This window comes from Paenarthrobacter sp. FR1, from assembly GCF_051106045.1.
In the GTDB taxonomy this organism is placed as follows: domain Bacteria; phylum Actinomycetota; class Actinomycetes; order Actinomycetales; family Micrococcaceae; genus Arthrobacter; species Arthrobacter nitroguajacolicus_A.
This window is the reverse complement of sequence record NZ_JBPFSF010000008.1, coordinates 111015-166227: the sequence shown is the minus strand read 5'-3', so window position 1 is coordinate 166227 and position 55213 is coordinate 111015. Positions and strand designations below refer to the sequence as shown.

The 55213-nt window shown below is 63.9% G+C and carries 55 protein-coding genes, 1 tRNA gene and 2 riboswitches (2 of these 58 only partly in view); of the genes, 26 read left to right on the top strand and 30 right to left on the bottom strand.

What is annotated here, in order from left to right; translation table 11 throughout:
* The 3 genes from ACR30Z_RS16265 to ACR30Z_RS16255 form a co-directional block, all read left to right on the top strand.
* A protein-coding gene (locus tag ACR30Z_RS16265) for an ABC transporter permease (protein ID WP_434373575.1) crosses the window boundary here: on the top strand, positions 1-106 show its 3' portion. The gene continues 656 nt to the left of window position 1, outside the view; only the last 106 of its 762 coding nucleotides appear in the window; the start codon falls outside the window, past its left edge; its stop codon occupies positions 104-106.
* 89 nt (positions 107-195) lie between these two features.
* Positions 196-1275 (top strand): YihY/virulence factor BrkB family protein, encoded by a 1080-nt coding sequence (locus ACR30Z_RS16260; RefSeq protein WP_144649170.1) that lies wholly within the window; start codon positions 196-198, stop codon positions 1273-1275.
* Between the two features lie 5 nt (positions 1276-1280).
* Positions 1281-1490, top strand: coding sequence for a hypothetical protein (locus ACR30Z_RS16255; protein WP_434373574.1), 210 nt, complete (start codon positions 1281-1283; stop codon positions 1488-1490).
* 94 nt (positions 1491-1584) lie between these two features.
* Here ACR30Z_RS16255 and ACR30Z_RS16250 read toward each other — a convergent pair whose 3' ends face one another.
* The 4 genes from ACR30Z_RS16250 to ACR30Z_RS16235 form a co-directional block, all read right to left on the bottom strand.
* Complete coding sequence (locus ACR30Z_RS16250) at positions 1585-1755, bottom strand: hypothetical protein (RefSeq protein WP_167510437.1); 171 nt, start codon at positions 1753-1755, stop codon at positions 1585-1587.
* 285 nt (positions 1756-2040) lie between these two features.
* Positions 2041-2883, bottom strand: coding sequence for a sugar phosphate isomerase/epimerase family protein (locus ACR30Z_RS16245; RefSeq protein WP_434373572.1), 843 nt, complete (start codon positions 2881-2883; stop codon positions 2041-2043).
* Positions 2880-4094, bottom strand: coding sequence for a dihydrodipicolinate synthase family protein (locus tag ACR30Z_RS16240; RefSeq protein ID WP_434373571.1), 1215 nt, complete (start codon positions 4092-4094; stop codon positions 2880-2882). The genes ACR30Z_RS16245 and ACR30Z_RS16240 overlap by 4 nt, the downstream gene beginning before the upstream one ends.
* Positions 4094-5263: a Gfo/Idh/MocA family protein gene (locus tag ACR30Z_RS16235; RefSeq protein ID WP_141284948.1), complete on the bottom strand. Its 1170-nt coding sequence runs from the start codon at positions 5261-5263 to the stop codon at positions 4094-4096. The genes ACR30Z_RS16240 and ACR30Z_RS16235 overlap by 1 nt, the downstream gene beginning before the upstream one ends.
* Positions 5264-5459: 196 nt before the next feature.
* Here ACR30Z_RS16235 and ACR30Z_RS16230 point away from each other — a divergent pair, with 196 nt between their 5' ends.
* On the top strand, positions 5460-6497 hold the full coding sequence (locus tag ACR30Z_RS16230) for a LacI family DNA-binding transcriptional regulator (protein ID WP_434373569.1): 1038 nt from the start codon (positions 5460-5462) through the stop codon (positions 6495-6497).
* Positions 6494-7246 (top strand): alpha/beta hydrolase, encoded by a 753-nt coding sequence (locus ACR30Z_RS16225; protein WP_434373567.1) that lies wholly within the window; start codon positions 6494-6496, stop codon positions 7244-7246. The genes ACR30Z_RS16230 and ACR30Z_RS16225 overlap by 4 nt, the downstream gene beginning before the upstream one ends.
* On the opposite strand, the gene ACR30Z_RS16220 is transcribed toward ACR30Z_RS16225, so the two are convergent.
* The 3 genes from ACR30Z_RS16220 to ACR30Z_RS16210 form a co-directional block, all read right to left on the bottom strand.
* On the bottom strand, positions 7243-8016 hold the full coding sequence (locus ACR30Z_RS16220) for a sugar phosphate isomerase/epimerase family protein (RefSeq protein WP_434373565.1): 774 nt from the start codon (positions 8014-8016) through the stop codon (positions 7243-7245). The two genes, ACR30Z_RS16225 and ACR30Z_RS16220, sit on opposite strands and share 4 nt — an antisense overlap.
* A 70-nt stretch (positions 8017-8086) precedes the next feature.
* The gene (locus tag ACR30Z_RS16215; protein WP_434373564.1) at positions 8087-8653 is read right to left on the bottom strand and encodes a GNAT family N-acetyltransferase; all 567 of its coding nucleotides are present in this window, start codon (positions 8651-8653) and stop codon (positions 8087-8089) included.
* Positions 8654-8678: 25 nt separating this feature from the next.
* Positions 8679-9035 (bottom strand): metalloregulator ArsR/SmtB family transcription factor, encoded by a 357-nt coding sequence (locus ACR30Z_RS16210; RefSeq protein WP_434373563.1) that lies wholly within the window; start codon positions 9033-9035, stop codon positions 8679-8681.
* Positions 9036-9102: 67 nt separating this feature from the next.
* Between ACR30Z_RS16210 and ACR30Z_RS16205 the strand changes: the two genes are divergently transcribed.
* On the top strand, positions 9103-10035 hold the full coding sequence (locus ACR30Z_RS16205; RefSeq protein ID WP_434373562.1) for an SDR family oxidoreductase: 933 nt from the start codon (positions 9103-9105) through the stop codon (positions 10033-10035).
* Here the strand turns inward: ACR30Z_RS16205 and ACR30Z_RS16200 are convergent.
* Entirely contained in the window at positions 10032-10886 is an 855-nt protein-coding gene (locus ACR30Z_RS16200; RefSeq protein ID WP_144649178.1) for a LysR substrate-binding domain-containing protein, read from the bottom strand. The genes ACR30Z_RS16205 and ACR30Z_RS16200 overlap by 4 nt on opposite strands.
* Before the next feature lie 165 nt (positions 10887-11051).
* Between ACR30Z_RS16200 and ACR30Z_RS16195 the strand changes: the two genes are divergently transcribed.
* The gene (locus ACR30Z_RS16195; protein WP_434373560.1) at positions 11052-12437 is read left to right on the top strand and encodes an MFS transporter; all 1386 of its coding nucleotides are present in this window, start codon (positions 11052-11054) and stop codon (positions 12435-12437) included.
* A gap of 49 nt (positions 12438-12486) precedes the next feature.
* Here the strand turns inward: ACR30Z_RS16195 and ACR30Z_RS16190 are convergent, their stop codons facing one another.
* The 5 genes from ACR30Z_RS16190 to ACR30Z_RS16170 all read right to left on the bottom strand — a co-directional run bounded on the left by ACR30Z_RS16190 (position 12487) and on the right by ACR30Z_RS16170 (position 16169).
* Positions 12487-13644: a N(5)-(carboxyethyl)ornithine synthase gene (locus tag ACR30Z_RS16190; protein ID WP_434373558.1), complete on the bottom strand. Its 1158-nt coding sequence runs from the start codon at positions 13642-13644 to the stop codon at positions 12487-12489.
* Complete coding sequence (locus tag ACR30Z_RS16185) at positions 13641-13775, bottom strand: hypothetical protein (protein WP_011776304.1); 135 nt, start codon at positions 13773-13775, stop codon at positions 13641-13643. The genes ACR30Z_RS16190 and ACR30Z_RS16185 overlap by 4 nt, the downstream gene beginning before the upstream one ends.
* Before the next feature lie 97 nt (positions 13776-13872).
* Complete coding sequence (locus ACR30Z_RS16180) at positions 13873-14331, bottom strand: nuclear transport factor 2 family protein (protein WP_144649181.1); 459 nt, start codon at positions 14329-14331, stop codon at positions 13873-13875.
* A 157-nt stretch (positions 14332-14488) separates the two neighbouring features.
* Positions 14489-14559, bottom strand: a tRNA-Gly gene (locus ACR30Z_RS16175).
* Positions 14560-14648: 89 nt separating this feature from the next.
* Complete coding sequence (locus tag ACR30Z_RS16170) at positions 14649-16169, bottom strand: M15 family metallopeptidase (RefSeq protein WP_434373555.1); 1521 nt, start codon at positions 16167-16169, stop codon at positions 14649-14651.
* Between the two features lie 214 nt (positions 16170-16383).
* On the opposite strand from ACR30Z_RS16170, the gene ACR30Z_RS16165 reads away from it, so the two are divergent.
* Positions 16384-16827, top strand: a complete 444-nt coding sequence (locus ACR30Z_RS16165) for an SRPBCC family protein (RefSeq protein ID WP_144649183.1) — start codon at positions 16384-16386, stop codon at positions 16825-16827.
* Positions 16828-16842: 15 nt separating this feature from the next.
* Here the strand turns inward: ACR30Z_RS16165 and ACR30Z_RS16160 are convergent, their stop codons facing one another.
* The gene (locus tag ACR30Z_RS16160) at positions 16843-18759 is read right to left on the bottom strand and encodes a CAP domain-containing protein (RefSeq protein ID WP_434373554.1); all 1917 of its coding nucleotides are present in this window, start codon (positions 18757-18759) and stop codon (positions 16843-16845) included.
* A gap of 125 nt (positions 18760-18884) precedes the next feature.
* On the opposite strand from ACR30Z_RS16160, the gene dcd reads away from it, so the two are divergent.
* Entirely contained in the window at positions 18885-19460 is a 576-nt protein-coding gene (dcd, locus tag ACR30Z_RS16155) for a dCTP deaminase (protein ID WP_011776299.1), read from the top strand.
* An 82-nt stretch (positions 19461-19542) separates the two neighbouring features.
* Here the strand turns inward: dcd and ACR30Z_RS16150 are convergent, their stop codons facing one another.
* From ACR30Z_RS16150 to ACR30Z_RS16140, 3 genes are all read right to left on the bottom strand, one after another.
* Positions 19543-20742 carry a cation:proton antiporter gene (locus ACR30Z_RS16150; RefSeq protein WP_434373553.1) on the bottom strand — a complete coding sequence of 400 codons (1200 nt, stop codon included), beginning with the start codon at positions 20740-20742 and terminating at the stop codon, positions 19543-19545.
* A 5-nt stretch (positions 20743-20747) separates the two neighbouring features.
* Positions 20748-21230 (bottom strand): cation:proton antiporter regulatory subunit, encoded by a 483-nt coding sequence (locus tag ACR30Z_RS16145; RefSeq protein WP_144649185.1) that lies wholly within the window; start codon positions 21228-21230, stop codon positions 20748-20750.
* A 64-nt stretch (positions 21231-21294) separates the two neighbouring features.
* Complete coding sequence (locus tag ACR30Z_RS16140) at positions 21295-22698, bottom strand: MFS transporter (protein WP_144649186.1); 1404 nt, start codon at positions 22696-22698, stop codon at positions 21295-21297.
* A 202-nt stretch (positions 22699-22900) separates the two neighbouring features.
* Between ACR30Z_RS16140 and ACR30Z_RS16135 the strand changes: the two genes are divergently transcribed.
* From ACR30Z_RS16135 to mnhG, 6 genes are read left to right on the top strand one after another with little or no spacing between them, the layout of a single operon-like run.
* Positions 22901-25921: a Na+/H+ antiporter subunit A gene (locus ACR30Z_RS16135; RefSeq protein WP_144649187.1), complete on the top strand. Its 3021-nt coding sequence runs from the start codon at positions 22901-22903 to the stop codon at positions 25919-25921.
* Positions 25918-26418 carry a Na(+)/H(+) antiporter subunit C gene (locus ACR30Z_RS16130; RefSeq protein WP_144649188.1) on the top strand — a complete coding sequence of 167 codons (501 nt, stop codon included), beginning with the start codon at positions 25918-25920 and terminating at the stop codon, positions 26416-26418. Before ACR30Z_RS16135 ends, ACR30Z_RS16130 begins: the two co-directional genes overlap by 4 nt.
* Complete coding sequence (locus tag ACR30Z_RS16125) at positions 26415-27998, top strand: Na+/H+ antiporter subunit D (protein WP_144649189.1); 1584 nt, start codon at positions 26415-26417, stop codon at positions 27996-27998. The genes ACR30Z_RS16130 and ACR30Z_RS16125 overlap by 4 nt, the downstream gene beginning before the upstream one ends.
* Positions 27995-28561, top strand: a complete 567-nt coding sequence (locus ACR30Z_RS16120; RefSeq protein ID WP_434373550.1) for a Na+/H+ antiporter subunit E — start codon at positions 27995-27997, stop codon at positions 28559-28561. Before ACR30Z_RS16125 ends, ACR30Z_RS16120 begins: the two co-directional genes overlap by 4 nt.
* Complete coding sequence (locus ACR30Z_RS16115) at positions 28558-28836, top strand: monovalent cation/H+ antiporter complex subunit F (protein ID WP_144649191.1); 279 nt, start codon at positions 28558-28560, stop codon at positions 28834-28836. Before ACR30Z_RS16120 ends, ACR30Z_RS16115 begins: the two co-directional genes overlap by 4 nt.
* On the top strand, positions 28826-29218 hold the full coding sequence (mnhG, locus tag ACR30Z_RS16110) for a monovalent cation/H(+) antiporter subunit G (protein ID WP_144649192.1): 393 nt from the start codon (positions 28826-28828) through the stop codon (positions 29216-29218). Before ACR30Z_RS16115 ends, mnhG begins: the two co-directional genes overlap by 11 nt.
* 61 nt (positions 29219-29279) lie before the next feature.
* Here the strand turns inward: mnhG and ACR30Z_RS16105 are convergent, their stop codons facing one another.
* A complete protein-coding gene (locus tag ACR30Z_RS16105) occupies positions 29280-29540 on the bottom strand; it encodes a DUF4235 domain-containing protein (protein WP_144649193.1) in 261 nt (86 codons plus the stop codon).
* Positions 29541-29576: 36 nt separating this feature from the next.
* Positions 29577-30254 (bottom strand): NUDIX hydrolase, encoded by a 678-nt coding sequence (locus tag ACR30Z_RS16100; RefSeq protein ID WP_434373548.1) that lies wholly within the window; start codon positions 30252-30254, stop codon positions 29577-29579.
* 117 nt (positions 30255-30371) lie between these two features.
* A riboswitch (TPP riboswitch) is annotated at positions 30372-30508 on the top strand.
* Positions 30509-30585: 77 nt separating this feature from the next.
* Between ACR30Z_RS16100 and ACR30Z_RS16095 the strand changes: the two genes are divergently transcribed.
* From ACR30Z_RS16095 to ACR30Z_RS16085, 3 genes are read left to right on the top strand one after another with little or no spacing between them, the layout of a single operon-like run.
* Positions 30586-31206: an ECF transporter S component gene (locus tag ACR30Z_RS16095; protein WP_144649195.1), complete on the top strand. Its 621-nt coding sequence runs from the start codon at positions 30586-30588 to the stop codon at positions 31204-31206.
* A complete protein-coding gene (locus ACR30Z_RS16090; protein WP_144649196.1) occupies positions 31206-32774 on the top strand; it encodes an ABC transporter ATP-binding protein in 1569 nt (522 codons plus the stop codon). The genes ACR30Z_RS16095 and ACR30Z_RS16090 overlap by 1 nt, the downstream gene beginning before the upstream one ends.
* Entirely contained in the window at positions 32771-33565 is a 795-nt protein-coding gene (locus tag ACR30Z_RS16085) for an energy-coupling factor transporter transmembrane component T family protein (RefSeq protein WP_144649197.1), read from the top strand. The genes ACR30Z_RS16090 and ACR30Z_RS16085 overlap by 4 nt, the downstream gene beginning before the upstream one ends.
* 83 nt (positions 33566-33648) lie before the next feature.
* On the opposite strand, the gene ACR30Z_RS16080 is transcribed toward ACR30Z_RS16085, so the two are convergent.
* The gene (locus ACR30Z_RS16080; protein ID WP_434373547.1) at positions 33649-34245 is read right to left on the bottom strand and encodes a GNAT family N-acetyltransferase; all 597 of its coding nucleotides are present in this window, start codon (positions 34243-34245) and stop codon (positions 33649-33651) included.
* A 31-nt stretch (positions 34246-34276) separates the two neighbouring features.
* Positions 34277-36400, bottom strand: a complete 2124-nt coding sequence (locus ACR30Z_RS16075) for a penicillin acylase family protein (RefSeq protein ID WP_434373546.1) — start codon at positions 36398-36400, stop codon at positions 34277-34279.
* Positions 36401-36501: 101 nt separating this feature from the next.
* On the opposite strand from ACR30Z_RS16075, the gene ACR30Z_RS16070 reads away from it, so the two are divergent.
* The gene (locus ACR30Z_RS16070; RefSeq protein WP_434373545.1) at positions 36502-37236 is read left to right on the top strand and encodes a siderophore-interacting protein; all 735 of its coding nucleotides are present in this window, start codon (positions 36502-36504) and stop codon (positions 37234-37236) included.
* A 132-nt stretch (positions 37237-37368) separates the two neighbouring features.
* Positions 37369-38892: a UDP-N-acetylglucosamine 1-carboxyvinyltransferase gene (locus ACR30Z_RS16065; protein WP_144649201.1), complete on the top strand. Its 1524-nt coding sequence runs from the start codon at positions 37369-37371 to the stop codon at positions 38890-38892.
* Positions 38893-38983: 91 nt separating this feature from the next.
* On the opposite strand, the gene ACR30Z_RS16060 is transcribed toward ACR30Z_RS16065, so the two are convergent.
* Entirely contained in the window at positions 38984-39505 is a 522-nt protein-coding gene (locus ACR30Z_RS16060) for an endonuclease domain-containing protein (RefSeq protein WP_167510438.1), read from the bottom strand.
* A gap of 517 nt (positions 39506-40022) precedes the next feature.
* Between ACR30Z_RS16060 and ACR30Z_RS16055 the strand changes: the two genes are divergently transcribed.
* Positions 40023-41216 (top strand): glutamate--cysteine ligase 2, encoded by a 1194-nt coding sequence (locus ACR30Z_RS16055; RefSeq protein WP_434373544.1) that lies wholly within the window; start codon positions 40023-40025, stop codon positions 41214-41216.
* Here ACR30Z_RS16055 and ACR30Z_RS16050 read toward each other — a convergent pair.
* From ACR30Z_RS16050 to ACR30Z_RS16030, 5 genes are all read right to left on the bottom strand, one after another.
* Positions 41213-41815, bottom strand: coding sequence for a hypothetical protein (locus ACR30Z_RS16050; RefSeq protein WP_434373543.1), 603 nt, complete (start codon positions 41813-41815; stop codon positions 41213-41215). The genes ACR30Z_RS16055 and ACR30Z_RS16050 overlap by 4 nt on opposite strands.
* 10 nt (positions 41816-41825) lie before the next feature.
* Positions 41826-43034 carry an O-succinylhomoserine sulfhydrylase gene (locus ACR30Z_RS16045; RefSeq protein WP_144649205.1) on the bottom strand — a complete coding sequence of 403 codons (1209 nt, stop codon included), beginning with the start codon at positions 43032-43034 and terminating at the stop codon, positions 41826-41828.
* Complete coding sequence (locus ACR30Z_RS16040) at positions 43035-43445, bottom strand: rhodanese-like domain-containing protein (RefSeq protein WP_144649206.1); 411 nt, start codon at positions 43443-43445, stop codon at positions 43035-43037.
* Positions 43442-43708 (bottom strand): DUF1737 domain-containing protein, encoded by a 267-nt coding sequence (locus ACR30Z_RS16035; protein ID WP_144649207.1) that lies wholly within the window; start codon positions 43706-43708, stop codon positions 43442-43444. Before ACR30Z_RS16035 ends, ACR30Z_RS16040 begins: the two co-directional genes overlap by 4 nt.
* Positions 43709-43721: 13 nt before the next feature.
* Positions 43722-43833, bottom strand: a riboswitch (SAM riboswitch).
* A gap of 86 nt (positions 43834-43919) precedes the next feature.
* Positions 43920-45623: a SulP family inorganic anion transporter gene (locus ACR30Z_RS16030; protein WP_434373540.1), complete on the bottom strand. Its 1704-nt coding sequence runs from the start codon at positions 45621-45623 to the stop codon at positions 43920-43922.
* A 129-nt stretch (positions 45624-45752) separates the two neighbouring features.
* Here ACR30Z_RS16030 and ACR30Z_RS16025 point away from each other — a divergent pair, with 129 nt between their 5' ends.
* The 4 genes from ACR30Z_RS16025 to ACR30Z_RS16010 all read left to right on the top strand — a co-directional run bounded on the left by ACR30Z_RS16025 (position 45753) and on the right by ACR30Z_RS16010 (position 50342).
* On the top strand, positions 45753-47081 hold the full coding sequence (locus ACR30Z_RS16025) for an NtaA/DmoA family FMN-dependent monooxygenase (protein ID WP_434373539.1): 1329 nt from the start codon (positions 45753-45755) through the stop codon (positions 47079-47081).
* A complete protein-coding gene (locus ACR30Z_RS16020; protein ID WP_434373538.1) occupies positions 47081-48643 on the top strand; it encodes an aromatic amino acid ammonia-lyase in 1563 nt (520 codons plus the stop codon). Before ACR30Z_RS16025 ends, ACR30Z_RS16020 begins: the two co-directional genes overlap by 1 nt.
* Entirely contained in the window at positions 48637-49719 is a 1083-nt protein-coding gene (locus ACR30Z_RS16015; RefSeq protein ID WP_144649211.1) for a PLP-dependent cysteine synthase family protein, read from the top strand. The genes ACR30Z_RS16020 and ACR30Z_RS16015 overlap by 7 nt, the downstream gene beginning before the upstream one ends.
* A gap of 140 nt (positions 49720-49859) precedes the next feature.
* Positions 49860-50342, top strand: coding sequence for a carboxymuconolactone decarboxylase family protein (locus ACR30Z_RS16010; protein ID WP_434373535.1), 483 nt, complete (start codon positions 49860-49862; stop codon positions 50340-50342).
* Positions 50343-50470: 128 nt separating this feature from the next.
* Here ACR30Z_RS16010 and ACR30Z_RS16005 read toward each other — a convergent pair whose 3' ends face one another.
* Both ACR30Z_RS16005 and ACR30Z_RS16000 read right to left on the bottom strand, forming a co-directional pair.
* Positions 50471-51925, bottom strand: a complete 1455-nt coding sequence (locus tag ACR30Z_RS16005) for an amino acid permease (protein WP_434373533.1) — start codon at positions 51923-51925, stop codon at positions 50471-50473.
* 254 nt (positions 51926-52179) lie between these two features.
* Positions 52180-53121: an aminodeoxychorismate lyase gene (locus ACR30Z_RS16000; RefSeq protein ID WP_434373531.1), complete on the bottom strand. Its 942-nt coding sequence runs from the start codon at positions 53119-53121 to the stop codon at positions 52180-52182.
* 87 nt (positions 53122-53208) lie between these two features.
* On the opposite strand from ACR30Z_RS16000, the gene cls reads away from it, so the two are divergent.
* Positions 53209-54681, top strand: a complete 1473-nt coding sequence (gene cls, locus ACR30Z_RS15995) for a cardiolipin synthase (protein WP_144649215.1) — start codon at positions 53209-53211, stop codon at positions 54679-54681.
* A gap of 29 nt (positions 54682-54710) precedes the next feature.
* On the opposite strand, the gene pabB is transcribed toward cls, so the two are convergent.
* A protein-coding gene (pabB, locus tag ACR30Z_RS15990; protein ID WP_434373529.1) for an aminodeoxychorismate synthase component I crosses the window boundary here: on the bottom strand, positions 54711-55213 show its final stretch. Its footprint extends 1576 nt past the window's final position; only the last 503 of its 2079 coding nucleotides appear in the window; the start codon falls outside the window, past its right edge; its stop codon occupies positions 54711-54713.

Sequence of the window (55213 nt, the reverse complement as noted above, 5' to 3'; positions counted from 1 at the left end):
TGGTGACGCCGGGACTTCGGGCTGGCTCGCGGTGGCGTGGTGCCTTGGCCTCGGCTTGGTGGGGTGGGTGGGCTCCGCGGTAGTCTTCCGGGGGCGCAGGCGATAAATCGGCGCGGGTTCTTCCAAAGAATCATCAGCATGCTTACTATTGGTGGGTCAGTTGTTCGCGCAAACTACCCCCACGAACGAGTGCTCATGCCTACACACGACTCAGCCCACACCAGCACAACCAAAGCGCAGACCGCGCCCTCCCCGGAAGACTCGCGCAAGCCGGATAGTCCCAACGACCTGGCCAAGCCCACTTGGATGTACATTGCCAAGCGGACTTTACGGGAATTCACCAAGGACCAATGCCCGGATGCAGCAGCAGGTCTCACCTACTACGGTGTCCTGGCCCTCTTCCCTGCGCTCTTGGCCTTGGTGTCCCTGTTGGGAATTTTTGGCGATGCGGGAAAGACCACGTCCGCCCTGCTGGATATCGTCCAGCAGTTCGCGCCCGGACCGGGCGTTGACACCTTGCGGCAGCCCATCGAGGAGCTGACCCAGTCCAACGCGGCCGGCTTTGCGCTGGTCTTCGGCATTGTGGTGGCGCTGTGGTCGGCCTCCGGCTACGTCACGGCCTTCAGCCGCGCGATGAACCGCGTCTACGAAGTGGACGAAGGGCGCGGCTTCATCAAGCTGCGTGGCACGATGCTCGCGGTCACGGTTGTGGCTGTTGTGGGCGCTGCATTGGTGGCGGCCATGCTGGTCCTCAGTGGCCCCGTTGCAGAAACGATCGGCGGTGTCATCGGATTGTCCGAGGCGTTCCTGACCGTCTGGAACATCGCCAAGTGGCCGGTCCTGATTCTCATCGTGGTGGCCATCATCGCGGTGCTCTACTACTTCACTCCCAACGTCAAGCAGCCCAAGTTCCGCTGGATGAGCATGGGTTCCCTCATCGCGTTGGTGATTTTCGCCCTGGCATCTTTGGGCTTTGGGTTCTACGTAGCGAACTTCAGCAACTACAACAAGACGTACGGCGCCCTGGCGGGCGTGATCATCATGTTGCTGTGGCTCTGGATCCTCAACATGTCACTGCTGTTCGGCGCGGAATTCGACGCCGAGATGGAGCGCGGCCGCCAGTTGCAGGGAGGCATTGAAGCAGAAGAGAGCATCCAACTGCCGCCCCGCGATACCAAGAAGAGCGACAAGATGCAGAAAAAGGAAGACGAAGTCATTCGGGACGGCGAGGAAATCCGCGAAACTCATGGCGACGAGCCGCAGAGGAGCAAGTAGCCGGAATGGAATCTACCGCCCGGCTTAAGAAGCTCAAAGGCATCAAGAACGGTGACACCGTGCAGATCAAGGGTCAGGACTTCCGCGTCAATTCCGTGGAGTCGAACAAAGGTTCACGGAGCGTCAGGCTGGAACTGCAAGGGCCCGACGGCGGATCCGTCACCTTCATCGGCCTGCCGAAGGCCCGAGTCCAGCTCGCCGCGCGAGCCTCCTAAGCCTGGTAGGGCTTCGAGTCTTCGATCAGGTACTCGTGGATGTCGGCCCGTCTGATGCCCGGGTCCGCGGGGTCCTGCACGACTACTTGGGCTGTCACGCTTCGGCGGGGAAGCCCTGATCGGCGTCGTCCCACCAGCCCTCCCAAGCGCTGGACGTGAGGCGTTCCGTAGCAAAGACAGGCGCGGGCTCACTGGTGGAATCGCCGGATCCGCTGTGGCTGCCGCTGGCGTCGAGGAAAAAGTTCAGTGTCTTCAAGAGCATCATGGTGGTGTCCTTTCAGTGGTGTCGTGGACGTCCTTGTCCAGGTAAAACCAGCGTAGGTGGCCATTGTTTCCTCGCGTCGACGCAATGTTTCAGCTGTGTACCACTTATCTCACCTGGCCGTCCGACGACTCACAGCAGACACAAGAGGGCAGCCGCTGCCAGCCATGCCACAGTGCCCGTGGCGCAGACAAAAAAGCGGGCCCCTGCCGTGACCTTGGCAGGAGCCCGCTGGCTTTGGAGCGATCCTCCCGCGGAGCTTAGGGCATCCGCGGGAGGATCACGTGGTTAGGCGAACGGGAGGACGAGCTCCGCGTAGCGCTGCTTCATGGTTTCCAGGACGATGTCGCCATCGGTGTCCCAGATTTCCTGATTGAAGATTTCAACTTCGATGTCGCCCTTGTACCCGGCGTCCCTGACCCAGGTGCCGATGGTGGCGAAGTCGATGACGCCGTCGCCCATCATGCCGCGGGACAACAGCGCGTCCGCAGCGATCGGCAGGTTGAAATCGCACACCTGGTAAGAGGCGATGCGGTTTTCGCGCCCGGCGCGGTCGATCTGCGCCTTCAGCTCGGGGTCCCACCACACGTGGAAAGTGTCGACGGCGACGCCCACCGCCTTCGCGTCGTACGGCGCGGCCAGATCCAGTGCCTGGCCAAGGGTGGAGATGAGTGCGCGGTCAGCGGCGTACATCGGGTGCAGGGGTTCCAACACCAAACGGACGCCGTTTTCGGAGGCGAAAGGCACCAGTTCCTCGAGGCGGTCGGCCACACGCTGGCGGGCGGCGACGACGTCCTTCTCACCGGGAGCGAGCCCGCCGACCACCAGGAACAGCTCCTGGGTGTCGAGGGCAACGGCTTCGCGGACGGCCTCGAAATTGTCAGCGAGTGCGGCTGCCTGGCCCTCGGGGTCGGCAGCGGTCAGGAAACCACCGCGGCACAACGAGGACACCCGGAGGCCGGCGTCCTTGATGAGTTTGGCAGCCTTGTCCAAGCCAGCCTCGGCCACGCGGTCACGCCACGGACCGATCGCGGGGATGCCGGCGCGGGCGCAACCATCCACAGCTTCGGCCAGGGTCCACTTCTTGGTGGTTGCACTGTTCAGCGAAAGTCGTGAGAAGTCCGTGCTCATGCGCCCACTCCGTTGATCCGCAGGAAGTCCGACATGCGGAACGCTGCCAGGGAAGGATCCTTCAGCAAACCGGCCTGGTCGGCCAGTTCGAAGGTCTTGGCCAAATGCAGGACCGAACGGCCCGAGTGCAGGCCACCCACCATCTGGAAACCGGGCTGCTTGCCGTTGAGCCAGGACATGAACGCGATGCCGGTCTTGTAGTAGAACGTCGGCGCGCTGAAGATGTGCTTTCCAAGCTCACGCGTGGAGTCCAGGATGGCGCGCCCCTCAGCACCTTGGCCGGCGTCGTACTTCTGCAAGGCGACTGAAGCGGCCGGGTAGATGGCAGCGAAGATGCCCAGCAGTGCGTCCGAGTGGTGCGTCTGGTCGCCGTCGATCAGTTCCGGGTAGTTGAAGTCGTCGCCGGTGTAGAGACGGACGCCTTCCGGAAGGTTGGCGCGGAGGGCGACCTCGTGCGAGGCATCCAGCAGCGACACCTTCACGCCGTCAACCTTGTCCGAGTGCTCGCGGATGAGGCTGAGGAACGTTTCGGTGGCGACGGAGACGTCGTCGGAGCCCCAGTAGCCGGCCAGTGCGGGGTCGAACATGGTGCCGAGCCAGTGCAGGATGACCGGCTGATCGACTTCCTGGAGCAGCGTCGAGTAGACGTGCAGGTAGTCGTCGGCACCGTTGGCAACCTTGGCCAGCGCGCGGGACGCCATGAGGATGACCTTGGGGCCAGCTTCACTGACGACCGCGATCTGCTCGCGGTAGGCGTCGATGACGGCTTGGATGCCCGCAGCGCCCTCGGGAAGTGCAGTGATGTCCAGCTGGTCCGTTCCCGCGCCGCAGGAAACGAGGTCGCGGACGGACTTACCGGTGATGGCTGCGTTGCCCGCAGCCACAACGGAAGCGGCCTCGGCGCCGGTGCGCTTGATGAGCTGCTGGGTCGCGGCCCAGTCCAAGCCCATGCCGCGCTGCGCGGTGTCCATGGCATCGGCAACGCCAAGCCCGTAGGACCACAGCTCGTGGCGGTACGCCAGAGTGGCATCCCAGTCGAGCTGCGCCGGGGCGCCGGGGGTGTTGTCTGCAGCTACCTCGGGGATGACGTGCGCTGCGGCGTAGGCGCGGCGGGCCGTCAACGGAGCGGTCGGCTTGACCCAGGAGGTGGCGGGCTGAAGGCGGTACTCGCGGGTGCCGCCGTCGTCAGTGGGAAGAATCAGTGACGTCATTAGAGGGTGATCTCCGGGATGTCGATGGTGCGGCGCTCAGCGGAGGACTGGAGGCCGAGCTCGGCCAGCTGCACGCCGCGGGCTGCTGAGAGCAGGCCGAAGCGGTGCTCGCGGCCAGCGACGACGTCGCGCAGGAATTCTTCCCACTGCAGCTTGAAGCCGTTGTCCAGTTCAGCGTTGGCGGGCACTTCCTGCCACTGGCTGCGGAATGATTCGGTGACGGGCAGGTCCGGGTTCCAGACAGGCTTGGGGGTGTGGGCGCGCTGCTGCGCAACGCACTTGTTCAAACCGGCGACGGCGGAACCGTGCGTACCGTCAATCTGGAACTCAACCAGTTCGTCGCGGTAGACGCGGACGGCCCAGGAGGAGTTGATCTGGCCGATGACGTCGTCGCCGCCCGGGGTTTCGAGCTCGAAGATGCCGTAGGAGGCGTCGTCAGCGGTTGCCTTGTATTCCTTGCCGGCCTCGTCCCAGCGAGCGGGGATGTGCGTGGCGGTCTTGGCGTTGACGCTCTTGACCTTGCCGATGATGCCTTCAAGGACGTAGTTCCAGTGGCAGAACATGTCCGTGGTCATTCCACCGCCGTCTTCCTTGCGGTAGTTCCAGGACGGACGCTGTGCAGCCTGGACGTCGCCTTCGAAGACCCAGTAGCCGAATTCGCCACGGATGGAGAGGATGCGGCCGAAGAAGCCTTCGTCCACCAGACGGCGGAGCTTCACAAGGCCGGGGAGGTACAGCTTGTCGTGGACAACGCCTGCGGTGACGCCGGCTTCCTTGCCGATCTGTGCCAGCTCGATGGCTTCCTGGAGGGTCTCGGCCGTGGGCTTCTCGGTGAAGATGTGCTTGCCGGCGCGCATGGCCTTCTTCAGGGTGGCGGCGCGGAGGCTGGTCATGGAGGCGTCAAAGATGATGTCAACGGTGGGGTCTGCGATGACTGCGTCCAGGTCCGTGGTCCATTCGGAAACCTTGTGGAGTTCGGCCAGCTCACGGATCTTGGCTTCATTGCGGCCAACCAGGATGGGTTCAACCTGGACCTTGGTGCCGTCTTCAAGAGTGAAGCCGCCTGCGTCACGGATGGGAAGGATGGACCGCAGCAGGTGCTGGCGGTAGCCCATACGGCCGGTGATGCCGTTCATGGCGATGCGGATCGTCTTTGTTTCGTAGCCCATGTTTTCTCCAGTGCCTTGTGTGCCGGTCGCTGTGCGGATGCCGGTGCTTGCCGATTTCAGATGGGAAAGCGCATTCCCGTTGCCATCGATCATGCACCATGGCGCGCCGGGTTGGCAAGCGCTTTCCCAAAACTCGTGAAGAACTGCCATAATTTCCTTAGCGCCAGTCCCGACGCTTGCAGAAAAGGAGGGCCCCGTGGCCGCCAGTACACTGAGTGAAGTTGCCCGTTTGGCCGGGGTCTCCCTGGCCACGGCGTCCCGGGTCCTCAACGGCTCGTCCCGTAAGCCGGCCGAGGACATTGCCGAACGGGTCCGAGCAGCCGCCGACAAGCTCGGCTATGTTCCCAACGCGCAGGCCCAGGCGCTGGCCAAGTCCAGCTCCGGGCTGATCGGATTGATTGTCCATGACATCGCTGATCCCTACTTCGCTGCCATCGCGCGCGGCGTCCAGGATGCCGCGCGCCAACAAAACCGGATGGTGCTGCTCGCCAGCACGTCCGGCGCTTCGCTCGACGAAAAAGAAGCGGTCGCGGCGTTCGCTGCGCGTCGCGCGGATTCCATCGTGATTGCCGGTTCACGTTCGGTCAGGGCGGAGGACAAGCAGGGCAACGCCGAGCTCGCCGCCGAGTTGGACCGCTACTGCCGCAATGGTGGGCATGTAGGAGTGGTGGGGCATCCGATCGTAGGCGCTTCCGTCTCCGAGGGCTACCACGTGGTGAAGGTCCCCAACGAGGAACTCGCTGCCGGCCTGGCCGCTGAATTGGCCGCCTCGCACGACGGTGCCTTCCTGATCATTGCGGGCCCGGAAGGCCTGTACACCTCCGACGACCGGGTCCGCGGTTTCCAACGTGGGCTGGCCGAGGCCGGAAAGCCCGCCGCCGAGGTCATCCGCACCGGCTTCAACCGAGCCGGAGGCTATGACGCCGGATTGGCCCTCGCGGACAGAATCAAGGCTTCCGAGTCGCGGCTCTGCATCTTCGCGGTGAACGACGTGATGGCCATTGGAGTCACCGCCGCCCTGCGGCCTGAAGGTGTATGGATTCCCCGCGATGCCACCATTGCCGGCTTTGATGATATCGAAACCCTGCGCGACTTCCGGCCCGCCCTGTCCACGGTGCACCTGCCGCTGGAGGACATCGGCCGTCTCGCTGCGGGCGATACCGACACGCCTCCAGTCAGCGGGGTGGTCAAGCTCCGCCGCAGCACGGAAACTCCGGTGGAATCGCAGGTATGACCCCCACGTTGGCTAAGGCGCCTCACGCACTCACGGTGGTTCCCGCCGTCGGGCGTTCCGTCGTTGCTGCGCCTGCGGTCCTGGTGTTTCCCGGCGGTGGCTATGCCAAGCAGGCCGACCATGAAGCCGAACCTGTGGCTGAATGGCTGGCTTCGTTGGGAATCCACGCCTTCGTGCTGCGATATCCAGTAGCGCCGAATCGGCATCCGGCGCCCCTGGCCGCCGCCAAGGAAGCCATGTTGTGGATACGCGAAGGCGCGCATGGGCTGAGTGTTGATCCGGAGCGAGTGGGTGTCCTCGGTTTCTCGGCCGGCGGGCACCTCGCTGCCACCTTGTCGGTGCAGGTAGCTACGGGAGATCCTGCCTTGGACACTTCAGGTTCTGTGCCGGACCTCAGCATTCTCTGCTATCCCGTGATTTCCTTCGTGGACTCGGTGCATCAGGGATCCGTGGACAACCTCGCCGGAGCGGGTGCGGCCGGTGAAGTTCTCCATGAGCTCTCCGCCGAGCTGCACGTCACCGCCGCCACGCCGCCCGCATTCCTCTGGCACACCGCCGACGATGAATCCGTCCCCGTCAGCCACAGCCTTGCCTACGCCGGGGCGCTCAGCAGGGCCGGCGTTTCCGCAGAATTGCACGTGTTCCCCAGCGGAATTCACGGCATTGGTCTTGCGGCGGGAACACCCGGCGCTGACAAGTGGACGGGCCTCTGCGCCGGTTGGCTCCGTCGGCTGGGCTGGGCGGTTTAGTCCTCGCCCAGGGTGATGGTGTGCAGGAAAGCGGCGTCGTTGAGCACGTTGTCCGGGAGGTCGTCCTCGACGAACTCCAGCATGATGTCCATGTCCTTGCCGTTGCCGCGCAGGACGTCGGAGACGGTCTGCCACAACAATTTCCTGCCGCGCAGCGGATATCGCTCGGCCTCCGGCCCCCAGGAGAAACAGTGGACGCCCACAAGGTGCGGGAGGACGTCGTGGAGGGACTCAAGGGCTTGCTGGTCCGAAAGCCCGACGGCGGGCTGCCAATAGGTGCCGACGTTGGCGTGGCCGACCCTGTCCAGAAGTTCAAGGGTGGTGGCGGGGGAGTCCGTCAGGGTTCGGCCGTGGTACTCGAACGCGATGGCGATTCCGCGTTCGGACGCGAGGTCCGCGATCCGCTGAGTGTCCTTCACCACGGCATCCCAGTGTTCCCGGCCGGCGTCTGCGGAACCGAGTTCCCCCGCCCATACCCGGATTCTTGGGGCGCCCAAGGCTGTGGCAATGTCCAGGGCGCCGGTGAAGTCTCCGAATGCTCCGCAACGGTAGTACGAGCCAAGTGACAGGACACTCAGCCCGGCTGCTTCCGTAGCCTCCTTGGCGTGCGCGGCTGATTCCGCGTCACTGACATGGATATCGGTGCCCCACTCGATCCCCGCCAGTCCGGCCTCCGAGGAAATGCGGACCACATCATCAATGCCGTGCGCGCGAAGGGTGACGGAACAGATGCCAGGCGTGAGGTCAGCCAAGGTGGTGAGGTCGATCATGCTTCACAGGATACCGGGAATGCGCTTACCCGGTAAGGGCGTATCGCCTGCTGAACAAAAGCGAACGCCGCTAAAGAGTGAACCAATAGCGGCAGATCGGTTCTGTGACTCCCAAAGCCGGAGCGAAGCTCGCCGGCGGTCGGATGGCCTCAAGCACGCCGCCGCAAGCCTCAATGGTGCGGGCAGAGGCCCGGTTGGGCTGCTTGCAGGTCACCAGGACGCGCTCCATCCCCAGCGCGCGTCCCTCCTGGAGGGCGCCGTTGAGGGCAAGTTTGGCCAGGCCGTTACCTCTGGCGCTTGGCCTGATTCCATAGCCGATGTGCCCGCCAACTTCCTTGAGGTATTCATTCGCCAGGGAGTGCCTGAGGCTGGCAGCGCCCAAGTAGGCCGCGCCGTCGGTGACCCAAATGGTGGTCTGGTTGGCCAGGCCTTCGGGTGGCGAAAATTCCGCCCTGGGCATTTGATGGAGTAGGTCCACCCACTGCGAGAAATGGCCCCCCTCGCGGAGATTGAGGTCGTACCGCGCGGCCAGGAATGCTGCCGAACCGTCCTGGTCGAGGGTCCCCCACTCGTCGTAACTTTCCAGCCAGGAGGCGTGAAAGCTTGATGACGGTTGCGTGAGCTTGGCGTGGGTCATGGGGCGAGCGTACTACGGCCGGGGTTCAGGCCTCGGAGGTCCTGGCCTCTTTCGGCGTCCTGGTCGAGGGACGGGCAGGATGCCGCTTCCGGACCTCCCGCAATACGATCTGCTCGGGGCAGACCGTGGAGAGGAAATCTCCTACCGACAGTGCGAGGCGCTCACCCACGAGCGAGTAGAGGATGCGGTTGGCATCCCGTCGTTCCGTGACCAAGCCGGCCTGACGCAGCACGCTTAGGTGCCGGGAGATGGTGGGTCCTGTGGCGTTGAACCGCGCAGCGATCTCGCCGGCAGCCAACTCGCCGTCCTTGAGGTCTTGAAGGATCTGCCGCCTGGTGGGGTGTGCCAAGGCTGCGAAGATATCCGATGCTGCATCTGCCATGTTTGCAATATAGCACAATAGCTATATACAGTTTAGCTTCATTGCTAATAAGCGAAGGAGCAAGAATATGCGTATGGCCATTACCGGCGGTACCGGTTTTGTGGGGCGTCACCTCGCGGAGCGACTCAACAGGCCGGACACCGTCATTATTTCGCGGCGGACAGGGACCGCAATTACTGACGTCGATGCCTTGGCAGAGGCCTTCACGGGGTGCGACGTCGTGGCCCACTGCGCGGGGATCAACCGGGAAATAGGTGACCAGACCTTTCAGCGTGTCCACGTTGAAGGTACACGGGCAGTCATTGAAGCCGCCCGGAGGGCGGGCGTCCAAAGAATCGTCATGCTGAGCTTCCTCCGGGCCCGTCCGGATTGTGGGTCGGCCTATCACGAGACCAAATGGGCTGCCGAGGAGCTCCTGCGGCAGTCGGGCATCGAGTACACGATCATCAAGGCCGGGATGATCTACGGCAACGGCGACCACATGGTTGACCATGTAACGCGTGCGGTACGCAGCTTTCCTGTCTTCGCAACAGTCGGATTCCGGGAGCGGACTGTCCGACCCCTCCCTGTGGAAGAGGCTGTCGATACCCTGATCGCGGCCCTTGAAGGTCGCGTGCCCACCCCGACCGTCGCCGTCGTCGGAGCCGAAGAGCTTGAGCTTGGAGCGGCTGTCCGCAGGATCGCCCGGGCGGCGGGTGGCTACCCTGTCTACGTCCGCGCCCCTATCTGGTCGATCCGCGTTCTGGCACAGCTGACCGAGTGGATCATGGTGGTGCCACTCGTCGCAAAAGCCCAGGCGCAGATGCTCGCCGAGGGGGTCAGTGAACCTTCACCGTACGCCCCGTGGCTTCCCGTGGAGCTGCGTCCCAGGCTTCCTTTCGACGACGAACGCATCCGGGCCGCCGTGCCGGAAGGCCGCTTTGACCTTCACGACCTCCGGGTAGTGAGGTGGTGGAGCGGGCGCTTGGATCGGAGTCGGGCGAACCGGTCCGGCCTCTAGCTCGACTTGCTCAACGTCCGCCCCATGATCGCCTGGGTGAGGGCGTCGATCACCTCGGCGTTGGCGAGCGGGTTGCGGATCAGGGTGAAATCCACGTCTCCCACCGGCGGCAGGCCAAACCGCTGAGTGATGACTTTCAGGTCCTCGGGAACCAGCGACGCCGGCATCACAGCTACGCCGATGCCCGCCCGTACCGCGGCGAGCACGCCGCTGATTTGCTTGGTGCTGCATGTAATCCGCCACGTCCGGCCCTCGGCCTCCAAGGCATCGATGGCCAGTTTCCGGCTGAGGCTGGGCGCCGGGTAGGCAATGAGTGGGACGGGTGCGCCGGGTTCCAAGACGGTCTGCTCGACTCCAACCCAGGCGAAGTTGTCGTGCCGGACCACCGTCCCTTCCTTCGCGCCTGCCACCCACTTCACGAATACGAGGTCCAGCTGCCCGGCGTTCAGTCGCTTATAGAGCTGGTCGCTTTGGCTGACGGTGAGTTCCAAGTTGATCTGCGGGTAAAGCTGCCGGAATTCGCGAAGAATCCGGGGGAGGCCAGTGATAGCGAGGTCGTCGGCGGTGCCAAAGCGGAGTCGTCCGCGCATTGCCGAGCCGGAGAAGTACCGGGCGGCGGAGTCGTGGGCAGCGAGGATGCTGCGGGCGAAGCCGGCCATCGCATCGCCGTTGTCGGTGAGCCTGACTTCACGGGTATCACGGGCGACGAGTACGCGCTTGGCTGCCGCTTCGAGCTTGCGGACGTGCTGGCTCACCGTGGGTTGGGCCAGTCCGAGCCGTTCGGCGGCCTTGGTGAAACTCAGGGTTTCCGCAACCGCCAAAAAGGATCGGAGCTGGACAGGTTCGAACACGGGACTCCTAAGGCGCAGGTCAGCGCCGGGCCGGAGTACTGCGCCAGTGCAGCGGGGTCATTGCATTCCGCAATGCTAGTTATAGGCGCAATACGCTTCCATAATTGCTGCTGGCAACCATAGCGTTAAACGCATCCCACCGAAACTCTCATCCGAGGACTACTTTTGGCACCCCCACCGCCTTCAGCGGCAAATGTCAGCCAGCCCGTCATCGATTCCTTATCCGCGCCTCAGCCGCCGGACACCGTCACCCAGCCACTCGCCGTCGTGAGTGAAAAGCTGCCCTGGCGGCACACGTTCATTTCCCTGAAGGTTCCCAACTTCCGAATCTTCGCAATCGGCCATTTCATTGCCGTGATCGCCATCTGGATGCAGCGCATTGCCCAGGACTGGATGGTCCTCCAGCTGTCCGGGTCGGTCACAGCGGTGGGCATCACGGTGGCGCTTCAGTTCATGCCGTCACTCTTCCTTGGTCCGTGGGGCGGCATGATTGCCGACCGCTTCGCCAAGCGAAAGATCCTCATCATCTGCCAGTCGGCGGCAGCGGTCCTCGCAGCCGTGCTGGCATTCCTTTCCTTGAGCCAGCGCGTCGAGGTCTGGCACGTCTACGTCATCGCACTGGCGCTTGGCTTCGTGACCGTCCTGGACCAGCCGGCAAGGCAGGTGTTCGTCAACGAACTAGTCGGGCCCAAGTACCTGCGCAACGCCATCAGCGTGAACTCCACGACGTTCCAGCTCGGCGGCCTGATCGGCCCCGCGCTGGCCGGTGTCCTGTTGACCGCCGTGGGCGCCGGTTGGGCCTTCGCCGCTAATGCCGTTGCCTGCTGCTCCACGGTTGCCATGCTGCTCATCCTCCGCAAGGACCAGCTGCACATCAGCCAGCCCACACCCCGCAAGAAGGGCATGCTGCGCGAAGGCCTCAACTATGCGCTCAGCAAGCCCACCATCTACTGGCCGTGGTTGATGGCCGGTTTCGTGGCAGTTTTCGCGATGAGCCTGCCAGTGCTGTTGGCAGCCTTTGCGGACCACGTGTACGACGCCGGTGCCGGAGGCTACGGCCTGCTGAACGCCATGGTTGCGCTCGGTGCACTGGCGGGCGCGGTTGCGTCGACCCGTCGCCGCCAGTTGCGGTTACGGTCGGTAGTGACGTCAGCCGGGTTGTACGGATTGATGCTCTGCGTGTCCTCGGTCATGCCCACCATGGTGTGGTTCAGCGTCACCATGGTCCTGGCAGGATTCTGGTGCCTCATGTTCCTCACCGCGGCCAACCAAATGGTGCAGACCAGCTCCAACATGAGCATCCGCGGGCGCGTCATGAGCCTGTACTTGGTGGTACTCATCGGCGGCCAGGCAATCGGCGGCCCCACGATGGGTTGGCTCGCCGAGCACCTCGGTCCGCACCTGGCAGTTCTCGTTTCCGGCGGTGTGCCGGCCATCGCGGCTGCGGTAGTCGCCGTCGTACTGGCCCGAAAGTCTTCCCTGCACCTGAAGGTGGACCTGCGGGACCGGCGGCGGGTGCTGCGGATCGTTCAGGAGCCGCAGACAGTTTAGAGAAAGGCAGCGCCTGCGATGAACCGCGGGCGCTGCCTTTTGTGTTTCGTCAGGCGGTGGGCAAGTGCGGGTACTCCGCCGAGCGACCCTGGAACTCCAATACGTCCGGGTTACGGATTACGCCCTCGCGGATTTCGATGGCGCGCGAGATGGTCTCGTTGGCGTCCCACCCGTCCGGGCCCGCCACCACAGTGTCCAGGAAGGGCAGCAAGGCCTCGCTGATTTCCCAGCTGGCCGAGTTCCAAAGATAGGACGGGCTGTGGTCCACCGCGTAGTAGTTGACGTGTCCGCCCACGCGGAACATGGGCTGGTCGAACGTGGTGGTCCGCGCCCAGCTGAAGCCCATGCCTTCGTCGCAGGAAACGTCGACGATCAAGCTGTCCGGCTGGAACTCAGCCAGGTCTTCGGTCCGCAAGTAGGTCAGCGGCGCGTTCGGGTCCTGCAGGGTGCAATTGACCACGATGTCCGCCGCAGCCAGAAACGGTGCCAGTGGCTTGCGACCGTTGTCCGTGATGACCTCGCTGAGAAACGGGGCCTTGCTGTCGTGGTCGAACTGTACAATCCGTACCGAGTGGATCGGGGACCCGACGGCGGCGACGCCCCGGTTAGTCAGCACCTGCACGTCGTGGACGCCGTGGGCATTGAGCGCAGTGACTGCACCGCGGGCCGTTGCCCCGAATCCAATCACCACAGCACTCAACCGGCGGCCGTAGTCGCCAGTGGAACCAGTCAGGGCCAACGCATGCAGCACGGAGCAATACCCGGCGAGCTCGTTGTTCTTGTGGAAAACGTGCAGGCCAAAACCGCCATCGCCGGCCCAGTGGTTCATGGCCTCAAAGGCGATCAGGGTGAGCTTCTTGTCGATGGCCAATTGCGTGATAGCCCGGTCCTGAACACAATGTGGCCAACCCCAGAGAGTCTGGCCGTCGCGGAGTTCGGCCAGGTCCTGGGCCTGCGGCTTCGGCAGGAGGATCACGTCGCTGTTGGCGATCAGTTCCTGGCGAGTGCCCAGTCCGCCCACCAGCGATTCGAGCTTGCTGTCCGGGACACCGAAGCGTTCGCCGTAGCCAAACTCGAAACGTAGTTGTTGGCGCACTTCCGGGGCGATGCGTTCCAAATGCTGCGGGTGGATCGGCAGGCGCCGCTCGTTGGGTTTCAGCGAGGTAGCAAGGACGCCTATGCTCAGCTGGCCAGTTGGCGCGGTCACTTCTTGTTGCCGGTAGAGGGCTTTGCGGCCTCGGTGGCGGAGGACTCGGAAGCCCTCTTGTCCGCACGTTTTTCCTTGATGGATTTACTGGATTTCTTTGATGCGGTTTGGCGCGGTGATTTGTCGCCCATGTTTGCTCCCTAGAGCGGAACCGAAATGGCTCCTGACTCCTGACGATACACCTACCCGGATAGCCCTGTGGCCGGAGTCACCAGAGACTGGCCGGCGTCACTGCGTCGGCTGTACCGCCGGACGGCCGTGCGTGACCCTATGGGTGACACGGTCCGCGGTATCGTCCACGGTGGCCACCTTCTCCACAGGTTCAAGATAGAAACGGGCACTGCTGATGATGCCCTCGTCCACGCCGAAGATGATGACACCGGTCATCTCGTGCGGGGTGCCGTCACGGCGGGCGCCCGTCAGATGCAGTTCGGTCCACACGCTGCTGCCACTGACACTGTGGGCCAGCATGCGGGCAGCAATGTCCGGCACACCCGTGAAGAGCTGCTCCCAGTTGCTGCGAATGGTGTCCCGTCCTGTGAAACCCCTTGTCGGGTGTGCCGGCGTTTCATTCACGTAGCCCGGCGCAAAGCACTCCGCCAAGGCTTCCAAATCGTGCTTGTTCGTGGCTTCCAGCAGGCGGTTGATAACGGCGAGTGGACCCGCCTCCCCGTCGGTGAGAGTCATTGGAGGACCTCCCGGATAGGTGGATGTACGTACGAGTGTAGGCTCGCGTGGCCTCCCAGTCGACGGGTGCGCGGCCCCGATTGGCGAGTGCCGCCGTCGAACGGTTCTTGCTTGGAACAAAAGAAACCCCGGATCGCTGGATCCGGGGTTTTCTTTGAGCGGGCGACGGGAATCGAACCCGCGTATCGAGCTTGGGAAGCTAGCGCTCTACCATTGAGCTACGCCCGCAATGCCCGGGAAAAATCCCCCGAGCGAGTCCTAGCTTAGCGCAGTTGCGAGGACCCTCATGACAGGCACACCGCTGGCAGTGCGACGGCCTACTTGAACAGTTTCAAGCTGTTCCAGCCGGAGCCCACCTGGCTGTAGGTTGTCCACTGGCCTCGGCCCAAACCATAGTTGTAGAGGTTGCCGTCGGCTGTCTGCGCAGTGATGCCGCGGGTGCCAGCGCCAGTCAGCCCAAAATTCGGGGCGAGCACGCGCATGTATTGCCAGCCAGTGCCCACGGTGGTGGCAGGTCCGTAGAAGCCAGCCCAACCATCGCCACGGTAATTGATCAGGGCGCCGGAAGCGGTCCGCGCCAGGATGTCATTGGCGCCGTCACCTTCCCAATCGGCAATGGTCAGTTCCATGCCGTTCCAACCCTTGCCGATGATCTGCGGGCTGCTGAGCGCACCACCGAAGGTGTTGGGGTAGTAGCGCAGGACACCGTCCGGGAAATATCCGACGACGCCGGGCCGGCCATGTGCGTGTGTCCACTTACCCACGGTGATGGTCATGCGATCCCAGCCACCGTTGCCAACAACAACCTGGCCGGCAAAGCCACCGCCGGGTAGGCCTCGATACACACCAAGGACGCCGTTGTTCCACTGCGCAAGGATGTCGTACACGCCATCAATGTCCCAATCCACCACGAAGGCCTGCTTCAGGCCTGTCCAGCCCGAACCAATCTGGACGGCACCCGCGTAACTGCCCACCGCCGTCGCCGGGTAGCGCAGCAAACGACCCGAAGAGTCGGCGGCCACCAAGTCGGCACCGGACTTGATGCTGGCCGCGGCTGCCGTGTTCCCGGCGAAGTAGTGCTCCAGGGTGGGGAACCCGCGCCGGTTCATGTCAGTAGCCAAGGCAACACCCACATAGCGCAAATGCCAGGGCTCGTAGCTGTAGCCGGTGGTGCCCGTGTAGCCGTTGGGATAGCGGACGATGAACCCGTATTTGTGGGCGTTCGCGGCAACCCACTTACCCGCTGCCGTGTCTCCGAAACAGGTGCTCAGACCACAGTTTCCGGCCGCGTTGCCGATGTCCATGGCGAGGCCTGTCTGATGCTCGCTGTAGCCGGGCCGTGCCGAGATGGTGTCCGCGTAGGCCTGCCCGTAGATGCTGACGTAATAGGAATACACCTGCTGCTGTTGGGCATAAGACCGGTAGCCGCTCACGATCGACAAGCCGCCCGTCCCCGCATCCGCCGCTCCCTGAAACAGGCCGTTGAGCCAGGCGGCAGCTTCAGCCCGCATGTATTGGCCTGAGCCGCGGGCGTTGATGAGATCGTTAGGGGCGTAGCTCGCCGGATTCAGGGGCCTCGACTTGTTGACCAGCACAGAAATGCTGGCGGGGTTCCCAATGGGGTCCACGCTCGGCAGCGGGTTAGCAGTTGTCGGTACCGCCGCTTTGGCCACCGCCGCTTTGGCCACCGTGGCGATGGTCGCCGCAGGCGGTGCCACGGCCACTGCGGGCGCTGCTGAGAGCACCCCGGTCCCCACCGCAACGGCGAGGAAAGCCGCGCCGGCAGCCAGCCGTCGTCGGGCTTTCCGTGCAAATGATTGATGATCCAGAACCCGCATAACGCCCCCAATTCGGTTTTTTGCAGCCTCGGGAACTCTACCGCGCGGGGCCGGGTGTGTCAGCCGTAACCTTCCACACCGCCTCATAACCATTCGGTCAAGGCTCGTCCCCGATATGTGCCGGCGGGCCATCCGCTGACTATTCTGAAGGTGTTAGCTGCAGCGTATGGGGAACCGGGCTACGACATCGAACCGTACGCCGAAAGAGGTATCCGTGGCATTCGCAGCCTATGAAGTGGTGATCAGCCGGGACGCCATGACCGTCTACGGATTCCTGATGGACGGCCTGAACAACTCCTTGTGGCGCTCAGGTATCCGGAGCATTTCGGTGCGGTCCGGCATCCGCGGGCAGAAGGGCGCGCTCTACCAGCAGACCATCAACGGTCCGGGCGGCCGACCCATAGCCGCAGATTTCAAGATCACCGAAGCCCGGCCCGGAGCAGAAGTCCGGTTCGCCGTGGTGGCTGGACCTGCCAGGCCCACGGGTGGCTATTACCTCAGTACCGAGGGTGCAACCACGCGGCTCAGGTTCGCGCTGGAGTACCACCCCAAAGGCCTGCAGAAGCTCATGAACGGCATGATCCAGAAGACCATGGAGGGCGAAGTGGCCCAACTGGAGCAACTGAAAACCGTCATGGAGTCGCGCTCGGTGGTCTGAGCCGCCGTCTTACGGCTACTGAGCGAGCTTGAAGCCGTTCCAACCGCCGCCGACCGCCACCGGCGTCGTAAGCCTTCCAGAGGTGAGGTCCCAGTACTCCAGTACCCCGTTGGTGCCCAGGCCCGCGATGCCAGTGGTTCCCGCTCCGGTGACTCCCTGCAGTGCGCGCAGCCCGGAGTAGTCCGTCCAAGCCGCGCCCACCACGGGCCTGGCTTCCTGCTTGGGGGTGGCAAGGCCGCTGCCGCGATACAACCTCAGGGAGCCGTTGGCTTCGACAGTCAGAAGATCCTGGAATCCATCGGCGTTGTAATCCACCATGCTGAGCCTCACCGCCGGGTTACCCGTACCGATGGCAGCTTGCGTACGGATGTACGTCATCCCTGAGTTCTTGTAGAACCAGAGACCGCCTGATCCGTCCATGGCGACGATCTGCGGCAAGCGGTTATTTGCACACCAGTTGCCGACCGAGATGTTCAAGGACTGCCAGCCGTGGCCCAGCACCCCCGGCGATCCGAAGCCACCTGTCTGGCGGCCCGGATAAACCAACAGGGCGCCGTCGTTGCGCTGGGCGATGAGGTCGAAGACGCCATCACGGTCCCAGTCCGAGACAAAGAGCTCCTTGAGGCCCGTGAAGCCGACCCCGATCTTGCGGGCAGCGCCGTACTTGGCGTTGCCCAAGGATTGATAGGAGTAGACGCTGCCGTCGGAGCCGATGGATACAAGGTCCGCGGCACTTCGGATCGATGCCGCCTTGAGGTCCACTGTGGGCGGTTGGTGCTTGGCATCCGGTTCGCAGACACCCACAGGATCGGCAGGAGGCGTGACGGTTCCGCCGGGCCGTGTTGTGGTTCCGGCGGGCAACGTGGTGTAGCCGAAGAAGTTCACCACCCCCCAGAGTGTGTAGCGGTTGGGGGTGGTCTGCCAGTTGCCGTCCGTGTACGTGATGCCGATGCCCATCACGTTGAAGCGGGGATCACGCAGCAGGGCGTCATGGCCGGGGGAACCCTTCCACCACTCCACCAGCTGGGCGGCATCACGATCCCAACGGACCGCAATAACTTCGCCCGCGCCGTTGTTCGGATTGAGCGCCCGGGGGTCGGTCCAGAAGTTGGCACGGTGCTGGATCACTTCACGCGAGGCGATGTTGTTGGACCAGTCCTGGGCCAGGCTGGCCACCGTTGCGTGGTACTTCACCGGTGCCAGGCCGAGTGACGCGCGGTAATTGTTGATCGCGTTGAACACCGTCAGGATCGCGGCCGTGTTGCTGTCCGGGAGAAGCGCCAGGGCGCCGTTGTCCAGGCTGGGATCGCTGCTGGGGGCCTTGCCCGGGAATGGCGTTGCGGTGGTGCTCGGAGTTGGTGTCGGGGTGGGTGTGGGGGACGCGGAAGGTGTGCGTGTGGCTGTGGGGGAAGGGGAGGTCGTGGCTGTTGGCGACGGCGACGGTGAGCTTGACGGCAGTGGGCCTGCTGCGGGTGCTGACGGCGTCGGGGTCGCGGACGGTGACTGCGGCTGGTCCGGTGCCGGCCTGCCGGGATCCGGGGCGGGAACGGCGGGGTCGCTGGGGCTCGGGGACTCCGAGTAAGGCCCATCCGGACCCCACGAAGGACCGATATTCGGCACGGGCGGCGGCGTCTCGATGACCGGGTCCACAGCTATGGGCCTGCCCGGCGATTCGCTTTCCGGTTCGGGTTCCTGAGTGGTCACTGTGGCGGGGTCGGAACTTTCGCCGGCCGCGGGGGCGCCAGCCGAAGGTGCGGTGTCCGGCGTCGTACTTCCTTCGGGGGCGGTCAGACCCGAGGGGACGCTCGCGGACGGGGTGGTGGTCCCGTCCGGGACCGCCTGGGTGGCAGGAAGGATCTGGCTGGACCCGGCAATGACAAGGGCCAACGCTCCGGCCAGCACAATAGCGGCCGGCGCTGCCAGTTTTTTCACAATTACCCCGCGAATGCTCGTTGCCCCCAGGTACGGGCGCGGTTCTACATGTCCGGGAACTATAGTCCCACGGGGCGGCCCGGACAATGCATGCCGTGTTGGACGCATGGGGTATTTTTGATGCTGTGCTGATCTCTGACCGCGACATACGTGCCGAAATAGACTCCCAACGGATTGTTCTCGAGCCGTACGACCCCGCGATGGTGCAGCCGTCTTCCGTGGACGTCCGTATTGACCGGTTCTTCCGGCTGTTCGACAACCACAAATACGCCCACATCGACCCCGCCGAGGAACAGCCTGAACTGACCCGGCTGGTGGAGGTGGAAGGCGACGAGCCCTTCATCCTGCACCCCGGTGAATTCGTCCTGGGCTCCACTTACGAAACTGTCAGCCTCGCCGACGACATCGCTGCACGTCTTGAGGGGAAGTCGTCCCTGGGGCGGCTGGGCCTGCTGACGCACTCCACGGCCGGCTTCATCGATCCCGGCTTCTCGGGTCACGTGACGCTGGAGCTCTCCAACGTGGCAACCTTGCCCATCAAGCTGTGGCCGGGAATGAAGATCGGCCAGCTGTGCTTCTTCCGCCTGACGTCATCGGCAGAGCACCCCTACGGTTCCGGCGAATACGGCAACCGGTACCAGGGCCAGCGCGGCCCCACCGCCAGCCGCAGCCACCAGAACTTCCACCGGACATCCATCTAGCACTTCTCTCCTTGCGCCGAGGGGTGGGTTCTCGGGAGTTTGATGAGTGCGTTCACGCGAGATGTCGCCCCCCGCGGAGAGACTAGGCCGGGGCGCGTTCAGGTGTTCGCGGGGGTGCGCCGGGCGTTTTCCGGAGAGCCTTGACCACGGGCTCCACGAAGCGTGCGGCGAGCGGGCCCAGGATGGCCATGATGAGGACGTACGCGGTGGCGAGTGCTGCGAGCTCGTCCGGCACGGCGCCGGAAGCAACGGCCAAGCCGGCGATGACGATGGAGAATTCGCCGCGGGCGATCAACGCCGCGCCCGCACGGAAACGGCCGGGCACCGCGATGCCGGCACGCTTGGCGGCCCAGAACCCGGTGACCATCTTGGTAGCTGACGTGAGGACGGCCAACACCAGAGCCCAACCAAGAACGGGCGGAATGGACGTGGGATCGGTGTTGAGTCCGAAGGCCACAAAGAAGATAGCGGCGAAGAGATCCCGTAGCGGTTCCAGGATCCGGGTCGCGTTGTGGGCCGTGGCGCCGGAGATGGCAATTCCCAACATGAAGGCACCAACCGCAGCAGAGACCTGAAGTGCGGAGGCGATGCCGGCCACCAGCAGCGCGAGTCCCAGGACGTTGAGCAGGAAGACCTCGGAGTTCTCACTGTGAACGGCTTGCGACACCCGATGGCCGTGCTTGAGCGCGATGACCAGGACGACAGTGACAACGGCAAGCGCAATGCCCACGGTCTGCAGGCCGCCAAGGAATCCGACGCCGGCAAGGATGGCGGTGAGGATTGGAAGATAGATGGCCATGGCCAGGTCTTCGAAAACGAGGATGGACAGCACCACGGGAGTTTCGCGGTTACCGATCCGTCCCAGGTCGGTGATGACCTTGGCCGCGATGCCGGATGACGAGATATACGTAACGCCACCCATCACGATGGCGCCCACAAGTCCCCAGCCCAGAAGGACTGCCAACCCGGCGCCGGGAATGAAGTTGAGGACGAAATCCATGACGCCGGCCTGCCAGGATCGCCGGAGCCCGGTGACCAGCTCCGACGCCGTATATTCCAACCCGAGCATAAGCAACAACAGAATGACGCCGATTTCGCCGGAGAGGTGGGCGAACTCATGCATGCCGTCCAGCTTGACGAACCCGCCGGCACCGAATGCCAAGCCACCCACGAGGTAGAGGGGGATGGGGGACATGCCGATTCGGCCCGCTAATCGAGCCAGGAGACCGAGGCAGAAGACGACGGCCCCCAGTTCAACGAGGGCTAGTGCGAGCGGATCCATTCCGGTCAGCCGTTGCGGAGGATGTCGGCTGCCGAGTCAAGTCCTTCCTGGGTGCCGACGGCTACGAGCAAATCACCCGAGTGAAGTACGACGTCGGGCGCCGGCGAAGGGACCACCTCGCCTTCGCGCATGATCGCCACGATCGACACGCCACTGCGGGTACGGATCTGCGCTTTGCCCATAGGTTGATTCACGAACGGCGAATCCGGCGTGATGGAGAACTGGCGAGTGACGATGCCTGGAACCTCGCGGTGAGCTTCCGCCAATCGCATGGCTATGTGCTGCCCGCTGAGGAGGTTCCCGAGCGTCGACGCTTCGTCGGCCGTCAACGGGATGGACGCCTGGCACGTGTCAGGATCGTCCCACGTGGACACGAAAAGTTCGGTTTCTCCCTCGCGCAACTCCACTACACCGATGCGTCGGCCCGACGCCGTGACGAAATCCTTGCGGACCCCAAGGCCCGGGAGTTCGGTCTCATCCACGTTCATAGCTCCACCCTAAACTCTGTTGAACCGGTCCGGTACGTTGTTTACGCTCTGCCGGCCTATGTAGTTAACGCTCTGGGACTACCGCTATTTCCACTTTCGCTGGCGGCTTGACCGGCAGGATCACCAAGAGGCCCGCCAGGAGCACCACCATGATTCCCAGGATGCCCCAACGCTGGGCTTCGCCTTCTGCGACAAGCGGAGAAGCAATGGTGATGCACAGGGTAAACAGCGTGGGAGCCAGGAAACTGACAGCGCGCCCGGTGGTGGCATAGAGGCCGAACAGTTCGCCGGATTCACCGGCGGGTGCCAACCTGGCGAGGTATGCCCGTGAGGACGACTGGGCCGGGCCCACGAACAGGCAGAGCAAGAGGCCGAAGACCCAGAAAGTGCTGGAGCCGGGCCAATCGTTACCGAGGAAGACGTAGTCGCCGTTACCGAGGACGAGGATGAACGTGCCAGAAATCAGGAGGCCAACCAATGACAGGACGATGACGGCTTTGGGCCCGATCTTGTCATCGAGGAAGCCTCCGATGATGGCCCCCACGGCCGCCACCACGTTGCCGAAGATGGCGAAGAAGATGACGTCCTTGAGTTCGAAGCCGAAAGTGCCGGCAGCAATGACGCCGCCAAAGGTGAACACCGCAGCCAGGCCGTCACGGAAAATGGCGCTGGACAGCAGGAAGTAGATGGTGTGGGGGCTTGTCCGGTAGATGGCTCCGATGCGCCGCAACAGCAGCCTGTAGGAGGCAAGGAAACCCAGCGACGCAGTGTCCTTCTTCACGGATACTTCGGGAACAGCGAACATGACGGGAAGGGCGAAGATGAAGAACCACAGGGCCGAGAAAACAGCGACGAGCCGGATGTTGAGCGACTCCTCGGTTGACGAACCGAACCAGTCGAAAGAGGGCTGGACAAACAACTGCAGCACCAGCAGCAGTGCCACGATTCCACCGAGGTACCCCATGGCCCATCCGAAGCCGCTGACCTTGCCAATGTTCTTGGGCGTGGAAATTTGGGCCAACATGGCGTTGTAGTTGACGCCGGCGAACTCGAAGAAGACGTTCCCGAGTGCGATCAGGCACACTCCCAGCAGCAGGAATTCGGGCTGCGGGAACACAAAGAAGCACAGCGCCGTAAGAACTGCGGTGGCAGCGGTGTTGACCCCGAGCCATAGCTTGCGTCGTCCTCCGGCGTCCGAGCGTTGGCCCGTGACTGGTGCCAGCAAGGCGATGGCCAGGCCGGCAACGGCCAGCGCGGCGCCCAGGGCGGCGGAGGCCGCGTCCTCTCCACCGAACGCATTCGACGTGAGGTAGACCGTGAAAACGAAGGTGGTCATGACGGCATTGAACGCAGCCGAACCCCAGTCCCAGGACGCCCACGCGAGGATCTGTCCCTTCTTGGAAGCGACGGGTCCTGAGGCGAGCTCGGACGTGGGGTGGGAGGCTTCGGGAACTGCGGCCGCGTTCATAGCTTGAATGCTATAGGGCCAGCGGGAACGGCGGGCGGATGATGGGCGGCGTTGTGGAGAACGCGGATTGAAACGTGACCTCCGACGACGAAAAGTGGCCAAAAACTGTCTGTTCGCCTTGATAAACTAGGTAAACCGAACCCAACGTATGACCGCCTGCTCCAACTTTTGACAATTCGTTCCTGACTTTGCGGAGATAACAGTGATCACAGTTCTCGCCATCACCTTTGTAGCGGCAACTGTGGCGCCCTTGATCTTTCGCAAACTCGGCCGAAACGCGTTCTACGCATTGGCAGCGGTCCCCGCGGCAGCATTCGTCTGGCTCCTCTTCCAATACGGACCTGTATATTCCGACGGCGGCATAGAAGAAGTCCTGCCGTGGATCCCCAGCTTGAAGCTCGAGCTCGCGTTCCGCATGGATCCCTTGGCGTGGGTGATGTCCCTGCTGATCCTCGGCGTTGGATCCTTAGTGCTGGTCTACTGTGCCCGTTATTTCAAGAACAAGGACGCGGACCTGGGCGGCTTCGGTGCGCAGCTGCTCGCCTTTGCGGGCGCCATGTTTGGTCTGGTGACCTCCGATGACCTCCTGATGCTGTTCATCTTCTGGGAGCTCACCACCATCCTGTCCTACCTGCTGATCGGCTATGCCCGCACCCGTTTGGCTGCGCGCCGCTCGGCCCTGCAGGCGCTCATGGTCACCACCGCGGGCGGCCTCGCCATGCTTGTGGGCCTCATCATCCTGGGCCAGGCTGCCGGAACGTACCGGATCTCGGCCATCCTGGACCAAGCCGGAGCGCTCATGACCGGACCCATGGCGGGGGCGGTGACTGCCGCCGTCGTGCTGGTCTTGGCAGGTGCGGTGACCAAGTCGGCTCTGGTTCCGTTCCACTTCTGGCTACCGGGCGCGATGGCAGCCCCCACCCCGGTGAGCGCTTATCTGCACGCTGCTGCCATGGTGAAGGCCGGCATCTACATCGTCGCCCGACTTGCGCCGGGCTTCTCGGAGTCGCAGTTCTGGCTGCCCGTGGTCCTCGGACTCGGCTTGGCCACCATGCTGGTGGGTGGATACCGGGCCCTTCGCCAGACCGACATCAAGCTCATCCTCGCCTACGGCACGGTGAGTCAACTGGGCTTCCTCACCATGGTGGTGGGCCTGGGCCGTCCCGATGCCGCCCTGGCCGGGCTCGGGCTGCTGCTGGCCCACGGCCTGTTCAAAGCCGCCCTGTTCCTGGTGGTGGGCATCATCGACCACCAATCCGGGACCCGCGATATCCGCAAACTCTCCGGCGTCTTCCGTTCTTCGCGGGCTCTTGGCGTCGTGGCGGCAATTGCCGCCGCATCGATGGCTGGTGTGCCACCGCTGGCAGGTTTTGTCGCCAAAGAGTCGGTGTTCGAGGCGTTCGTCCACTACGGCACTGGCGACGACGCTCCAGCCTGGGGCATCTGGATCCTGGTGGGCTTGGTGATCGGCTCCATCCTCACCTTCGCCTACAGCGCCCGTTTCATGTGGGGCGCGTTTGCCACGAAACCGGGAGTGGAACCCACACCGTTCAAACCCATCAAGCCGGCGTTCCTCGCCGCCCCGGCCATCCTCAGTTTCCTCACCATCGTGTACGGCCTCTGGCCGGCGCCTGTGGACACGTGGATCCAGCCTTATGCGGCGTTGTTCGCCGATCGTCCTGACGCCGTCGACGCCGGACACCTGGCTTTGTGGCATGGCCTCACCCCGGCGCTGGGACTGACGGCGATCACGTTCGCGGCAGGTGCCGCGATGTTCTATGGCCGCAACCTCGTCTCCCGCGCCCAAGGCCTGGTCCCCGACTGGGTGGATGGCGACCGCGCCTACCAACACACGATTGGCGCCCTGGACGATGTAGCCGTGTGGGTCACCGGCCGCACCCAGCGTGGTTCTCTGTACTTCTACCTGGCAGTGATCCTCACCGTCGCCTTCGCTGTACCGGCCACCGCTTTGATCGTGGCCAACAAGCCCTTGCCGGACGGCATCTACTTCATCGACCCGAACTCCCCGCTGCAGATGGTGGCCGGTGCCGGAATCGTGGTGGGCGCGCTGGCTGCCGTCCGCGCCAACAAACGTTTCCTTGCCGTCCTCATGGTGTCCGTCACGGGCTACGGCATCGCGCTCATGTTCGCCCTGCAGGGCGCTCCGGACCTTGCCCTCACGCAGATGCTCGTGGAAACCATCGTGCTGGTAGCCTTTGTGCTCGCCATGCGCAGCCTGCCCGCTGAGCTCAGGGACCGGACCGGTGGCAGGCTCCGGGTGATCCGCGTGATCATCGGCGCGGCCTTCGGCATCACCATGATCTTCGTGGCCATCTACGCCATGGGCGCCCGCGTTGCCACCCCCATTTCACTCGACTTCCCGCGCTTGGCCTACGAGGGCGGCGGCGGGCTGAACGTAGTGAACGTGACGCTCGTGGACATTCGCGCCTGGGATACGTTCGGCGAAATTTCCGTACTGGCGATTGCCGCAACGGGCGTGGCCAGCCTGATCTTCGTCCGAAGCCGCGGCGACCGCATCAAGACCTCGGAAGCAGTGCCGGAAGGCAGCGTGGGGCGCCGCACCGACGTCGACCGTGGTTCCCGCGACGGAGCCACGCTGGCCGTGGCGAAGAAGTTCACCGACGTCAGCCGTGACGCGTGGCTGGTGGCCGGTCGCACGCTGGCACCCGAACGGCGATCGATCATCTTCGAAGTGGTCACCAGGCTGATCTTCCACTCCATGATCGTCTTCTCCATCTATCTGCTCCTTGCCGGGCACAACCTGCCTGGCGGCGGTTTCGCAGGCGGCCTGACCGCAGGCCTGGCCCTCACCATCCGCTATTTGGCCGGCGGCCGGTTTGAGTTGAGTGAGGCAGCGACCGTCAGTGCCGGAACGCTGCTGGGGACGGGACTTGCGACGGCGGCAGCGTCCGGTGTGGTGCCGCTGTTCCTGGGCGGGCAGGTGTTCCAGAGCGCCATCATCGAGTTCTGGTTGCCCGTGTTCGGAGACGTCAAATTCGTCACGTCCACCATCTTCGATATCGGTGTCTACATCGTGGTGGTGGGATTGGCGCTGGACGTCCTCCGCAGCCTCGGTGCCGAAATCGACGAACACTTTGAAGGCAAGGGCGCACCCCTCGCAGAAGAAGAAGACGCCGCTGACCATTCCGTGCTGGCCGGCGAGGCCGCTGAGTCCGCGGCGTCCGGGAAAGGTACCGCATGAGCATCAACCTGACCCTGCTGATCGTCATGGGCGTCCTGTACGCCTGCGGCATCTACCTGATCCTGGAACGCAGCCTGACCCGCGTGCTGTTGGGATTGATGTTGCTGGCCAATGCCACCAACATCCTGATCCTGAGCACTGGGGGATACGCCGGGCTAGCACCCTTGTTCGACAAGGAAACCGGCCCTGATGCCTACAGTGATCCCCTGCCCCAGGCACTGATCCTGACGTCGATCGTCATTTCCTTCGCGGTGACGGCGTTCATGCTGGGCATCATTTACCGCACCTGGGTCCTCGCCCGCCAGGACGAGATCCAGGACGACCTTGAGGACGTCCGCGTGGCCAAGACTCCCAGCTTCGATGCGGAGGACGACGCGATCGTGCCCCTGGAAACCTCGGAGTTCGCGATTACACCGTCCAACACCTCGGACCACGGCCACCCGGAAGCCACAGAAACCCCCAACACGGCATCAACCCAGGAAGGAGGCAGCGCGTGAACCTTGCGAACCTGTCGCCGCTAGCTGTCCTCCTACCGATTCTGGGTGCTGCCCTCGCGTTCCTGCTCATCAGGCACCACTCTGCGCAGCGGATGGTCAGCATCGGCATCCTGAGCGCGACCCTCCTGCTGGAGTGCCTGCTGCTGATCTCCGTGTGGAACGGTGGCACCACGTCCGTGACTCTGGGTGGTTGGTTGCCGCCGTGGGGCGTTGTCCTGGTGGTGGACCAGTTCTCCTCCCTCATGCTGGTGGTTTCCACCGTGGTGAGCCTCGCCGTCCTGATCTACGCCACCGGCCAAGGCATGGCTGACGGAGACCAGGAAGCGCCGGTCTCGATTTTCCACCCCACCTACCTGATCCTGGTGGCAGGCGTGTCCAACGCCTTCCTCACAGGCGACCTCTTCAACCTCTATGTCGGCTTCGAAATCCTGCTGACGGCAAGCTACGTGCTCATGACCTTGGGAGGGACGGGTCCGCGCATTCGTGCGGGTGTCACCTACGTGGTGGTTTCCGTGGTGTCCTCCGTGTTGTTCCTCGTAGCCATTGCCATGATCTATGGCGCCACCGGAACCATCACCATGGCGGACCTGGCCATCAAGCTCGCCGAACTGGACCAAGGCACGCAGAACCTCCTGCACGTGATGCTGTTGGTGGCCTTCGGCATCAAGGCCGCTGTGTTCCCATTGTCCTTCTGGCTGCCTGACTCCTACCCCACGGCGCCGGCGCCGGTCACCGCGGTGTTTGCCGGGCTGCTGACCAAAGTGGGCGTCTATGCCATGGTCCGCACGGAGACACTCCTGTTCCCGGGGGACACCCTTAACGTCCCCTTGATGGTGGTGGCGCTCCTTACCATGGTGGTCGGTATTCTGGGCGCCCTGGCCCAGAGCGACATCAAACGTCTCCTGTCCTTCACCTTGGTCAGCCACATCGGGTACATGGTGTTCGGTTTGGCGATGAGCTCGGTGGCGGGGTTGGGTTCAGCCGTCTTCTACGTGGCGCACCACATCACCGTGCAAACCAGCCTGTTCCTGGTCACGGGTCTCATAGAGCGACGTGGCGGCAGCTCGTCCATTGACCGATTGGGCGGCTTGGCCAAGTTGTCTCCGCTTCTGGCTTTGCTGTTCTTTGTCCCGGCAATGAACCTGGCCGGCATTCCGCCCTTCTCCGGGTTCCTGGGCAAGTTGGGTCTGTTGCAGGCCGGAGTGGAGTTGGGGACACCCCTGGCCATCGTGCTGGTGGTGGGCGGCGTAGTCACCAGCCTGCTGACGCTGCTGGCGATCGCCCGTGTGTGGAACAGGGCCTTCTGGCGGAAGCCCGAAGACGCCGAGTTCCCCGACCCCGTGCTGAAGGCTACCGGCAACGTCGGCGTGCTGCCCCGGACAATGGTGGGTTCCACGGCCGGCCTGGTCATATTTGGCGTCGCCCTGACGGTCTTCGCCGGACCGCTCTTCCAGGTGGCCGACGGTTCCGCCCGCATAATGCTGGACCGATCCGCCTATATCCATTCGGTCCTGGGCGATTCCGTCGAGGTGCCGCCCCTTGCACAAACGGATGAAGTGCAGACGGGTGATGCCAAATGAGCCGCAAACCGATTTCGTTCCGCACCGAACTGCCACTGCTCATCTGGTTGGTGATTGTCTGGGGCGCTCTGTGGCGGGATTTCAGCCCCGGCAACCTGCTGTTTGGTGCCCTGATCGCAGTGCTGGTGGCCAAGTTCTTCTACCTCCCACCCGTGGAACTGAGCGGCAGGTTCAACATCCTGCGCGCCATTCCCTTTGCCCTGATGTTCCTCGCCAAAGTTGTGGCAGCGAGCTTCGTGGTGCTGTACCTGGCGGTGGCCAAAGGCCCGAAGGTGCGCAGCGCCGTCGTCGCTGTTCCGCTGCGGAGCCATTCGGACCTCATGGTGACCGCCACCGGGCACGTCATTTCCCTGATTCCCGGCTCCCTGGTGGTGGAAGTGGACCGTTCAACGTCAACGCTTTACCTGCACGCGCTGAACATCTATGAAGAAGCCGACATCGACAAGATCCGGCAGGAAACCCAGAACATCGAAGCGGGACTGATCCGCATCATGGGTACTCGTGAAGAAGTCGAGGCGCTTAGGGCTGAAGCGCGTCCCGGCATGGAAGGGGCAACGCAGTGAAGGAATTCGTCCTGGTGGCCACGGCTGTCATCCTGAGTTTGGCTGCGGCAGGCGCGATTGTCCGCATCGCCATCGGACCGTCCCTGCTGGACCGCGTCCTGGCGTCCGACGTGCTGCTGGCCATTCTCGGCGCCGCACTTGCCGTGGATATGGCGATGAACCGGCACCTCAACAACCTGATGCTGCTGGTGGCCCTAGCGGTGATTGGGTTCATCGGCTCGGTGACGGTTGCCCGGTTCGTGGCCGAGCGGAGGGAACAGAACAATGAGTCCTGACGCCACCGGCGTGGACGCCGTCATTGATGTTGTTACCGCTGTGTTCTTGGTGGTGGGTGCCCTGATGTCCCTCGGCGCGGCCGTGGGCCTGCTGCGCTTCCCGGACCTCATGAGCCGCATGCACGCCGCCACCAAACCGCAGGTCCTGGGGTTGTTCCTCATGCTGGCGGCGATCGGCCTGCAGATGCGGACGTGGTGGGTATGGCCTGTCCTGGTGGTGGCGTGGATTTTCCAGCTGCTGACGGCCCCCGTCTCTGCGCACATGGTGGGGCGCTCTGCCTACCGCACCAAGCACGGGCACCGCGAGATGCTCACCAAAGATGAGCTTGAGGCCGTCGTCCAGCGGGCAGCAGCGGGCCAGGAACCCGCGAACGACCGCTGAACCGCCCATAAAAAAGCGCGGGCCCACCAAGGTGGCCCGCGCTTTGTTGTCCGGATGGTTCCTAGACGATGTCCTGGGATTTGGCGAAGCGTGCGATGGCACGCTGCGTGCCACGGCTGGCAAGGACCTGGATGAGGGTACTGACGAACGCGGAAATCAGTGCGAAGGTCAGGGCCGAGCGCAGGCTTGTTTCCATGTCATCGTTGCCTACGGGTGGCTTGTTGCCAGTGGCCTTTTCCCACCCTTTGTTGACGAGTTTGGTTCCGACGAAGCCTGCTCCGAGGCTTACTCCGGCACCCAGCAGCTTGAAGAAGAGGTTCATGTCCCCAGCCTAGCTGTAAAGGCCGGGGGAACACTGCTAGCGCCGGCTTTCCCGTTCCTTCAAAAACGCAGCCATGGAACCCTCCGGTGCCAGCACGGGGACCACAGCATGTTCGGCGGACCACATCGCCTCCACAGAACCAAACCCGTCGATTTCCTTCAGCAGGTAGTAGGTGGGCGGCATCAGCTGCAGGGTGCCGGCAGCCTCGGCTTCCAGGATTCCGTTCACAGGCATCCATAGGGATTGCCACGCTTCCGTGGTTTGGTGCTGCGGCTCGGCTCCCGGCGAAGGCTTGGCGACGTAGAAATACGTATCGAAGCGCTTGGGCATGTCCGTAGGGGTGATCCAGTTGGCCCAGGGACGGAGATCCGAGGCGTCGATGCTCAGGCCGGCTTCCTCCTGGACCTCCCGGATGGCAGCTGTGAGTACCATTGCTGCAGCGTCCGGATCCGTGCCGATGGAGCTCTGGTGCCAGTCCGCCGCGTGGGCCTGCAGGAGTTCGGTGGGGTAGTCCCACCCGGATTGATCCGCGGCGTCCACCCGTCCTCCGGGGAAGACCACCATCCCGGCAGCGAAGTCCATGGTGCTGACCCTGTGCTGGACGAAGGCCTCGAGCCCGTCCGCGGTGTCGCGAAGCAGGATGACGCTGGCAGCAAGCCGGGGTTCGGGCACGGGTTTGGTTCCTGGAAGTCCTGAGCCGGGAATGTCCGTCATGAAAATGTGCCCCTTTGCTGCGGTCGGATCTGCTGGTCCATTCTCGCAGGATTGTGACCGGGCCCCAGCGCCGGCCACACGCGCAGGTGTAAACTGAACCAGCCCATCAGGGCAGATTGATAACGACAGGGGAGCGCCGCCGTCGAATCCTGCAGGAATGCGGGAGACGCGAGGGCGCTGAGAGTGCGGACAGCCGCAGACCCTCGAACCTGATCCGGTTAGTACCGGCGCAAGGGAGTCGAGCTTCTCAGAGTGTCCGGATCCGGGCGGCGCAGGCCGGCTGGGGAATCCGGGGAGCACTTTCCCCTCCTGTACCTCAGGAGGCAGAAAAATGACCACGGTAAACGTGAAGAAGACCAGTTATAGCTGGCGTGTTGTAGACATCGTGGTGGCGGCCCTTATCGCCATCGCCGGCGGCGTGATCTTCTGGGCATGGTCCCAGGGCGCCGCACTCGTATCCATTCCCATGAACGCGACGTATCCGCCGCTCACCGGCCTGATCGCCGGTGGCTGGATGATCCCGGCGGTCTTGGGCATGCTCATTATCCGCAAGCCGGGTGCGGCACTGTTCTGCGAAGCCGTGGCAGCCACGGGTGAGCTCATTATGGGTTCGCAGTACGGCACCACAGTGCTCATCTCGGGCATCCTCCAGGGCCTCGGCGCCGAGCTGATCTTCGCCGCGTTCCGCTACAAGAAGTTCAACCTGCCCACGGCACTCCTTGCCGGTGCCGGTGCTGGCCTTTTCTGCGGCCTCAACGACTCCTTCCTGCCTTGGGGTTGGAACATCGCTTACGAAGCCATCGACAAGCTGGCCTACATCACTTTCACCACCATCTCCGGCGCGATCATCGCAGGCGCACTGTCATGGGTCGCCACCCGCGGTTTGGCCAAGACGGGCGTCCTGAGCTCCTTCGCGTCCCGCAAGGCCGCTTCGGAGCCAGTCTTCAGCTGATGCCCGCCACCAACAGCGGCGCTGTCAGGCCTGCCGCCATCTCGGCCGAGGGCTGGGGTTGGCGGCACGCCGGTCGGGCCAAGCCTGCCATTCAAGGCCTTGACCTCAGGATCGAACCCGGGGAGCGCGTACTGCTGCTGGGGCCTTCAGGCGCCGGCAAGTCCACGCTCCTGCACGCCCTCGCCGGGGTGCTGGGTGACGAGGAGGACGACTCTGACGAGACCGGCTCCCTGCTGATCGACGGCGTCACTCCCCGCGAGCAGCGAGGCCGCGCCGGCCTGATGCAACAGGATCCGGAAACGCAGGTGGTCCTCTCGCGGGTGGGTGACGACGTCGCCTTCGGTGCCGAGAACCTGGCCGTACCGCGGGACGAGATTTGGTCCCGCGTCCATGAAGCGCTCGACGACGTCGGGTTGCGTACCGCAGCAGGCGGCGGCTTGGCGTTGGATCACCCGACGGCGGCACTCTCCGGTGGGCAGAAGCAGCGCCTTGCGCTGGCCGGCATCCTGGCGATGCGGCCCGGGCTGATCCTGCTGGATGAACCTACGGCCAACCTCGATCCTGCAGGGGTGTTGGAGGTCCGCGATGCCGTGAAGCGCTGCGTGGACAAGACCGGCGCCACGTTGGTGGTGGTGGAGCACCGGGTGTCTGTGTGGAAGGACCTGGTGGACAGGATCGTGGTCCTGCAGCCGGGTACCGGCTCAGAAGCCGGTACGCCGGGCGTCCTCCTGGACGGCCCGCCGGACCACGTCCTATCCGAGGCCCGCACCATGCTGATGGGTGCCGGCGTTTGGGTTCCGGGGTATGTCCCGGCAACCCGCGCCCGCCGCAACGAACCCCGGACCGCCCAGCTCCTCCTTGCGGCGCAGGACCTCTCAGTTTCACGGGAGAAACCACGCAGGAAGGGCTTCAGGACCATCCCGCCGGTTCCCGTGCAATCCGGCATCAGTGCCCAGGTCCGGGCAGGCCAGGCGCTCACCATCACGGGTCCCAACGGTGCCGGAAAGTCCACCTTCGCGCTCACGTTGGCCGGTCTTCTGGCGCCGGTGGATGGCACGGTGAGTGCCGCCGTCGAGCTTTCAGAGGGAGTGGGCATGGACCCCTTCAAGTGGAAAGCCGAGCAGCTGATTTCCCGTATCGGAACCGTTTTCCAGGAGCCGGAGCACCAGTTCGTCACGGGCAAGGTCCTGGACGAACTCATGTTTGGCCCGAGGCACCTGGGCCATGGCGAGGAACGCGTGGACGAACTGTTGGAGCGGTTGCGCCTCACCCATCTGGTGGACGCCAATCCGTACACCTTGTCCGGCGGCGAGAAGCGTCGGCTCTCGGTGGCCACCGTGCTCGCGGCGCATCCGAAGGTCTTGGTGCTCGATGAGCCGACGTTTGGCCAGGATGCGAACACCTGGGCCGAATTGGCGTCCTTCCTGTCCGAATTGCTGGACGCCGGAACTGCCGTGGTCTCAGTAACCCATGACCAAGAGTTCAGCGCCGTGCTCGGCGGCACGGAACTGCAGCTCGGCCCGTCCACGCGCACGGAAAACGACCGCCAGGAAGCCGGTGCAGCATGAGGGATGCACTGAACCTGCGGGGTAACCAGGCGCTGCTGACCCGCGCGAATCCTTTGGCCAAGTTCGGCTCGGTCTTCCTCATTTCCCTGGTGCTGGCGCTGTCCATCGACTGGGTGTCGGCGTCTACGGCGCTTGTTGCGGAGTTGGCGCTCTTCCCGCTGGCCGGCCTCACTCTCCGCTTGCTGTGGCAGCGTGCCTGGCCGCTGATCATCGCGGCAGCGATCGGCGGGTGGAGCACAGCGATCGTGGCTGCTGACAGCGGCGCTGTCCTGCTCGACGTCGGACTCTGGTCCATCAGCGAAGGTTCCCTCGAGCTGGGGCTGGGTTTCATGCTCCGCGGCTTGGCGATCGCGCTCCCGGCGATCCTGCTGATGACCTGCACCGATCCGACGGACCTGGCCGATGCGCTGGCGCAGAAAGCAAAGCTGCCGCACCGCTTTGTCCTCGGGTCTCTGGCAGCCATGCGTTTAGTGGGCCTCATGGCAGAGGAGTGGCAGACCATCGGCATGGCCCGCCGGGCACGCGGCGTCGGCTCGCAGGGCAGCCCGTTCCAGCGCCTCAAGGCTACGCTCGGGCAGAGCTTCGGGCTCTTGGTGCAGGCGGTTCGCCGGGCGTCGAGGCTAGCGGTGACCATGGAAGCCCGCGGTTTTGGGGGCGGTCAACGCACGTGGGCACGAGAATCAACGTACTCGTTGCTGGACGTTTGGGTGGTCCTTGGCGGGCTGGTGATTGCAGCGGGAGCAGTGCTGGCCGCTGTGGGCGCGGGGACATGGAGTTTCGTCTGGCGCTAGCGCTGACATGCGCTGGAACGCTGGACACCAAACGTGCCGCCGGTAGCGTTGGGGGCCGCCGGCGGCACTTCCCTTGTGGCGGTTTAGCGCTGCTGTTCCTGGATCTCGTCAAAGCCGGCGCGTGTCAGGAACCCCAGTTGGGCTTCCTTCTCGGCGAGCTGAATGATGGGACCGAGCTCGAAGCAGGTGGCTTCCAGGCGACGCAGGGCCTTGGCATTGCGGGAGTCCGGCTCCACGATGATCCGGTCCTTGCCCGGCAGCGAGAACATGTACTTGATCAGCGACGTTCCGAGCCTCGGCGTGAAGTGTGGAATGGGCCGCGTGGCCGGAGCCAGCAACAGGTGCATCCCAATGTCCTCCTCGCGCGCAGGGTAGGCCTCGCCCACGGGGTCGTGCAGTGGTTCGTACGTCTGGAACAGGGCCAGCGGCTCCCCGTCGAGCACCACCAGGAACGCGTGGTGGGTCTCCAATGAGTCAAGGAACTCGTAGATCTCCTGGACGTGTTCGCGGGAGTGCTCGGTCATTCCCCAGAACTTTGCGCGGGGCTGGGTCACCCACTCGTAGATGAGGCCGATGTCCTCGCTGGGGATCAGGGGGACTATCCGCAGGGAACCCCAACCGTCGAGTTCTTCGGAGTAGATGGTGGTGCGGACGGCGAAGTCCTGGGTGGTGGTGGTCATGGTTTCCTTCTAGGGCTGCGAACGGAATTGGCTAGGGCGTGTCTTTGGTCAGGACCGACCAATCCGTGACCACTGGGGCAAGCTTCCCGGCGGTCCAGAGTGGCAGTTGGTCGGCGAAATGCTCATGCTCGGGTGTACCCGCGGCGCCGAAGGGGACGATCCACCGGCTGTTGGCTCGATCGGACAGGTCCCAGACGTAGCGGGCCACGGGTCCGCGGAAGCTTCGGTCGTCCACGCCGGGGAGGCTTTCGGTGCAGAGCACGCAACCGGTATCCCCACTGAGGTCGGCAGCGGGGGCGGCCTCGGAAAGAGCGCCCGGGAGGACGTGAACGGCCAGGAGCTGGTGTCGCTCGCCCCACGACGCACCGTCCAGCAGCGCTTCCTCCAGGGCAACGTCTTCAAGCGCTGCGGCAGCTTCAACACCAACACTGATACCAAGCTCGGAGCCCCGGGCCAGCAGCGTTTCAAGAGCAAATCCGATGCGCGAAGGAACAGACAACCAGGGCCCGAACAAGGGGGAGTATCCCGTGGGCTCGTGCAGTGGGGCCAACGCGGAATGCCTGGCAATGCGTTGAACCAAGGCTCCCCGCCACGCCGCGAGCACGGCTGCCTGGTGACTGGCCGCGTCCATGCGGCCGTCCCATCCCAACAACTCTGACCGGAGTTCCTTGGCTTCGCCGGACAGGTCATCGGCGTCCAGGCCACTGAGGATGGATCGGAACACCGGCCATGGACCCAGCTGCGTGTCCGTGTGGATGGCCTGCATGGTGTCCACGGTGAGTGACCCTCCGGGAGCGGCCTCCAATAGTTCCCGGATCCGCAGCGCACGATGCGCAGGAGCGAACTCCATGGCCACCGCATCTCCGCCGCCCGCGGCCCGATCATTAGCGCTGACCGCGAAACGCTGGACCTTGGTACGGGGGAGGACCACGTACTGCCCGTCCCACGCGTGGCGGGCGGAGAAGGCGGGCGCCGGCAGGCGGCGGTTGGAGGGATTCCGCTGCGGAACAAGCCCGGCAACAAAGTGGCGGACGGCCCCGGAGTCGTCCGCGGCCACCACACTGTTGACAGGCTCCACCCAGGCATCGAACGCTGCCTCTACCTCGGAGACGTTCCGGCTCCGCAACAGCGGCAGGAGGGCCTCAAAACCCAGCCGCCCCTCAACCCGTGCGGGGAAACGCAAACTGAGGGCACCGCCGTCGGGCGCTGCAGAGATCACCGACCCACGCGCGGTCTCCATGACCTCAACGTCAACGGCGTCGCCTCCGCGGACGAGAACAGTCTCGGTACTGACGACGACGGGTTCCCAGCCTTCCGCTCCACGAGCCTCCACGCGCTCGCCATCCACATCGGTGACCCGGCGCAGTTCCTCTTCGAAAAGGTCCTGGTAGTCGGCCATGGCGTTGGTGATGGCCCAGGCGGTATGCCCGGTGTGGGCGAAGTGCGGGAGGCCGGGGACACCCGGGAAGGCGAACCCGATGGTGTCGAACTCGGGGCATGCCAGCCGCACCTGCTGGTACACGCCGGGCAGCTCCATCAAGCGGTGGGGGTCGCCGGCAACCAGGGGAAGTCCGCTGGCTGTCTCCGAACCGTGGGCAGCCCAGGCATTGCTGCCGGACCACACGGGAGCTTCGATGCTGAACAGGCCTACGGCGTCGTCCCCGAGAGTCCGTGCGACGTGCGCGCGGAATAGTTTGTTGGGGAACGTGGAGAACAGGATGTGGTGGACCAGGAAGACGCCCAGCGGTGTCCATGGGTTCCAAAGCTCGGGGGCGCCGCCGGATTCATCGAACTCCGGGCCACCGCGGAGGCCTTCGGACAAGGCCTGGTTGACGCCGGCGACGTACTGTCCGCACCAGCGTTTTGTGTCGTCGTCGAAGTTCTCGAAGCAGCGGCGGGCGGTGTCATCCAACCGGGCCTGCCGGGCGAACCGGTCCCACACCACTGCGTCAGGGCCCAGCACTTCTGCCGCGCGGCCTTCGGAACGCCAGCGTTCCAGCTCGATCTGCCATGAGCGGTCGCTGGCGGCGTTCAGGCCTTGGAGGTAGGCGAGGTCGTCGGCGGATTCCGCCCACAAGTGCGGGATGCCCCACGAGTCACGGTAGGTGCCGGGGCCGCCTGCCGGGGCGGGATTGTGAGTCGGGGCAGGCGTCATAATCTCAGGCCGCTTTCGAGCTTAGGTTAGGCTTACTTAAGCTCAAGATAAATGGCTTTGGCCCCGTTCACAAATCGTGGCCGTTCGTGAAGGAGTGTTGCTTGAAGCGCAATTGGGAAGGCGTCGTCCTCAAAGTGATGGGCGCCAAGGACTTCACCTTGGAAGTCACCGGGCGGGAGGAGATCACCCCCGACTTCCTGCGCGTGCATGTGCGCGATGGTGGACTCTTGGAGCGCAGTGGCCTGCACCCCACCATGTGGATCCGGCTGTGGTTCGACGATTCCGGCAAGGCCCACCAACGCGCCTACACCCTGGTGAACGCGGATCCAGTGGCAGGAACGTTCAGTATGGACTTCGCTATGCACCATGGCGTCGCGGCCGACTGGGCCCGCTCAGTGCAAGCCGGCGACACCATCGACGCCACGGTCCAAGGCAGTTCCTTCAGCTTCCCGCAGCCCGCTCCGCGTCGGATCTGGGTGGTGGGCGATCCCGCGTCCATCCCGGCCATCAACTCACTCCTGGATGTGCGTCAGCTTTCGGCTGGCCACGGATCCCCGGTGACGGCCTGGCTTGAATACCAGCATGACGCCGACCCTTCGCTCGAGGTGCGGACCTCCGGATCCGACGTCGTCACCTGGATTCCGCGCAAACGCGACGGTGCCGCGCTGGTGGAGGAAGTCTGCGGTGCGCTGACCGAGGAGACGGTGTCCGTGGCGGATGACTTCTTCTGGATAGCGTGCGAGGCGTCCAGTACCCGTGCAATCGTGAAGCACTTGCGGAAGGGCTTGGGCGTGGATAAACATCGGATCGAAGCCTTGGGATACTGGCGCGTCTAACCCCTCCGGGCTAGTCGTGCTGACGGGCGACGTCCAGCGCCGTTTATCGCACAGGACGGGTATGGTGTGATCTTTGCCGCTCAAACGGCGATTTGCGTGCAGCTTCTAACTCACTTGTGATATTTCTGGGTTATGACGCAAGCTACGCCCGAACATGTTGGCCTCCTGCTCCGTAACGCCCGCAGTGAAAAGGGCTGGACGCAGGGGCAGTTGGCTACTGAGCTGGGAACCAGTCAGAGCGCAATCGCCCGGATGGAACAGGGTAAACAGAATCTCAGCCTGCGAATGATCGAGCGGCTCGAAGCGATCTTCGGGCGTTCCATCGTCAAAGTCGGCAAGCCGCAGATGACCCATCTCCGTGTGGAGGGCGGCCGGACGCTGTCCGGCGAAGTCGATGTGAACAGCAGTAAGAACGCCGGCGTCGCGCTCTTGTGCGCCAGCTTGATCAACCGTGGCACCACCACGCTGCGCCGGCTGGCCCGCATCGAAGAAGTCAACAGGATCGTCGAAGTCCTGACCTCCATCGGCGTCGAATGCACCTGGCTTAACGGAAGCGACCTCCGCATCCGCAGGCCCGAGGTCTTGGACCTCGGTTCGATGGACGTCGATGCTGCCCGCCGAACCCGCAGCGTCATCATGCTGCTTGGGCCGCTCCTGGATGAGACCAATGAATACTTGCTGCCCTACGCCGGTGGTTGCGACCTCGGAACGCGTACCGTCGAGCCCCACATGCAGGCCCTGCGCCAGTTCGGACTGTCCGTGGAAGCCAGGTCCGGTTTCTACTCCGTGACTGCGCCTCCCGCCGATGGGCATAGCCGCTCGTTCGTGCTGACTGAGCGTGGCGATACCGTCACCGAGAACGCCATCATGGCTGCCGCACACCGCGAAGGCACCACGGTGATCCGCAACGCCAGCCCCAACTACATGGTCCAGGACCTCTGCTTCTACCTGCAGGGACTCGGCGTGGATATCGAAGGCGTGGGGACCACCACCCTGAAGATCACCGGCCGCCCCGCCATCGACGTGGACATCGAGTACTTCCCGTCCGAGGACCCCATCGAGGCCATGAGCCTGATCACCGCGGGAATCGTCACCAACTCCGAGGTCACCATCCGCAGGGTCCCCATCGAGTTCATGGAAATCGAACTCGCCACGTTGGAGCAGATGGGCCAAAACCTGGAAATCTCCGGCGAATACATGGCCCGTAATGGCCGCACGCGCCTGGTGGACGTGACCACCAAGCCCTCCGAACTCCGCGCCCCGCAGGACAAGATCCACCCGATGCCGTTCCCCGGCCTCAACATCGACAACCTGCCGTTCTTCGCCGTGATCGCGGGCAACGCCGAGGGCCAGACCATGATCCACGACTGGGTCTACGAGAACCGTGCCATCTACTTGACCGAACTCAACAAGTTGGGCGCCCAGGTACAGCTGCTGGATCCACACCGGATCTACGTCAACGGGCCCACCAAGTGGCGCGCGGCCGAAATCGGCTGTCCGCCCGCCCTGCGCCCCGCCGCTTGCCTGCTCCTGGCGATGCTGGCAGCGAGGGGAACCTCAGAGCTGCGCAACATCTACGTGATCGAGCGTGGTTACGAGGACCTTGCAGAGCGCCTGAACACCATTGGCGCGAAGATCGAGTACTTCCAGGACTAGTTTTGCTGGATCATTCCTCGGTGGCCTTCAGGAGGCCCGCCATTCCGGGCTTCCGAATGGACAGAGAACGAATGATCCAGCAAAATCCTGCCTATCCGCGTCTGCCGTCCCTTCCCCGGGCCAGTAGTCCCCGGATCTGGGCCATGACATGCTCCTGCGAGTTCCAGATCTGCTCGGGTGCGTAACTTAACACGTGATAGCCACGGACTTGCGCAGCATTCAGCCTGCCCATGTCCTTTCGCCAGGCGGACCTGGAACTGTGGAACTGGTATCCGTTGATCTCGACGATGAGCCACCCGTCGATCAGGATGTCCACCCGACCTACACCTTCGATGCCCACTTGCCGCTTGAACGAAAGCCCTTCCGATTCGAAAAGCAGCCGTGCACTGATCTCGGGGACCGATTCGGATAATCCATCTGCCATGGCCAACCGTTTCCTCGCTACTCCGAAGTATTTGGCGGTGAGCTCACTTTCGAGGACATGCCGGGCAATCCCGAATCTCGTCATCGCAGACTGGGCTACGGATATCGCGTCAACTTCCGCCAAGCACGTCAGCGCATGGATGACGGTGTCTTCCACGGATGCCAAGGGAAGAAGGGCCTCCGATCCCACCCTGAGCCCACCATGCCGAACGAATCCCCGGCCTCGGTTGTGCCTTGTTGCCAGGTGGATTTTGTTGGGTTTCGTCTTAAGCCAAAGCCCGTATCTGACAGCGGCACTGGCGCACGTCAGCTGCCCATTGTTCGTGAGGGCCGAGAGGTACTCCGTATCTGCGGACGGCAACGCCCAAATGCCCTTCCGGGGTTGATACGCCCCTGCGATTCTCCGAACCGACGAGGGAGTGAAACCATGACCGCGGAGCAGCCCCACTCGTGCCACTCCGCCCACTGATCTCAGGAATTCGCGTGCGTCCATGGTCCAAGCTGGCCACGAACTGCGGCGGTGGGGCATGGAGATACTGGCGTATGTGGATGAAAGCGCCGAACTTCTGCTGGATCATTCGCGTTTGCGCTCACGAGAGGTGGAGTATCCGGGCGTTCGGAGACCGCAATGGAGCGATGATCCAGCAGAACGGAAGGGGGCACGCAGCAGCCCTGTCCTCCCTCGCCCTCGTGACGCAGAATGGAGCATGCGGACTTTCGGGGTTGAGGAAGAGCTGCTCATCGTCGATCCTGTGACGGGGGAGCCCCTGGCCCTCGCGGATGCGCTGCTGGCCGGCCACGATGAGCCCGCGGAGACCGGCCTGAGCCATGAACTGAAGCTGGAGCAGATCGAAACCCAGACCCGTCCATGCCACACGTACGGCGAGCTCCTGCACCAGATTCGCCGCGGCAGGGCCATGGCCAACCAGGCCGCCCGCCAGCACGGAGCCCGGGTGGCTGCGATCGCCACGTCGCCACTTGCCTCGAACACGCACACCACCCCGGATCCTCGGTACGCCGCGATGCTGGACCGCTTCGGGATTATCGCCACAGAGCAGTTGACCTGTGGGTTCCACGTGCACACGTCGGTGGAGTCACCGGAGGAAGGTGTTGTGGTGCTGGACCACATGCGGGACAAACTCGCAGTGCTCACGGCCCTCGCCGCCAATTCGCCGTATTGGCGCGGACTCCCCACGGGCTTTGACAGCTACCGCACACAGGCATGGAACCGGTGGCCCACGTCCGGACCCTCATCGGTCTTCGGCTCGCTGACAGCCTACCGGCGCATCGTGAAGCGTCTCCTGGAAACGGGCGTGATCATGGATGAGGGCATGATCTACTTCGATGCCCGCATCTCCAGGAACCACCCCACCGTGGAGGTGCGCGTGGCCGACGTCTGCCTCCGGGCCGAAGACGCGGCACTGGTTGCGGTGCTGGTGCGGGCTTTGGTGGAGACGGCCTCGCTGGAAATGCTCGACGGCGTCGAGCCCACCTCAGTGCCTACTGCCCTGCTGCGGATGGCGAGTTGGCAGGCCAGCAATTCGGGGTTGCGTGGAGACCTCCTGGACTTCGGCGATTTCCGTCCCCAGCCGGCGGCGGACGTGGTGTGGGCGCTGGTTGACTACGTGAGTCCCGTGCTGGACGACCAAGGAGAACTCAAACTCGTCAAAGCCGGGATCACGGACATTCTGGAGCGCGGCAACGGTGCCCACGAGCAACGCGAAGCGGCGGTGCGATACAGCAACAGGCGGCGCGACGGACACAGCCAGCCGGGCAGTCCGCCCAACGACGAAGCCCTGGCCGCCGTCGTCGGGCATGCAGCAAGAGTGACTGTTCGCGGTGTCGCCGCTGACGCGCTTAAGGACCCCGCTCCGATGCTGACCAGGGTGAGGAGGCCCTAGCTTTTCGGCTCTTTCCACGTCATCAGGTAGGCGCCGGTGAGCCCCTCCACCAAGTAGAAACAGAACGGGGGGATATCCTTCTTGGCCACCAGAATGGCGCCGTAGACGGGTGCGCTGGCCGCCGCCGTGATTCCGATCCATCGTTTCGCGGGCAAAGTCAGCAGGCTCCCGCCGAGGGCAGCCAACGCCACAACATGCAATCCGGAGTACAGCAGGAACGGCGCGTTGGACCCCCTGCGGTCGGCGAAGCGCTCCAGGTCCGAAGCCCTCCGCGTGAGGCTGTACACAAAGGGCGGAGCGCCGGCGAGCAGGGCGGCGGCAGCTGCGACTGCCCACTTTTTGCCCTGACGATGCGAAGCGTCCGTGCCCTGAACCGCGCTCGCGTAGGCTGCGAAACCTACCGGCACTGCCACGGTTCCCGCGGCGGTCAGGTGCTGCCCCACCACCCAACCACGCTGGCCGGCCTGGAGCATCCGCAGCCGTTCGGCAGCGTCCGGCGTGATGTAAACGCGGCTGACCGGTGAGATGCCAACGAACCACACCACCGTGCCGGCAACGATGACCGCTCCGGCACGGCGATACGGATACTTCCCGCTCATGGCAGCAAGGTTAGACCTGTTTGAGGGCCTTCTCCAGATCCAGGATGAGGTCGTCCACGTCTTCCAGGCCCACCGACAGGCGGACCACGCCGTCGCTCAGCCCAATCGCCGCACGGCCCTCAGGGCCCATGGCCCGGTGAGTGGTGGTGGCCGGGTGGGTGATGAGGGACTTGGAATCGCCCAGGTTGTTGGAGATGTCTATGACGCGCAGTCCATCGAGCAGCGCAAAAGCCGCTTCCTTGGCCGAACGCCCAGCGGACGGCGAGAGCTCGAAGGTCAGCACGGTGCCGCCCGCCTTCATCTGCTTCGCGGCCAGCTCATACTGCGGGTGTGACTTCAACAACGGGTATTTGACCCAGCTGATGGCGGGCTGCTGCTCGAGCCACTCCGCGATTTTCAAAGCGGACGCCGAGCTGTGGTTTACCCGGAGGCCGATGGTTTCCAGGCCCTTGGTCAGGACCCAGGCGTTGAAGGCGGACAGCGAAGGGCCGGTGTGCCGCATGAGCTGCTTGACCGGGCCGTCGATGAACTCCTTGGTGCCCAGGATCGCGCCGCCGAGGACACGACCCTGGCCGTCAATGTGCTTGGTGCCCGAATACACGATCACGTCCGCACCCAGCTCGCCGCAGCGCTGCAGCAGGGGAGTGGCAAAGACATTGTCGACGACGACGGTCGCTCCGGCGGCATGCGCCAGTTGGCTCACGGCGGCGATGTCCACGATTTCCTGCATGGGGTTGGAGGGAGACTCGAAGAACACCGCAGTGGTCGGTTCGGAGAGGGCCTCACGCCACTGCTCCAGGTCCGGGCCATCCACGAATACGGTCTCAACACCCCAGCGCGGCAGGATTTCGTTGAGGATCACAAAGCAGGAGCCGAAGAGGGAGCGCGCAGCAACGACGCGGTCGCCGGCAGCCAGCAGCGCACCCAAGGCGGTGAAGACCGCAGACATGCCCGAGGCCGTTGCAAAGCACGCTTCGGTTCCTTCGAGCAGCCGGAGTCGCTCTTGGAAGGTTGCCACGGAGGGGTTGCCGTAACGAGAGTAGACAAAGCGTTCGTCCTCGCCGGTGAAGGCGCGTTCGGCGGCTGCGGCGGATTCGTAAACGAAGCCGGAGTTCAGGAAAACAGGCTCGGCCGTTTCCTGGAAATTGGTGCGGTCAAGGCCACCTCGGACGGCCTGGGTGTCTGGGCTCCAGCCGGCGGCGTCGGGATTGAAAGTCACTTACTCGGTCCCCAGGTTCGTCGGCAGGCCACGGTTCTTCCAACCATTCACAGTTCGCTCGCCGTAACGGTCCGGTTCGCCTTCAAAACCCTCAAGGACGTTGTAGGCGGTGAAGCCGGCCTGCGTTGCGGCGATGGCAGCGGAAATGGAACGCTGCCCGGAGCGGCACAGGAAGACCAGTTCAACGTCGTCGCCCTCGGGGGCTTGCAGCTGCAGGTCCTCGATGAAGCGGGAGTTCGGAACCCCGCCTGCGAGGTTCCACTGGATGAACAGGGGATCGTTCTCGGTGGCTTTGGTGTCCGGGATGCCGATGTGGGCCCATTCGCCCTCGGTACGGACATCCACCAGGATGGCGCCTTCTTCAAGCTTCGCCCACGCGTCCTGCGGGGTCAGGTCACCTGCGTAGCTCATGCGTGGCCCTCGAATGCTTCTTCGTCGTCGTAGTTCTCCAGCTGGTCAACGGCGTTGGCGACGGCCGCATCGGCGTTGGCGATGGCTGCGGGCAGCACGATGGCCTGCGCGACGATGACGTCCGTTCCGTTGAACGTGGCTGCCGGGCTGCCATGGAGCACATAGCCCTCGGCGAGGGAGTTGTGGATACGCTCGCAAAAATCACGATTGTCCGGGCCCGTAATCAGGCGGTAAGAGAGTTTTTCTTCAGTGGGTTCAGGCATTGCTGGTGCTCCTCAGTCACGCTTGCAGTTCGAGTTGTCGATACGCCGAGTAGTCACCTGAGGCACCCCGCCGGAGAGAGGGTTGCCGACCAGCAAGTCAGGGCTTTGCGCTGGTACTCATTACTCAAGAAAAACGTAACATCCACGGGCATCGGCCTGCACTTGCGGGTGGCTGCGGGCTCGTCATGTTGCGTAATCGGAGGTGCCGGAGCTATTCGCGCCTGAGCGCGCGCACTGCGGCGCCGATGGTGGGGAAGAAATGGTCGGGCGTGAAACGGGCCGCAGTACCGAGGTGGAGCAGTTTGTCCTTGACAGGCCCTTTGAGCTCGGCGAACACCAGGTCCACGCCCTTTCTGGCAAGCCATTCATCCAGGGTGACCAGGTCATCCAACGCCGTGGTGTCGATCCCGGTGATGGGTTCGGCGGCGAGAATCACGTGGGAAATGTCGTCTGACGTTTCGTCCGGCGCCTCATCCAGCTGCTCCCGGACAAACTCCGCCAGAACCTGACCGTTGCCGAAGAAGAGCGGGGCATCAAAACGCAGGATCAGGAGCCCGGGAACACGCTCGCCGTCGGGGTGCCTCTCGAGATCGTGATAGCCGGGGAGGCCTTCCTCTGCGCCAAGCTCGGTGCGGTACGGATCCCAGGCCCGGCGAACAAAGTCCAGAAGTGCCAAGGCGATGGCCACCACGATTCCCTGCAGGACACCGACGGTCAGGACGCCGAGGAACGCTGCGAGCATCACCACGGACTCGCTGCGGCTCAGGCTGAGGAGCCGCCTGACGCCGGCCGGATCCGCGAGGGCGATGGCCGCAGCGATCACGACGGCGGCCAACGTTGCGGACGGCAAGTACTCAGTGACGCCGGGGGCCAGGAGCATGAAGGCCAGCACCAGCACCGACCCCACCACACCGGTCATTTGGGATTTGGCACCCGCATCCACGGCCACTGGGGTCCTGGAGGTGCTTCCGGAAACGGGGAAGCCACCCAACAGCCCCGTCGCAGCATTGGCCGCACCGAGCGCCGCCATCTCCCTGTTCCCGGACACTCTCTTGCCTTCCTTTGCCGCCAGTGTTTGGGACAGGACGCCGGTGTCCGCGAAGGCCATGAGGGCAATGCCGGCGGCGGCGGGCAGCAGGGTGAGGGCATCGGCCCAGCCAAGCCCGCCGAGCGCGGGCATGGGCAGGCCCTGCGGCAAGATTCCGGTGACCTTGACGTGGTGGTGCAAACCCAAAACCGCGGTGGCAACGCACGAGCCAACCACGGCAAAAAGCACGCCCGGCACCTTCCACTTCAGGAGTTTCGGGATCCAAATGAGCGCCAACGAACCAACCCCCAGCAGCAGCGCGGCGACGTTGACACCGCCCGTGAGTATCCCGGTGGTGACCTTCGCCAGCTTCTGCCAGATGTCGCCGTCGGCCTCTATCCCCAGGAAGGCCGGCAGCTGCGAGAGGGCTACCAGCAGCGCGATGCCGTTCAGGTACCCCAGCCGGATGGGCTTGGAGAGCAGGCCGGTGATGGTCCCCAGCTTCAGCGCGGAACCCGCCAGCATGATCACCCCTACCAGCACGGCCAAGAGCCCCGCCAATGCCACGGATTTCTCGCTGCTCCCCGCCGCCAGCGGGATGACCGCCGCTGCGATCAGCGGGGCGAGGGCGGAGTCGGGGCCGAGGACCAGGATGCGGGAAGGCCCGACGACGGCGTAAACCAGCAAGGGGACCACCGTTGCGTAAAGCCCGGTGACAGGCGGCAGCCCGGCAGCCTGCGCGTACGCCATGCCTGCCGGGACCAGCAAGGCGAACAGGGCAGCACCCGCCACGACGTCGTGCCGGAGCCATTCGCGCTTGTATCCCTTGAGCGCCCAGACGCCGGACAGCCGGTCCTTGGCGGATCGGCGGGCGGTTGGCGCACTCATACAGCGATCATTCCGGATGGGGGCTGTTTGCGGAACCCGGAGCAACGCCCAGCCCCTTCTTTTGTGACGCCGCGGGAGCATAATTGACGCAGTACGACCCCCTGTAACTTCGCATGAAATCAGGTCGCGGTGAACGGACAGAGCAGTTCTACACTCAAGCCCATGCTGCATTTTGGTTGGTTCGTGGGCCACGGTTTCGGAGTCCAAGGGTGGGGGACTCCCGGTTACGCCCTGGGCTACGACTGGAAGAAACCCGCCCTGTACCAGGAAGCCGTGCGCGCGTTTGAGCGATCCGGACTGGACCTGTTCATCATCGAGGATTCCCTGACCGTCCCGGACACTTATGGCGGCACCGCCGAGGTTTCGCTGGCCCACGCGTCCTTCGCCCCGAAGCATGATCCGCTCGCGTTGGTCCCATACCTTCTGTCTGCCACGGAGCACTTGGGAATTGTTCCTACCGTCAGTGCCTCGTTCTATCCGCCGTTCACAGCGGCCCGGCTGCTCGCTACCCTTCAGCACTTCTCGGAGGGCCAGCTTGGCTGGAACGTGGTCACTTCCGGCAGCGACCTCGCCGCCCAGAACTACGGACTGGACCAGCAGATTGAACACGACCTCCGGTATGAGAAGGCTGAAGAGTTCGTCGACGTCGTCACGCGCCTGTGGCGGAGCTGGGAACCTGGCGCTGTGCTTGAGGATGTTGCCGCCGGCGTGTTCGCGGACCATACCAAGGTGCATCCGATCAACCACGAAGGCGACTTCTTCAAGGTTCGTGGTCCACTGAACACGGCACCGCTGCCCGAGGAGCCCGTGCTGGTCCAAGCCGGCGCCTCTCCCCGAGGCAAAGCGTTCGCCGGCGGTCACGCTGATGTGGCAATTGCGCTCGCCCGCGGCGTTGACGGCATGAAGGCCTACCGGGATTCGATCCGCGCCGAGGCTGCCAAGGCCGGGAGGAACCCCGACGACGTGAAGGTACTTTTCGTGCTGAAGCCCACCGTTGTTGGTTCTACTGCAGAGGCGGAGGAGCTACGGGCGCAGCGCCGTGAACTCACCCAGCGCGATATCGACAGCCAGCTCAACTCCATCTCCTACCTGTCCGTGATCGACTTCAAGCGGTTCGACCTCGATGCCCCGCTTCCCGAGCTGAGCACCAACAGCAACCAAGGCACGTTGGAACACTTCGCCAAGGCCGCGCCTCCCGGTTCCACGCTGCGCCAGATCCTGCAGGCACGCAGTGGCGGGGCCGGAGACTCGATCATCGGCACGGTGGGCGAGATCGCCGACTATCTGGAGGAAACCGGCGCGGCCGTAGGGGGCGACGGCTTCCTCTTCTCCGGCTTCGTCGACCCGGTGACGGTGCACAGTGTGCTGGACAAGCTCACGCCCGAACTGCGGCGCCGCGGCCTGTTGAGGACGAGTTACGGCAACGGTGGGTTCCGCCAGAACCTTCTGGACTTCTGATGGCTTCTGCTGAGCCGTTGACGATTGGTACGGCGCCGGTGCGCGCCGTGGACGTGGCTTTGACGGCATCTGATCCGTCGTTTCACGTGAAACTCAACCAAGATGCGTTGTCTCTGATCGACCGATCCCGGGCGGTCGTGGAGAAGGCTGCTGCCTCCGGGCAACGGGTCTACGGACTCAACACCCTGCTCGGCTCCGGCCGGGACACCGCTGTGGAGGAGAAGTCCCTCCTGGCGTACCAAGTCCAAGTGGTCAGGTATCACAACAGCGGAGTCGGCTCGTACCTGGACCGCGCCGCTGCCCGTGCAGTGATCCTCGCCCGGCTCATCGGATTCAGCCGCGGGGGCTCGGGGGTGCGCCCGGAGACCGCCCTTTTCTATGTCGAACTGCTCAACCGTGGCGTCATTCCCGCCATCCCGCGCGAAGGCTCGGTGGGCTCATCGGACCTGACCCAGCTTGCCGCCGTCGCCGCTGTTGCCATCGGTGAAGGCCAAGCATTAGACGCGTCCGGAACGCTGGTATCGGGCGCCAAGGCGCTGGCCGATGCAGGGCTCCAGCCCTTGGTTCTCGCACCCGGAGAGGCCCTCGCCCTGGTGAGCGCCAACGCCTACTCGGTAGGTGCCGGAACCCTGGCGTTGCTGCGGCTGCAGCACCTGAGCGAGCTGGCCGACGTCGCACTTTCCCTCTCGCTGGAGACCATCGCACGGTACGACGGCGGCGGGAACCTCAGCCCGTTCTCGCCGGCCATCCAGGCGGCCAAGGCGGTGGACGGTCAGCGGGACTCGGCTGCCGTTGTGCGCCGCCTGTTGAGCGGTGGATGGTTGGAGGATGTTCGGCCGGAGGTATCGGTGCAGGATGCGTTGTCATTTCGGGCCGCACCCCAGACGCACGGGGCTTTCCGTTCCCTGGTGAATCAGCTTGGTGTGGCCCTGGAGGTAGAGCTGAACGGGCGCGGAGACAACCCCTTGGCCGACGTCGAATCCGGGTTGATGGTATCCGGCGGGAACTTCCAACCCATGCAGTTGGCCCTTGCCTATGAGGGTTTGCGACTGGCTTTGGCGCATGTAGGGATTTCCAGCGAGCGGCGCATTGCCAAGTTGTATCCGCCGCAGCGCGCCATCCGGGCGAAGCATTTGCAGGGTGCGGCCTCTTCGGCCTCCGGCTTGGCGCAGGAAGAATTGCCCGGGCTGCTCTGGTACTCCGCCGCTGGTCTGCTGGCCGAACTGAAGGTCCTGGCAGCACCGGCGACCCTCGGCGCCCCGACACTTTCGGCCGACGTCGAGGACCACTCGACGCTCGCCCCGCTCGCCCTCCAGCAACTGGAAAAGTCGTTGGACGCCTTGGAAAAGCTCTTGGCAATAGAGGCCTTGACGGCGTCGTATCTGCTGCTCGAAGCGGGAGCCGCGCAACCGCTCGGGAAGGGGACCGGCGCCGTCGTGGGTCGTTTGGCCGATGTGCTGGCGGACCGGCCGTCGGCGCCTGACCTCGTGGAGCGGGCGCGGGCCGAACTGCGCGAGGCCGTAGCCCAGGAATTTTTGGAGACAGGGGAGGAAGCGTGGTGAGTACGGCGATCCGCAAACATGGTGTGCACGCGGCGACTTCGGTGCCGGACGGATTGGATGCCTCGGTCCTGGACAAGGTGGGCAACACGCCGCTGGTGAAGTTGGAGTCCCTGAGCCGTGGGCTGGGCAGCGCCATCCACATCAAGCTCGAGTCCGAGAACCCCGGCGGCTCCATCAAGGACCGCACGGCGCTGAGCATGGTGCGGGCGGCTGAGAGATCTGGTGAACTGCGGCCTGGGGCGACCATCGTGGAGAGCACCTCCGGGAACACCGGCATTGGGCTGGCCCTCATTGGGCACCTGACCGGCCATCCCGTGGTGGTGGTTACGGGCGACACCATTTCGCAGGAGAAGCTTGCCGCGCTCCACAATTACGGTGCCAGGGTGATCCTGACTGATTGGAATGCGCCGTCCGAGTCGCCGGAGAACGCCCGGGCCGTGGCTGCCCGCATCACTGCTGAGACCCCTGGCGCGTGGCGGCCCATGCAGTTCGACAACCCTGCCAACCCCGCCGCGCACTATGAAACCACTGGACCGGAAATCTGGGAGCAAACCGGTGGCTTGGTGACACACTTCGTGGCTGGCATCGGGACCGGCGGGACCATCAGCGGGAACGGCCGGTTTTTGAAGGAGCGCGTTGCTGCCTTGCGACCGGGTGGGCACGTGGAAGTTGTCGGCGCCGACCCCTATGGCTCCGCCTACAGCGGCGGTCATCCCGGCGAGATCCTGGTGGACGGAGTGGGCAACTCCTGGCCGCAAGCCGAGTGGCCCAAGATCTTTGACCGCTCCATCGTTGACCGCTTCCTGCGCATTCCTAACGACGAGGTCTACACCACGGTGCATCGGCTCCTCGACGAAGAAGGTCTCGCGCTGGGCCCGTCGTCCGGCCTCGCGGTGGCAGCCGCTGTGCGGGTGGCGCGCGCCGCACCCCACGGCTCGGTGGTGGTAGCCATAGCCCCCGACGCCGGCACCAACTACCTGAGCAAGGCCTTCAACCCGGTGTGGCTGGCAGAGCACGGAATCCGCCTCGCCGCCGACGTCCCCGCCGCCCGGGACATCCAGGACATCCAGGGCTAGGACGCTCTCTCACTTCCCACCCGTTTTTGGTGGACGCTCTCTCACTTCCCGTCCGTTTTTGGTGGACGCTCTCTCACATCCCGTCCGCACCGCGCTGAGATCATTCCTGCTGCCGTGAATCGTTGCGTTAGGCTCCAACCATGCCCGAACAGGAAACAAAACCACGGCTGGCCGGCTATCTGGACAAGCAACAGCCCGACCTTTATGCGACGCTAAGCCACTACTCCCAGCAACTCGTCGACGAAGCTGACCGGCTTGGTATCCAGCGACGCACCCTCGAACTCATCAACTACCTGTCCTCGCAGATCAACGGTTGTGCCTTCTGCCTGGACCTCCACCATCGCCGAGCTTTGAAATACGGTGAAACGGAACAGCGGCTGTCCCTGGTTGCTGTGTACAGGGAAGTGCAACTCTTCGAACCGGCCGAGGTGGTGGCCATGGAGATTGCCGAGCAGATCACCCGCATGAGTTCGTCGCGGCCCAGCCCCGAGCTCTTCGAACAGGCGCGGCAACACTACAGCGACGAGCAGATCAGTGTCCTCTGCATGGCAGCGATCGGAATCAACGCCTTCAACCGGCTGTCCATCCTGAGCGAGCACCCGGTGCGCGCGGCCAAGAAGTAGCAAGACCTGCGCCCCCACCATCTACTTTGGCGGCTGGGGCCGCCTCGACCCTCCCTCTGGAGGGCGTGTCGAGGCGGCCGGCGATTCAAAGTAGGTGGTGGGGGACCGGGGTCGGGAAGCCGCGAAACCTAAGCGTCGACGACCTTCTTGAGCGACCGGCGTCGGCCGTATTTGAAGTAGAAGAACGCGTAGCAGGCCCCCACAAAGGGAACACCGAAGAGCAGCGCAGCCACTTGATTGGGGTCGAACGCGATGCCGATCAGCGAAACAACGCACAGCGCAAAGGCGAGGATCGGAACCAACGGGAACAGCGGAGCCTTGTAGGCCAGGGTGCTCAGGTCGCCACCGTTCTTCACGAAGGTCCGCCGGTAGATGAAGTGCGAGGCGACGATGGACATCCAGACGCCCACCGTTGCGAAACCCGCCACGGAGACGAGCACCAGGTAGACAGTGGCTGGCGCCACCACGCTGCTGATCAGCGACGCGAGGCCGCCGAGCATGCTCACGCAGAGGGCAACCATGGGGATGCCCCGCTTGGTCAACTTGCGGAACGCCTTGGGCGCATGGCCTTCGTCGGCCAACGAGAAGAGCATGCGGGCGCAGGAGAAGAGCCCACAGTTGCCGGCCGAGAGCAGCGCAGTGATGATCACGAAGTTCATGATGTCCGCTGCATACGGGATGCCGAGCATGGAGAAGACCGTCACGAACGGGCTCTCGTCCACGCTGACTTTATCGTAGGGAATGGTGGCCGCGATAACCGTGATGGCCCCGACGAAGAAGATCAGCAGCCGGATGACCGTGGTCCGCATGGCCTTGGGGATGTTCGCACCCGGGTTGGCCGTTTCGCCGGCAGCGACGCCGATCAGCTCGGAGCCGGAGAAGGCGTAGAAAACGGCCAGGCACGTGACGAAGACACCCGTGAAGCCGTTCGGGAACAGTCCGTCCGAGGTGGCGAAGTTCTCGCCGAATGACGAGTAGTCGCCGGCGGCAAGGGGATGGAAGCCTGCCAGCGCAGCGCCGCCCAGGATGATGAGGCCGACGACGGCGGCGACCTTGATGAGCGCGAACCAGAACTCCGATTCACCAAAGACACGTGATGAGATGGCGTTCAGTGTGAACAGGACGGTGGCGAACACGAAACACCAGATCCAGACGTCGACGCCTGGGAACCAGCGCTGCATGAGTAGGCCCGCTGCGGTGAATTCGGAGCCCAAAGCCACCGCCCAGCAGAGCCAATACAGCCAAGCGGTAGCAAAACCGGTGGCTGGGCCGATGGTTCGGGCAGCGTAGATGTGGAAAGCGCCTGACACGGGGAACGCTACGGCGAGCTCCCCGAGGCATGCCATTACCAAGTAAACGACTACGGCGCCGATGAGGAAGGCAATCACGGCACCCAGCGGGCCGGCAGTTGCGATGGTGTATCCGGAACTGACGAACAGGCCTGAGCCGATGACGCCACCCATGGCGATCATCACCAGGTGCCGGGCCTCCATGGACCGGCGGAGTCCTGGCTGTGATGCGCCAGTCTGGGACTGTGCCTCGGTTGCCGATGCTTCGGCTTTTGTGGGGGAGCTGAGTCCCATATTCCCTCCGGGAAGTTAGCCAGCAAAGTCTGAAGTAGTGCCAAGAGGACGTGATCCAACTAACACGAGAACAAGATTCATCACATGACGGACGGCCAATTCAAGGAGGATAAGAAACGCGATTTCACGCGCAAACCGCCCAAGGCCGAGACTAAGATTTGCTAATCATTGAGTCATGCGAGCGATTACTCTACTTGCGACCTGCTAGGTTCCAAGCGGAGCTTCGTAGGCAGCCGCCTCCGAAGCCGAGTGATTTACTCGATCCCCGCGAACAGTTCATTCAATTCGGCGGTGAGTTGTTTACGCACGGCCGGGGTGCCGATTTCCTTGCCGTTGATGTGGTTGACCGGGGCGATCAAACGGATGCTTGAGATGAGCCACACGGCGTCGGCATCGAACAGGTCCTGCGGCACAAGGGGGCCGTAGCCAAGCTCCCAGCCGGCAGCTTTCGCCGCCGCGAACAGCGCCCCCTGCGAGGTGCCCGGGAGGATGCCGCTGTCATGCTGCGGCGTGATGAGGCGCCGAACAGTCCTGACTGAACCGTCGCCGTCGTCGACTGTTTCAAGGTGGGCCAACAGCACAGTGGATGTCGGCCCTTCCAGGACGCGGCCGTCGGTGGAAGTGAAGATCGCGTCATCGGCGCCCTGTTTGTGGGCGTAGCGCAGCGCAGCCATGTTGACGGCGTAGGAGAGCGTCTTGGCGCCCAGCAGCAGCCAAGGCGCGCGCTCACCGGCTTCGGTATCGAAGCCGCGGTCCAACAGCACGACGTCGATACCCGTCTCGCGTTGCCGGCGACTCCCTGCGGGCGAGGGCGAAGCCTGAACCCAGCAGGTGGGGCTGGCGGCGCCTTCGACGCCCCGGGTGACGATCAGCTTGACGACGACCTCGTCCTCCTCCGGGGTGGGGGCGGGGTGGACATCGCGGAATTCGTTGATGGCAGTGTCGATCGCCTTGCGCCACGCGTCCTGCTCCGGGAGTGCCAGGTCCAGTGCTGCCGCGGAGCTGCCCAGCCGGTTCAGGTGTGCCTGGACCTTGCGGGGACGTCCTTGGACAGCCAAAAGGGATTCGAAGACGCCGTCGCCGCGCGTGGCGCCCAAGTCCGTTGCCATGAGCTGGGGTTGGCTGGAGTCGGCGATTCGACCGTTTTCGAAGGCGGGGTCCAGGAAAACAAGGACCGTCGGAGCAGGTGAAGTCATGCCCCCAGCTTAGTGCGGACCCGGTGGAGGGGACTTTGCCGGATAGGCTGTGGTCACTGTTGTTCATGAACTGTGGGGGTTTGTCGGGTGCTCTTTCCTTTTCCGTTTGGCCAGGAGTGGACCTGGTTACTGGGCGTGTGGGCCATTGCGGAAGTCATCATGCGCATAGTGTTGCTGGGCATCATTCCCGGTAACCGACGCCCCACCACAGCCATGGCCTGGCTGTTGGCTGTGTTCCTGATCCCTTCCGTGGGTTTTGTCCTGTTCCTGCTCTTTGGAAATTTCAAGCTGTCCAAGCGCCGGCGTGAGCAGCAGGAAGAAGTCAATCGACGCGTCCGTGCTGTCACCTCGGACCTCGCGGACCCCGTGAGCGTCTACTCCGGTCCGGAGTGGGTGAAGTCTGCGGGGGAACTGAACCATCGGCTCGGTTCGCTGCCCATGGTGGACGGCAACAAGGTGGAGCTCATTCCCGGATATGAGGAATCCATCAAGGCCATGGCCCAAGCGGTCAGCGGTGCCAAGAGCTACGTCAATGCCGAGTTCTACATCATGAGCAGCGACTCCGTGACGGACGAGCTGCTCACCGAACTGGAGAAGGCAGCTGATCGGGGTGTCACCGTCAGGCTGCTCTTCGATCACATCGGAACACTGCGCGTCAAGGGGTACCGTCGCCTGATCCGTAGGCTCAAGGCAGGCAAGATCCAGTGGAAGCGGATGCTCCCGCTGCTGCCCATCCACGGCCAATGGCGACGCCCGGACCTCCGGAACCACCGCAAGATCATGGTGATCGACGGCGAGGTTGCGTTCACCGGCTCGCAAAACCTGATCGAGCCCTCCTACAACAACCCCAAGCACCACAAAGTGGGCCGCAAATGGGTTGAGCTCATGTCCCGCCTTGAAGGCCCGATCGTGGCCACGCTGAACGTCGTCTTCGCCACGGACTGGCTGAGTGAAACGGACGAGTCCCTGGAAGACCAGCTGCGCCTGCCAACCCAGCCGTCGCCGGGTAAGGTGACGGCGCAGGTGGTACCAAGCGGGCCGGGATTCGCTACCGAAAACAACCTTCGCCTGTTCAACACGCTCATCTACTCGGCACAGCATCGAATCTCCATTTGCAGCCCGTACTTCGTGCCCGACGACTCATTGCTGTACGCCATCACCACAGCGGCGCAGCGGGGCGTGGACGTTGAGCTCTTCGTGTCCGAGAAGGGCGACCAGTTCCTGGTCCACCATGCGCAGAGGTCCTACTACGAGGCCCTGCTGGAAGCTGGAGTGCGTATCTACCTGTACCGGGCTCCGTACGTCCTCCACGCCAAGCACTTCACCATTGATGACGAGGTGGCGGTTCTTGGCTCCAGCAACATGGACATGCGCTCCTTCTCCCTGAACATGGAGGTTTCGGTGATGCTCCTGGGTGCCGAAACCGTGACCCTCATGCGTGCCGTGGAGTCCACGTATCGCGAGGTGTCCCGTGAGCTTATGTTGGATGACTGGATGGACAGGCCCCCGCTGGCCAAGTATGTGGATAACGTGGCCAGATTGACGGCCACGCTCCAGTAGCCCTCAACAGAGGAAATCACCTCGGGAAATCAGCCGGGAAATTCAGCGCCCAGCGTGGACAGCACCCCGAATGCCTTGGTCCGGATTTCCTCGTACTCGTCGTCGGCCACGGAGTCAGCTGTAATGGCCCCGCCCACGCCGAGGCTCAGCGTTGGTCCGTCGGCACCGTCGGGGTTCACCACCAGGGTACGGATCACCACCGCGAGGTCTGTTGCCGCGTTCAGGGAAAAGTAGCCAATGGCGCCCGAGTAGATGCCTCGTGGCCCCGATTCCAGCTGATCCAGGATGTCCATGGTGCTGATCTTGGGCGCTCCCGTCATGGAGCCGGCCGGGAAGGCAGCCGCCACGGCTTCGGCTCGAGGGGCCCCGGGACGTAGGTGCGCATCCACGGTGCTCACCATTTGGTGGACGGTGGCGTAGCTTTCGATCACGCAGAGTCGGCTAACGGTGACGGATCCCGGGATGGCGAAGTGGCTGAGGTCGTTGCGCAGCAGGTCCACGATCATGATGTTCTCGGCGCGGTCCTTCAGGG

Bases quoted from the DNA above. Each gene is read 5' to 3' on its own strand.
- ACR30Z_RS16260 (WP_144649170.1), top strand. From the start codon at position 196: ATGCCTACACACGACTCAGCCCACACCAGCACAACCAAAGCGCAGACC.
- ACR30Z_RS16255 (WP_434373574.1), top strand. From the start codon at position 1,281: ATGGAATCTACCGCCCGGCTTAAGAAGCTCAAAGGCATCAAGAACGGT.
- ACR30Z_RS16250 (WP_167510437.1), bottom strand. From the start codon at position 1,755: ATGATGCTCTTGAAGACACTGAACTTTTTCCTCGACGCCAGCGGCAGC.
- ACR30Z_RS16245 (WP_434373572.1), bottom strand. From the start codon at position 2,883: ATGAGCACGGACTTCTCACGACTTTCGCTGAACAGTGCAACCACCAAG.
- ACR30Z_RS16240 (WP_434373571.1), bottom strand. From the start codon at position 4,094: ATGACGTCACTGATTCTTCCCACTGACGACGGCGGCACCCGCGAGTAC.
- ACR30Z_RS16235 (WP_141284948.1), bottom strand. From the start codon at position 5,263: ATGGGCTACGAAACAAAGACGATCCGCATCGCCATGAACGGCATCACC.
- ACR30Z_RS16225 (WP_434373567.1), top strand. From the start codon at position 6,494: ATGACCCCCACGTTGGCTAAGGCGCCTCACGCACTCACGGTGGTTCCC.
- ACR30Z_RS16220 (WP_434373565.1), bottom strand. From the start codon at position 8,016: ATGATCGACCTCACCACCTTGGCTGACCTCACGCCTGGCATCTGTTCC.
- ACR30Z_RS16215 (WP_434373564.1), bottom strand. From the start codon at position 8,653: ATGACCCACGCCAAGCTCACGCAACCGTCATCAAGCTTTCACGCCTCC.
- ACR30Z_RS16210 (WP_434373563.1), bottom strand. From the start codon at position 9,035: ATGGCAGATGCAGCATCGGATATCTTCGCAGCCTTGGCACACCCCACC.
- ACR30Z_RS16205 (WP_434373562.1), top strand. From the start codon at position 9,103: ATGCGTATGGCCATTACCGGCGGTACCGGTTTTGTGGGGCGTCACCTC.
- ACR30Z_RS16185 (WP_011776304.1), bottom strand. From the start codon at position 13,775: ATGGGCGACAAATCACCGCGCCAAACCGCATCAAAGAAATCCAGTAAA.
- ACR30Z_RS16180 (WP_144649181.1), bottom strand. From the start codon at position 14,331: ATGACTCTCACCGACGGGGAGGCGGGTCCACTCGCCGTTATCAACCGC.
- ACR30Z_RS16170 (WP_434373555.1), bottom strand. From the start codon at position 16,169: ATGCGGGTTCTGGATCATCAATCATTTGCACGGAAAGCCCGACGACGG.
- ACR30Z_RS16150 (WP_434373553.1), bottom strand. From the start codon at position 20,742: ATGGATCCGCTCGCACTAGCCCTCGTTGAACTGGGGGCCGTCGTCTTC.
- ACR30Z_RS16145 (WP_144649185.1), bottom strand. From the start codon at position 21,230: ATGAACGTGGATGAGACCGAACTCCCGGGCCTTGGGGTCCGCAAGGAT.
- ACR30Z_RS16140 (WP_144649186.1), bottom strand. From the start codon at position 22,698: ATGAACGCGGCCGCAGTTCCCGAAGCCTCCCACCCCACGTCCGAGCTC.
- ACR30Z_RS16130 (WP_144649188.1), top strand. From the start codon at position 25,918: ATGAGCATCAACCTGACCCTGCTGATCGTCATGGGCGTCCTGTACGCC.
- ACR30Z_RS16120 (WP_434373550.1), top strand. From the start codon at position 27,995: ATGAGCCGCAAACCGATTTCGTTCCGCACCGAACTGCCACTGCTCATC.
- mnhG (WP_144649192.1), top strand. From the start codon at position 28,826: ATGAGTCCTGACGCCACCGGCGTGGACGCCGTCATTGATGTTGTTACC.
- ACR30Z_RS16105 (WP_144649193.1), bottom strand. From the start codon at position 29,540: ATGAACCTCTTCTTCAAGCTGCTGGGTGCCGGAGTAAGCCTCGGAGCA.
- ACR30Z_RS16100 (WP_434373548.1), bottom strand. From the start codon at position 30,254: ATGACGGACATTCCCGGCTCAGGACTTCCAGGAACCAAACCCGTGCCC.
- ACR30Z_RS16095 (WP_144649195.1), top strand. From the start codon at position 30,586: ATGACCACGGTAAACGTGAAGAAGACCAGTTATAGCTGGCGTGTTGTA.
- ACR30Z_RS16090 (WP_144649196.1), top strand. From the start codon at position 31,206: ATGCCCGCCACCAACAGCGGCGCTGTCAGGCCTGCCGCCATCTCGGCC.
- ACR30Z_RS16085 (WP_144649197.1), top strand. From the start codon at position 32,771: ATGAGGGATGCACTGAACCTGCGGGGTAACCAGGCGCTGCTGACCCGC.
- ACR30Z_RS16080 (WP_434373547.1), bottom strand. From the start codon at position 34,245: ATGACCACCACCACCCAGGACTTCGCCGTCCGCACCACCATCTACTCC.
- ACR30Z_RS16075 (WP_434373546.1), bottom strand. From the start codon at position 36,400: ATGACGCCTGCCCCGACTCACAATCCCGCCCCGGCAGGCGGCCCCGGC.
- ACR30Z_RS16065 (WP_144649201.1), top strand. From the start codon at position 37,369: ATGACGCAAGCTACGCCCGAACATGTTGGCCTCCTGCTCCGTAACGCC.
- ACR30Z_RS16055 (WP_434373544.1), top strand. From the start codon at position 40,023: ATGCGGACTTTCGGGGTTGAGGAAGAGCTGCTCATCGTCGATCCTGTG.
- ACR30Z_RS16050 (WP_434373543.1), bottom strand. From the start codon at position 41,815: ATGAGCGGGAAGTATCCGTATCGCCGTGCCGGAGCGGTCATCGTTGCC.
- ACR30Z_RS16040 (WP_144649206.1), bottom strand. From the start codon at position 43,445: ATGAGCTACGCAGGTGACCTGACCCCGCAGGACGCGTGGGCGAAGCTT.
- ACR30Z_RS16035 (WP_144649207.1), bottom strand. From the start codon at position 43,708: ATGCCTGAACCCACTGAAGAAAAACTCTCTTACCGCCTGATTACGGGC.
- ACR30Z_RS16030 (WP_434373540.1), bottom strand. From the start codon at position 45,623: ATGAGTGCGCCAACCGCCCGCCGATCCGCCAAGGACCGGCTGTCCGGC.
- ACR30Z_RS16020 (WP_434373538.1), top strand. From the start codon at position 47,081: ATGGCTTCTGCTGAGCCGTTGACGATTGGTACGGCGCCGGTGCGCGCC.
- ACR30Z_RS16010 (WP_434373535.1), top strand. From the start codon at position 49,860: ATGCCCGAACAGGAAACAAAACCACGGCTGGCCGGCTATCTGGACAAG.
- ACR30Z_RS16005 (WP_434373533.1), bottom strand. From the start codon at position 51,925: ATGGGACTCAGCTCCCCCACAAAAGCCGAAGCATCGGCAACCGAGGCA.
- ACR30Z_RS16000 (WP_434373531.1), bottom strand. From the start codon at position 53,121: ATGACTTCACCTGCTCCGACGGTCCTTGTTTTCCTGGACCCCGCCTTC.